The sequence below is a fragment of the Curtobacterium sp. MCLR17_059 genome, from assembly GCF_003234665.1.
Taxonomy (GTDB): domain Bacteria; phylum Actinomycetota; class Actinomycetes; order Actinomycetales; family Microbacteriaceae; genus Curtobacterium; species Curtobacterium flaccumfaciens.
This window is the reverse complement of the sequence record NZ_QKSU01000007.1, coordinates 110,991-167,497: the sequence shown is the minus strand read 5'-3', so window position 1 is coordinate 167,497 and position 56,507 is coordinate 110,991. Positions and strand designations below refer to the sequence as shown.

General features: G+C 71.2%; 55 protein-coding genes (2 of these 55 cut by a window edge). 21 read left to right on the top strand and 34 right to left on the bottom strand.

The annotated features are described in order from the left end of the window. Positions 1-894, bottom strand: partial view of an alcohol dehydrogenase catalytic domain-containing protein gene (locus DEJ12_RS11630; protein ID WP_111030111.1) — the 5' portion only. 138 nt of this gene lie to the left of the window's left edge; only the first 894 of its 1,032 coding nucleotides appear in the window; its start codon is at positions 892-894; its stop codon lies beyond the left edge, outside the window. A 210-nt stretch (positions 895-1,104) separates the two neighbouring features. On the opposite strand from DEJ12_RS11630, the gene DEJ12_RS11625 reads away from it, so the two are divergent. Then, positions 1,105-1,545 carry a GNAT family N-acetyltransferase gene (locus tag DEJ12_RS11625; RefSeq protein ID WP_111030110.1) on the top strand — a complete coding sequence of 147 codons (441 nt, stop codon included), beginning with the start codon at positions 1,105-1,107 and terminating at the stop codon, positions 1,543-1,545. Positions 1,546-1,575: 30 nt separating this feature from the next. On the opposite strand, the gene DEJ12_RS11620 is transcribed toward DEJ12_RS11625, so the two are convergent. Then, positions 1,576-2,256, bottom strand: a complete 681-nt coding sequence (locus DEJ12_RS11620) for an SDR family NAD(P)-dependent oxidoreductase (RefSeq protein ID WP_111030109.1) — start codon at positions 2,254-2,256, stop codon at positions 1,576-1,578. Positions 2,257-2,358: 102 nt separating this feature from the next. Between DEJ12_RS11620 and DEJ12_RS11615 the strand changes: the two genes are divergently transcribed. After that, the gene (locus DEJ12_RS11615; protein WP_181433150.1) at positions 2,359-3,192 is read left to right on the top strand and encodes a helix-turn-helix domain-containing protein; all 834 of its coding nucleotides are present in this window, start codon (positions 2,359-2,361) and stop codon (positions 3,190-3,192) included. On the opposite strand, the gene DEJ12_RS11610 is transcribed toward DEJ12_RS11615, so the two are convergent. Next, complete coding sequence (locus DEJ12_RS11610; protein WP_111030107.1) at positions 3,179-4,399, bottom strand: beta-ketoacyl synthase; 1,221 nt, start codon at positions 4,397-4,399, stop codon at positions 3,179-3,181. The genes DEJ12_RS11615 and DEJ12_RS11610 overlap by 14 nt on opposite strands. A gap of 54 nt (positions 4,400-4,453) precedes the next feature. On the opposite strand from DEJ12_RS11610, the gene DEJ12_RS11605 reads away from it, so the two are divergent. Then, positions 4,454-5,032 carry a TetR/AcrR family transcriptional regulator C-terminal domain-containing protein gene (locus tag DEJ12_RS11605; RefSeq protein ID WP_111030106.1) on the top strand — a complete coding sequence of 193 codons (579 nt, stop codon included), beginning with the start codon at positions 4,454-4,456 and terminating at the stop codon, positions 5,030-5,032. 62 nt (positions 5,033-5,094) lie between these two features. On the opposite strand, the gene dhaM is transcribed toward DEJ12_RS11605, so the two are convergent. The 3 genes from dhaM to dhaK form a co-directional block, all read right to left on the bottom strand. Then, entirely contained in the window at positions 5,095-5,829 is a 735-nt protein-coding gene (dhaM, locus tag DEJ12_RS11600; protein WP_111030105.1) for a dihydroxyacetone kinase phosphoryl donor subunit DhaM, read from the bottom strand. Next, positions 5,826-6,452, bottom strand: a complete 627-nt coding sequence (gene dhaL / locus DEJ12_RS11595; protein WP_111030104.1) for a dihydroxyacetone kinase subunit DhaL — start codon at positions 6,450-6,452, stop codon at positions 5,826-5,828. The genes dhaM and dhaL overlap by 4 nt, the downstream gene beginning before the upstream one ends. A gap of 98 nt (positions 6,453-6,550) precedes the next feature. Next, complete coding sequence (dhaK, locus tag DEJ12_RS11590; RefSeq protein WP_071403831.1) at positions 6,551-7,552, bottom strand: dihydroxyacetone kinase subunit DhaK; 1,002 nt, start codon at positions 7,550-7,552, stop codon at positions 6,551-6,553. Between the two features lie 316 nt (positions 7,553-7,868). Here dhaK and DEJ12_RS11585 point away from each other — a divergent pair, with 316 nt between their 5' ends. Next, positions 7,869-8,594 (top strand): MIP/aquaporin family protein, encoded by a 726-nt coding sequence (locus tag DEJ12_RS11585; protein ID WP_111030103.1) that lies wholly within the window; start codon positions 7,869-7,871, stop codon positions 8,592-8,594. Between the two features lie 83 nt (positions 8,595-8,677). Continuing rightward, complete coding sequence (gene glpK, locus DEJ12_RS11580) at positions 8,678-10,189, top strand: glycerol kinase GlpK (protein ID WP_017887334.1); 1,512 nt, start codon at positions 8,678-8,680, stop codon at positions 10,187-10,189. Positions 10,190-10,882: 693 nt separating this feature from the next. Here the strand turns inward: glpK and trpD are convergent. Then, on the bottom strand, positions 10,883-11,938 hold the full coding sequence (gene trpD / locus DEJ12_RS11575; RefSeq protein WP_111030102.1) for an anthranilate phosphoribosyltransferase: 1,056 nt from the start codon (positions 11,936-11,938) through the stop codon (positions 10,883-10,885). 70 nt (positions 11,939-12,008) lie between these two features. Here trpD and DEJ12_RS11570 point away from each other — a divergent pair, with 70 nt between their 5' ends. The 5 genes from DEJ12_RS11570 (at position 12,009) to DEJ12_RS11550 (ending at position 17,391) form a co-directional block, all read left to right on the top strand. After that, a complete protein-coding gene (locus DEJ12_RS11570; RefSeq protein ID WP_027465617.1) occupies positions 12,009-12,647 on the top strand; it encodes a heme-copper oxidase subunit III in 639 nt (212 codons plus the stop codon). Positions 12,648-12,668: 21 nt separating this feature from the next. Continuing rightward, entirely contained in the window at positions 12,669-13,478 is an 810-nt protein-coding gene (locus tag DEJ12_RS11565) for a cytochrome c (protein WP_111030101.1), read from the top strand. A gap of 33 nt (positions 13,479-13,511) precedes the next feature. Next, the gene (locus DEJ12_RS11560; RefSeq protein WP_027465615.1) at positions 13,512-14,576 is read left to right on the top strand and encodes a ubiquinol-cytochrome c reductase iron-sulfur subunit; all 1,065 of its coding nucleotides are present in this window, start codon (positions 13,512-13,514) and stop codon (positions 14,574-14,576) included. Continuing rightward, complete coding sequence (locus tag DEJ12_RS11555; RefSeq protein ID WP_071403835.1) at positions 14,576-16,264, top strand: ubiquinol-cytochrome c reductase cytochrome b subunit; 1,689 nt, start codon at positions 14,576-14,578, stop codon at positions 16,262-16,264. The genes DEJ12_RS11560 and DEJ12_RS11555 overlap by 1 nt, the downstream gene beginning before the upstream one ends. Positions 16,265-16,431: 167 nt before the next feature. After that, positions 16,432-17,391 carry a phosphodiesterase gene (locus DEJ12_RS11550; protein WP_111030100.1) on the top strand — a complete coding sequence of 320 codons (960 nt, stop codon included), beginning with the start codon at positions 16,432-16,434 and terminating at the stop codon, positions 17,389-17,391. 521 nt (positions 17,392-17,912) lie between these two features. Here the strand turns inward: DEJ12_RS11550 and DEJ12_RS11545 are convergent. Genes DEJ12_RS11545 through DEJ12_RS11530 form a run of 4 tightly spaced genes read right to left on the bottom strand, consistent with a single transcriptional unit; the run spans position 17,913 to position 22,059 of the window. Further along, on the bottom strand, positions 17,913-19,466 hold the full coding sequence (locus DEJ12_RS11545) for a stealth conserved region 3 domain-containing protein (protein ID WP_111030099.1): 1,554 nt from the start codon (positions 19,464-19,466) through the stop codon (positions 17,913-17,915). A gap of 48 nt (positions 19,467-19,514) precedes the next feature. After that, positions 19,515-19,946 carry a DUF6804 family protein gene (locus DEJ12_RS11540; protein ID WP_111030098.1) on the bottom strand — a complete coding sequence of 144 codons (432 nt, stop codon included), beginning with the start codon at positions 19,944-19,946 and terminating at the stop codon, positions 19,515-19,517. Beyond that, positions 19,946-20,530 carry a GDSL-type esterase/lipase family protein gene (locus DEJ12_RS11535; protein WP_071403838.1) on the bottom strand — a complete coding sequence of 195 codons (585 nt, stop codon included), beginning with the start codon at positions 20,528-20,530 and terminating at the stop codon, positions 19,946-19,948. The genes DEJ12_RS11540 and DEJ12_RS11535 overlap by 1 nt, the downstream gene beginning before the upstream one ends. Then, on the bottom strand, positions 20,527-22,059 hold the full coding sequence (locus DEJ12_RS11530; RefSeq protein WP_258370603.1) for an SDR family oxidoreductase: 1,533 nt from the start codon (positions 22,057-22,059) through the stop codon (positions 20,527-20,529). The genes DEJ12_RS11535 and DEJ12_RS11530 overlap by 4 nt, the downstream gene beginning before the upstream one ends. A gap of 43 nt (positions 22,060-22,102) precedes the next feature. Between DEJ12_RS11530 and deoC the strand changes: the two genes are divergently transcribed. From deoC to DEJ12_RS11515, 3 genes are all read left to right on the top strand, one after another. Next, the gene (deoC, locus tag DEJ12_RS11525; RefSeq protein WP_111030096.1) at positions 22,103-22,834 is read left to right on the top strand and encodes a deoxyribose-phosphate aldolase; all 732 of its coding nucleotides are present in this window, start codon (positions 22,103-22,105) and stop codon (positions 22,832-22,834) included. A gap of 164 nt (positions 22,835-22,998) precedes the next feature. Then, entirely contained in the window at positions 22,999-23,952 is a 954-nt protein-coding gene (locus DEJ12_RS11520; protein WP_111030143.1) for an ROK family protein, read from the top strand. Positions 23,953-24,148: 196 nt separating this feature from the next. Continuing rightward, positions 24,149-24,694 carry a hypothetical protein gene (locus DEJ12_RS11515; protein WP_111030095.1) on the top strand — a complete coding sequence of 182 codons (546 nt, stop codon included), beginning with the start codon at positions 24,149-24,151 and terminating at the stop codon, positions 24,692-24,694. Positions 24,695-24,858: 164 nt separating this feature from the next. Here the strand turns inward: DEJ12_RS11515 and DEJ12_RS11510 are convergent, their stop codons facing one another. The 17 genes from DEJ12_RS11510 to ybaK form a co-directional block, all read right to left on the bottom strand. After that, on the bottom strand, positions 24,859-27,183 hold the full coding sequence (locus DEJ12_RS11510; RefSeq protein ID WP_228513657.1) for a bifunctional (p)ppGpp synthetase/guanosine-3',5'-bis(diphosphate) 3'-pyrophosphohydrolase: 2,325 nt from the start codon (positions 27,181-27,183) through the stop codon (positions 24,859-24,861). A gap of 69 nt (positions 27,184-27,252) precedes the next feature. After that, positions 27,253-27,600 carry a rhodanese-like domain-containing protein gene (locus DEJ12_RS11505; RefSeq protein WP_071403840.1) on the bottom strand — a complete coding sequence of 116 codons (348 nt, stop codon included), beginning with the start codon at positions 27,598-27,600 and terminating at the stop codon, positions 27,253-27,255. Further along, positions 27,600-28,604, bottom strand: a complete 1,005-nt coding sequence (gene secF, locus DEJ12_RS11500) for a protein translocase subunit SecF (protein WP_111030094.1) — start codon at positions 28,602-28,604, stop codon at positions 27,600-27,602. The genes DEJ12_RS11505 and secF overlap by 1 nt, the downstream gene beginning before the upstream one ends. Beyond that, a complete protein-coding gene (secD, locus tag DEJ12_RS11495) occupies positions 28,604-30,355 on the bottom strand; it encodes a protein translocase subunit SecD (protein ID WP_111030093.1) in 1,752 nt (583 codons plus the stop codon). The genes secF and secD overlap by 1 nt, the downstream gene beginning before the upstream one ends. A 91-nt stretch (positions 30,356-30,446) precedes the next feature. After that, complete coding sequence (gene yajC / locus DEJ12_RS11490; RefSeq protein WP_051596726.1) at positions 30,447-30,848, bottom strand: preprotein translocase subunit YajC; 402 nt, start codon at positions 30,846-30,848, stop codon at positions 30,447-30,449. Between the two features lie 90 nt (positions 30,849-30,938). Beyond that, positions 30,939-31,982 (bottom strand): Holliday junction branch migration DNA helicase RuvB, encoded by a 1,044-nt coding sequence (gene ruvB, locus DEJ12_RS11485; RefSeq protein WP_071403843.1) that lies wholly within the window; start codon positions 31,980-31,982, stop codon positions 30,939-30,941. Then, positions 31,979-32,599: a Holliday junction branch migration protein RuvA gene (gene ruvA, locus DEJ12_RS11480; RefSeq protein WP_071403844.1), complete on the bottom strand. Its 621-nt coding sequence runs from the start codon at positions 32,597-32,599 to the stop codon at positions 31,979-31,981. The genes ruvB and ruvA overlap by 4 nt, the downstream gene beginning before the upstream one ends. Beyond that, positions 32,596-33,243, bottom strand: coding sequence for a crossover junction endodeoxyribonuclease RuvC (ruvC, locus tag DEJ12_RS11475; protein ID WP_035808297.1), 648 nt, complete (start codon positions 33,241-33,243; stop codon positions 32,596-32,598). Before ruvC ends, ruvA begins: the two co-directional genes overlap by 4 nt. A gap of 2 nt (positions 33,244-33,245) precedes the next feature. Next, the gene (locus tag DEJ12_RS11470; protein WP_017887357.1) at positions 33,246-34,013 is read right to left on the bottom strand and encodes a YebC/PmpR family DNA-binding transcriptional regulator; all 768 of its coding nucleotides are present in this window, start codon (positions 34,011-34,013) and stop codon (positions 33,246-33,248) included. Positions 34,014-34,132: 119 nt separating this feature from the next. Continuing rightward, positions 34,133-34,744: a pyridoxal 5'-phosphate synthase glutaminase subunit PdxT gene (gene pdxT / locus DEJ12_RS11465; RefSeq protein WP_111030092.1), complete on the bottom strand. Its 612-nt coding sequence runs from the start codon at positions 34,742-34,744 to the stop codon at positions 34,133-34,135. Beyond that, the gene (gene pdxS, locus DEJ12_RS11460) at positions 34,734-35,654 is read right to left on the bottom strand and encodes a pyridoxal 5'-phosphate synthase lyase subunit PdxS (protein ID WP_071403847.1); all 921 of its coding nucleotides are present in this window, start codon (positions 35,652-35,654) and stop codon (positions 34,734-34,736) included. Before pdxS ends, pdxT begins: the two co-directional genes overlap by 11 nt. Before the next feature lie 13 nt (positions 35,655-35,667). Further along, the gene (locus DEJ12_RS11455; protein ID WP_258370604.1) at positions 35,668-36,321 is read right to left on the bottom strand and encodes an HIT domain-containing protein; all 654 of its coding nucleotides are present in this window, start codon (positions 36,319-36,321) and stop codon (positions 35,668-35,670) included. Then, a complete protein-coding gene (thrS, locus tag DEJ12_RS11450) occupies positions 36,321-38,342 on the bottom strand; it encodes a threonine--tRNA ligase (protein WP_181433151.1) in 2,022 nt (673 codons plus the stop codon). Before thrS ends, DEJ12_RS11455 begins: the two co-directional genes overlap by 1 nt. A gap of 123 nt (positions 38,343-38,465) precedes the next feature. After that, on the bottom strand, positions 38,466-39,008 hold the full coding sequence (locus tag DEJ12_RS11445) for an adenine phosphoribosyltransferase (RefSeq protein WP_111030091.1): 543 nt from the start codon (positions 39,006-39,008) through the stop codon (positions 38,466-38,468). 252 nt (positions 39,009-39,260) lie between these two features. Continuing rightward, positions 39,261-39,494, bottom strand: coding sequence for a hypothetical protein (locus DEJ12_RS11440; RefSeq protein ID WP_146238520.1), 234 nt, complete (start codon positions 39,492-39,494; stop codon positions 39,261-39,263). Positions 39,495-40,331: 837 nt separating this feature from the next. After that, a complete protein-coding gene (locus DEJ12_RS11435; protein ID WP_111030090.1) occupies positions 40,332-42,938 on the bottom strand; it encodes an ATP-dependent Clp protease ATP-binding subunit in 2,607 nt (868 codons plus the stop codon). 96 nt (positions 42,939-43,034) lie between these two features. Next, a complete protein-coding gene (gene ybaK / locus DEJ12_RS11430; protein WP_111030089.1) occupies positions 43,035-43,520 on the bottom strand; it encodes a Cys-tRNA(Pro) deacylase in 486 nt (161 codons plus the stop codon). A gap of 66 nt (positions 43,521-43,586) precedes the next feature. Here ybaK and DEJ12_RS11425 point away from each other — a divergent pair, with 66 nt between their 5' ends. Next, the gene (locus DEJ12_RS11425; RefSeq protein ID WP_111030088.1) at positions 43,587-43,880 is read left to right on the top strand and encodes a hypothetical protein; all 294 of its coding nucleotides are present in this window, start codon (positions 43,587-43,589) and stop codon (positions 43,878-43,880) included. A 61-nt stretch (positions 43,881-43,941) separates the two neighbouring features. Next, a complete protein-coding gene (locus DEJ12_RS11420; protein WP_111030087.1) occupies positions 43,942-44,679 on the top strand; it encodes a membrane protein insertase YidC in 738 nt (245 codons plus the stop codon). On the opposite strand, the gene DEJ12_RS11415 is transcribed toward DEJ12_RS11420, so the two are convergent. Then, entirely contained in the window at positions 44,676-44,891 is a 216-nt protein-coding gene (locus DEJ12_RS11415) for a hypothetical protein (protein ID WP_027465592.1), read from the bottom strand. The genes DEJ12_RS11420 and DEJ12_RS11415 overlap by 4 nt on opposite strands. A gap of 342 nt (positions 44,892-45,233) precedes the next feature. Between DEJ12_RS11415 and DEJ12_RS11410 the strand changes: the two genes are divergently transcribed. Further along, a complete protein-coding gene (locus DEJ12_RS11410) occupies positions 45,234-45,884 on the top strand; it encodes a hypothetical protein (protein ID WP_146245592.1) in 651 nt (216 codons plus the stop codon). A gap of 229 nt (positions 45,885-46,113) precedes the next feature. Continuing rightward, entirely contained in the window at positions 46,114-47,475 is a 1,362-nt protein-coding gene (locus tag DEJ12_RS11405) for an MFS transporter (RefSeq protein ID WP_111030085.1), read from the top strand. Between the two features lie 468 nt (positions 47,476-47,943). Here DEJ12_RS11405 and DEJ12_RS11400 read toward each other — a convergent pair whose 3' ends face one another. Beyond that, entirely contained in the window at positions 47,944-50,037 is a 2,094-nt protein-coding gene (locus tag DEJ12_RS11400; RefSeq protein ID WP_111030084.1) for a carboxypeptidase-like regulatory domain-containing protein, read from the bottom strand. A gap of 208 nt (positions 50,038-50,245) precedes the next feature. Continuing rightward, positions 50,246-50,725, bottom strand: a complete 480-nt coding sequence (locus tag DEJ12_RS11395) for an NUDIX domain-containing protein (RefSeq protein WP_111030083.1) — start codon at positions 50,723-50,725, stop codon at positions 50,246-50,248. A gap of 176 nt (positions 50,726-50,901) precedes the next feature. Here DEJ12_RS11395 and DEJ12_RS11390 point away from each other — a divergent pair, with 176 nt between their 5' ends. Further along, positions 50,902-51,771: a universal stress protein gene (locus DEJ12_RS11390; RefSeq protein WP_111030082.1), complete on the top strand. Its 870-nt coding sequence runs from the start codon at positions 50,902-50,904 to the stop codon at positions 51,769-51,771. On the opposite strand, the gene DEJ12_RS11385 is transcribed toward DEJ12_RS11390, so the two are convergent. From DEJ12_RS11385 to DEJ12_RS11375, 3 genes are all read right to left on the bottom strand, one after another. After that, positions 51,728-52,684 (bottom strand): SGNH/GDSL hydrolase family protein, encoded by a 957-nt coding sequence (locus tag DEJ12_RS11385; RefSeq protein WP_111223683.1) that lies wholly within the window; start codon positions 52,682-52,684, stop codon positions 51,728-51,730. The genes DEJ12_RS11390 and DEJ12_RS11385 overlap by 44 nt on opposite strands. Positions 52,685-52,870: 186 nt before the next feature. Continuing rightward, a complete protein-coding gene (locus DEJ12_RS11380; protein WP_027465587.1) occupies positions 52,871-53,227 on the bottom strand; it encodes a PRC-barrel domain-containing protein in 357 nt (118 codons plus the stop codon). Positions 53,228-53,277: 50 nt separating this feature from the next. Next, positions 53,278-54,261 carry a glycosyltransferase family 9 protein gene (locus DEJ12_RS11375; RefSeq protein WP_111030081.1) on the bottom strand — a complete coding sequence of 328 codons (984 nt, stop codon included), beginning with the start codon at positions 54,259-54,261 and terminating at the stop codon, positions 53,278-53,280. A gap of 100 nt (positions 54,262-54,361) precedes the next feature. On the opposite strand from DEJ12_RS11375, the gene DEJ12_RS11370 reads away from it, so the two are divergent. From DEJ12_RS11370 to DEJ12_RS11360, 3 genes are all read left to right on the top strand, one after another. After that, positions 54,362-54,919: an HAD-IIIA family hydrolase gene (locus DEJ12_RS11370; RefSeq protein WP_111030080.1), complete on the top strand. Its 558-nt coding sequence runs from the start codon at positions 54,362-54,364 to the stop codon at positions 54,917-54,919. Then, positions 54,916-55,995, top strand: coding sequence for a glycosyltransferase family 9 protein (locus DEJ12_RS11365; RefSeq protein ID WP_111030079.1), 1,080 nt, complete (start codon positions 54,916-54,918; stop codon positions 55,993-55,995). Before DEJ12_RS11370 ends, DEJ12_RS11365 begins: the two co-directional genes overlap by 4 nt. Before the next feature lie 87 nt (positions 55,996-56,082). Next, positions 56,083-56,507 carry the 5' end (the start) of a glycosyltransferase gene (locus DEJ12_RS11360; protein WP_111030078.1) on the top strand. The gene runs 577 nt beyond the window's last position, so only the first 425 of its 1,002 coding nucleotides appear in the window; its start codon is at positions 56,083-56,085; its stop codon lies off the right edge, out of view.

Here is a 56,507-nt window from a genome sequence, read left to right as displayed (position 1 = left end):
CATCGCGCCGTACTCCCCGACCGCTGCCCCGTGGCTGCCGAGCAGTTCGAGTTCGTCCGCGATGACCCGGCCCATCGGGATCGCCGGAGCGGCTTCGTCGTCGAGGAGCAGCCCGACCTGCACGTGCCGGCCGCGCGGACGCAGGGACGCCACGGCGGCGACCGAGGTGGCACGGCTGCCGTAGGCGTCGAGCGAGACGTGTGCTCCGCCGCCCGTGCGGGACCGGACCGTGGTGACGGCATCGGCGTCCATCAGCACGGTGTCGGCGCCGAGGGCGGCGGCGCGTTCGAGTGCGGCCGTGGAGACGTCGACGGCGACGACGTGCGCGCCGGCGGCCACGGCGACCATGACCGCGGAGAGCCCGACTCCCCCGCAGCCGTAGACCACGACCCACTCCCCTGCGGCGACGCGCCCTCGGGCGTGCAGGGCGTGGAACGCGGTGCCGAATCGGCATCCGAGCGCCGCCGCCACCGCGAAGTCCACGGCGTCGGGCAGCGCGACGAGGTTCAGGTCGGCGTGCGGGACGACCAGGGAGTCCGCGTACGAGCCCTGCAGGTCGAACCCGGGCTGCTGCTGGGCGGTGCACACCTGGGTGGCGCCGTCGAGGCACTCGGCGCAGGTCCCGCAGGCGAACACGAACGGTGCCGTCACCCGGTCACCCACGGCGAAGCGCTGGACGCCCGTGCCGATCGACGCGACGACGCCGGCGAACTCGTGGCCGGGCACGTGCGGCAGCCGGACGGAGTCGTCGTGGCCCTTCCAGGCGTGCCAGTCACTGCGGCAGACGCCGGTGGCAGCCACACGGATGACGACGCCGTGGTCCGGGGCCACGGGTTCCGGCAGGTCGACGATCGAGGGGACGGAACCGAACTGGGCGTACTGGACAGCGCGCATGCGGCCATCCTGACAGACGCCGGACGCCGGACGCCGGACGCCGGACGCCCGACGGCGGACCAGCGCGACCGACCGCCCGAGGCGACCCGTCCGCCGGGGTCCCCACGGGCCTCCAGGCCGACGGCCACCCGACCACCCGACCTCGCGAGCGGTCCACCGCACCCCGATCGGCCGTTGCGCCGCAGGCGCGTCCGCCGGTTGACTCGTCACGTGACCGATCTGCGCTTCTCCGCCGACCCCGAAGACCTCGACGTCGACCGCGTGCACCGATGGCTGAGCGAGGAGTCGTACTGGGCCCGCGGCCGTGACCGGGCGACGCAGGAGGCGATCATCGCCGGCTCCCGGAACTTCGGCGTGTACGACGCGACGACCGGCGAGCAGCTCGGCTACGCGCGCGTGATCACCGACGGCGTGACGTTCGGGTGGCTCGCCGACGTGTTCGTGGACCCCGACGCCCGGGGCCGCGGCGTCGGGGTCGCACTCGTGCACGGCGTGACCGAGGCGGTCGAGCCGCTCGGCCTGAAGCGCTTCGCCCTGTTCACCGCGGATGCCCACGGGCTGTACGAGCGGTTCGGGTTCCGCCCGCTGCCCGATCCGGACGGCTGGATGATGCGTCCCGGGCCGGGGTTCGGCGCCGACGTGCACGACTGACGGGGCGCGGGTGCACACGCAGCGCTGCCCTCAGTACTCGATGCGGCCCTCGCGGTTGTGGAACTCCCCCGTCGGCCCGTCGGTGCCGATCGTCGCGAGCATGACCGTGGCGTCGGTGCCCTCGGTGATCGTCTGGTGTCCGCCGAACCCGTTGAACTCCGTCGCCGTGTAGCCCGGGTCGCTCGCGTTCACCCGGAAGCCGGGCAGGTTCTTCGCGTACTGCACGGTCAACGCGATCACGGCCGCCTTCGACGCCGCGTACGGCACCGCCGGCACCCTGTACTCGTCGTGTCCCGGTGTCGTCAGCCAGCGCGGGAACCCCACCCCCGACGAAACGTTCACGATGACGGGTGCCGCCGAACGTCGCAGCAGGGGCAGCGCGGCCTGGGTCACCCGGACGATGCCGGTGACGTTGGTGTCGAGCACGGTCGCCATCGCGCTCGCGTCGAGGTCGTCGACCCCGAACGAGCTGCCGAGGATCCCGGCGTTGTTCACCAGGACGTCGAGCTCGGGGATCGTCGCGATCGCCGCGTCGATGCTGGCCTGGTCGGTGACGTCCAGCTGCACGACGTGGGCGCCGAGTGCGCGGGCGTCGTCGCCGCTGGCCGGGTCGCGCATGCCGGCGTACACGGTGTGGCCGGCCTCGAGCAGTCGGCGTGCGGTCTCGAGTCCGAGGCTGCGGTTTGCCCCGGTGATCAGTGTCGTTGTCATGCGCCCAGCCTGCCCCCGCCGGCCCGGCTCCCCCAGGCACGGTGCGACGGTGGGACCGGCAGTACCAGGACGGACAGGAGGCGCGGGGCGATGATGGTGGACATGAGCGAGTTCGCGAACGTGTTGCGTTCCTGGCGCGACCGGGTGCGTCCCGAGGCGGTCGGCCTGCCGGCCGGCCCCGGCAGACGGACCCCGGGCCTCCGTCGCGAGGAGCTCGCCGCGCTGGCGGGCGTGAGCGTCGACTACGTCGTCCGCCTCGAGCAGGGCCGGGCGACGAACCCGTCGCCGCAGCTGCTCGGCGCCCTCGCGACGGCGCTCCGGCTGTCGTCCGAGGAGCGGGACCACCTGTGCCGGGTGGCCGGCGTCGCCCCGCCGTCGCGTCAGGTCGTGCCGCGGCACATCACGCCCGGCGTGCAGCGGCTGGTCGACCGGCTCGGCGACGTCCCGCTCGCGGTGTTCACGGCGACCCACGACATCGTGCTCTGGAACGAGCTGTGGGCCGCGGTGAACGGCGACCCCTCGCGGTACGTCGGGCTCGATCGCAACCTGGTCTGGCGGCACTTCACGCAGGAGCGCGACGGGGTGGACTGGGACGACGAGCACCAGGAGGAGTTCTCGAGCGACCTCGCCGCCGACCTGCGACAGGCCTACGGCCGCTACTCGGCGGACCGCGACCTGGCGGACCTGGTCGAACGACTGCTGCGGGAGTCCCCCGAGTTCGCCCGCCGCTGGGAGACCGGTCGGATCGCCGAGCACCGTGCGAGCCGCAAGGTCGTGCACACCCCCGTCGGGCCGGTGGAGATCGACTGCGACGTGCTGAGCGTCCCCGGCGGTGACCTGCGGATCGTCGTCTACACGGTCGTCCCGGGCTCCGAGGACGCCGCGAAGCTCGACCTGCTCCGGGTCACCGGCCTGCAGGAGCTCACGCCGCGGTGAACACCAGCGACGCGTTCTGACCGCCGAACCCGAACGAGTTGTTCAACGCCGCACGGAGCGGCGCGGTCCGTGCGGTGCCGGAGACGACGTCGAGGTCCACCGCGGGGTCGAGCCGGTCGAGGTTCAGGGTCGGTGGCACGGTCCCGGTCTCGAGCGCCCGCAGGGTCAGGATCGCCTCGACCGCGCCGGCAGCGCCGAACATGTGCCCGATCGCGCTCTTCGGAGCGGTGACCAGCGCTCCGGTCCCGATCGCCCGGCTGATGGCGGCCGCCTCGCCGACGTCGCCGACGGGGGTGCCGGTGGCGTGCGCGTTCACGTGGTCGACGTCGCCGCCGGCGAGTCCCGCCATCCCGATAGCGGCGCGCATGGCCCGCTCCTGCTCGCTGCCGTCCGCCAGCGGTGCGGTGATGTGGTGCGCGTCCGAGGTGATCCCCCACCCGGCGAGCGTGCCGTGCGACCGCTTCCCCCGGGCGGCGGCGTGCTCGGCACGCTCGAGCACGACGATGCCGGCGCCCTCGCCGAGGACGAAGCCGCGGCGGTCGGCGTCGAACGGACGGGACAGGGTCGTCGGGTCGTCGCCGTCGGGCTTCGCGAGGGCCTGCGACTGGGCGAACGACGCCATCGTCACCGGGGTGACCGCGGCCTCGGTCCCGCCGGTGATGACGACGTCGGCCTCACCGGTGGCGATGAGTCGCGCGGCGGTGGCGATGGCCTCCGCACCGGACGCACATGCCGACACCGTCGTGTAAGCGCCGCCCCGCGCCCCGTAGGCGATGCTGATCTGCGCGGCGGCACCGTTCGCCATGAGCATCGGCACCGTGCGCGGTGAGACCCGCCGGGCACCGGACGCACCGAGCACGTCGTGGGCGTCGAGGAGCGTCTCCACTCCCCCGATCCCGGTGCCGATCACCACGGCGAGGCGGTCGCCCTCCACCGCGGGGGCACCGGCGTCGGCCCAGGCCTCGTCCGCGGCGACGAGGGCCAGCTGCTGACTGCGGTCCAGGCGATTGGCGCGGACCCGCCCGAGCGCCCCCTCGGCGTCGAGTGCGGCATCGGCCCCGACCCGGATCGGCACCTGTTCCCAGAGCGCTCCGTCGCGGTGCAGGGCGCGGACGCCGGAGCGACCGGCCACCAGGGCGTCCCAGAGCGGTGCGACGCCGTGGCCGAAGGGTGAGACCGCGCCGTAGCCGGTGATGACGATGTCCACGGGAACTCCTCTTGTACGTTGAACAAGTTGAGTTGTACCACGTACAATTCCGACATGGCAACCACGATGGACGGCTCCGGCACGGCACGCGGCGCGGCGACACGGGCGAAGATCCTCGCCGCGACGGCCGGACTGCTCAGCGCGGGCGCTCGGACCGTCACCGTCAGCGAGGTCGCCCGGGTCGCGGGTGTCTACCCGAACCAGATCACCCACCACTACGGCTCGAAGGACCGCCTGGTGCTCGACGCCGCGTTCGCGCTGTTCCTCCGCGACACCACGCGACTGCAGGCGGCCGGCCGTCGTGCCCGCTCGGCGGAGGCGTTCCGGCAGGTCCTCGCCCGCACCGCCCTCGCGATGCCGTCGACCCCGCTCGTGGTCCGCGCGCTCGGGGCCGCCGGGGACGACCCGGCGCAGCGTGAGCGCGTGCGGCTGCTGCTCGCCGTGCTGTTCCGGCAGTCCGAGCGCTACCTGGAGCGCGTCGTCGCCGACCAGGGCTGGACGAGCCCGAGCGGCGTCGCCCGGGACGCCCGCACGTTCTGGAGCGCCGTGTTCGGTGCCACCCTGCTCGCGGACGCCGGGGTCACCGGCGGCCCCTCGGACCTCGACCTTGCGGGGACGATCTCGATCCGTTGACCGGGGCGGGCACCGCCGCCGGGGTCTCCCCCGGCGGCGCTGTCACTCGTCCGGCGGCGGTGTCACTCGCCGAAGCCGGACCGGACCAGTTCCACGAGGGCGTCGACCGCGGCCTGCGCGTCCTGCCCGGTCGCGTCGATCGACACCGTCGCACCCTTCGGCAGCGCCAGGGCCATGATCGCCAGCAGGCTCTTCGCGTCCACGCCGTTGACGTGCACGCTCGCGTCGTACTTCGCCGCCGTCTTCACGAACTCCGCGGCGGGCCGGGCGTGCAGCCCGGTCTCGTTCACCAGCTCGACCGACGCGCTGACGCGGTCGGAGCCGGCCGCGTCGTCGACGGCGGCAGCCCCGTCGGCCGGCCCCGTGCCTCCAGGCTGGTCACCGGACGGACGGGAGGCGGTGCTCGCGTCCGCCTCGGAACCCGCGGCCGACGCTGCGGCGGCCAGCACGGCGTCGGCGTCGCCGCCCGTCTGGGCGGCGACCGCGGCCGCCACCGTTCCCTCGACCAACGGGGCCTGCGACACGTGGACGCGTGCGCGGACGTCGTCGTCCAGGAAGTCGAGCGCGGTGTCGGTCGTCAGGTAGGCGGAGCCGAGGTCGCACAGGACCACGACGGCGTCCGCCTGGGCGAGTTCCTCGATGCCGGCGGTGATCGCCTCGAACGAGGTGCCGATGCCGCCGTCGTCCGTTCCGCCCGCGGCGACGAGCGGCACGTCCGCGGCCATCTGCCGTGCCAGCTCGACGGTGCCCGTCGCGATCGCCGCGCTGTGCGAGACGACCAGGATGCCGACGGTCACGCTGCGTCCACCGCTGCGCGCAGGATGTACGCGGTCGACTGCGCACCGGGGTCGCGGTACCCGATCGCGCGGTCGCCGAGGTAGCTCGCGCGGCCCTTGTGGGCGACGAGCGGCTCGGTGTCCGCCGCACCCTGCGCGGCGGCGTCTGCTGCTGCGGTGAGCACGGCCTTCGGGTCGTCGCCGGCACCGGCGGCCGCTGCTGCGGCGTCGACCGCGGGGCTCCACGCGTCGACCATCGTCTTGTCGCCGACCGCGGCCTTGCCGCGGGACACGACACCGTCGCGGGCGGCGGTGAGCACGGCGACGAGGGTGTCTGCGTCGAGTTCGGCCGCGTCACCGGCGGCCTGCGCAGCCTTCAGGTAGGCGGTGCCGAAGAGCGGGCCGGCCGCCCCGCCCACCGTCGAGATGAGCTTCGTCGCGACGGTCTTGAGCACGGCACCCGGGGTGTCGAAGGACCCGGAGTCGACGGCCTCGAGCACGGCCCGGAACCCGCGGTCGAGGTTCTCGCCGTGGTCGCCGTCGCCGATCTCACGGTCGAGCGTGACGAGCTCGGCGCGGTGTTCGTCGATCGTCGCGGCGGTGCGACGGACCCAGTCGATGGCCCATGCGGTGTCGAGCGCCAATGCGGTTCCCTTCGTGTGGCGGGCCCGGTGGCCCGTTGTCGTGGTCCGGTGGTCGAGCGGCCGTGGACGGTTGCGGTTGCGGTCGCTCTCGCAGTCGGTCAGCGTCCCCAGCGCAGGGCCGGGGTCTCCACCGGGGCGTCCCAGAGGGCCGTGAGTTCGTCGTCGAGCACCGTGACGGTGAGCGAGAACCCCTGCATCTCGAGGGACGTGACGTAGTCGCCGACCAAACTACGCGTGACCTGGTGGCCGCGGTCGGAGAGGACCTCCGCGGCGCGTCGGTACGCGATGTAGAGCTCGGACAGCGGGGTGCCGCCCATGCCGTTCACCAGGAGCAGCAGCGACGACCCGGCCGGGGCGTCGAGGTCGGTCAGGATCGGTTCGAGCACGCGGTCGACGAGCTCGTCCGCCGGTGCCATCGCGATCCGCTCGCGGCCGGGCTCGCCGTGGATGCCGATGCCGAGCTCGACCTCGTCGTCGGCCAGCACGAACGACGGCTCCCCCGCGTGCGGGACGGTGCCCGATGCCAGTGCGAGCCCCATCGACCGCGTGACGTCGTTGACGTGCCGGGCCACGGCGGCGACCGCGTCCAGGTCGTCCCCGCGCTCGGCGGCGGCGCCGGCGCACTTCTCCACCACGACGGTCCCGGCGACGCCGCGACGACCGGCGGTGAACAGTGAGTCCTGCACCGCGACGTCGTCGTCCACCACGACGGACTCGACGCGGACGTCGTCCATCGCCGCGAGTTCGGCGGCCGTCTCGAAGTTGAGCACGTCGCCGGTGTAGTTCTTCACGATGTGCAGCACGCCCGCACCGCCGTCGACGGCCTTCGTCGCGGCGACGATCGGGTCGGGCGTCGGGCTCGTGAACACCGGGCCGGGCACCGCGGCGTCGAGCATGCCGTACCCGACGAAGCCGGCGTGCAGCGGCTCGTGGCCGCTGCCACCGCCGCTGACGATCCCGACCTTGCCGGCGACGGGTGCGTCAGCGCGGTGCAGGTGGATCGGGTCCTCGACCAGGACGACGTGTCCGGCGTGTGCCCGGGCGAAGCCCCGGACGGTCTCCTCGACCACGGCCTGCGGGTCGTTGATGAGCTTCTTCATGCGGTGCCTCCACGGGTACGGGGTCGAACCGTGGCGGTCACACCGCGCGTCGTCGACCGGAGTGGGCCCAATCTACATCGACGGCACGGGCGGCCGTCCGCTCCCGATGCACGTTCGTGCAGTGCGCCGAGGACGCGCCACCGGCTCGGGATCGTGCTGGGGACACTCGTCCTGCACGTTCGTGCACGATGCCGCACTTCGCTCACGAATTCATCGCCGGGCCGTGAACCGCATCACTATGGTTGGCCTCAATCACTCAACGGGGAGTGCGGCGCAGCACGGCCGGACCCCCACCCTCACGCACTGGAGGTCACCGATGGACGGCATCGGCGTCAATTTCCTGTCCGAGCTCGTCGGTACGGCGATGCTCATCATCCTGGGTGGCGGCGTCGTCGCCGCTGTCTCGCTGGCGAAGTCGAAGGGCTTCGGAGCCGGGTTCCTGATGGTCACCATCGGCTGGGGCTTCGCGGTCTTCGCCGGTGTCACCGTCTCCTACAGCTCGGGCGGTCAGCTCAACCCCGCGGTCAGCCTCGGGCTCGCCCTGCTCGGCAAGATCACCGTCGGCGAGATGTTCCTCTACTGGCTCGCGCAGCTGATCGGCGCGATCATCGGCGCGGTCATCGTCTGGCTCGCCTACAAGCAGCACTTCGACGAGGAGCCCGACGCGGCCGCCAAGCTCGGCGTCTTCTCGACCGGCCCCGCGATCCGGTCGTACGGCTGGAACCTCGTCACGGAGATCATCGGCACCTTCGTGCTGGTCTTCGTCGTCATCGCGTTCTCGAACGGTCAGACGCCGGCATCGCTCGGTGCGATCCCCGTCGCCTTCCTCGTGATCGCGATCGGTGTCAGCCTCGGTGGCCCCACCGGCTACGCCATCAACCCGGCCCGTGACCTCGGCCCCCGCATCGCGCACGCCTTCCTGCCCATCAAGGGCAAGGGCTCGAGCGACTGGGCCTACGCCTGGGTGCCGGTCGTCGGACCGCTGATCGGTGGCGCCCTCGCCGCCGGCCTGTCCGTCGCCCTGCTGCCCATCGTCAGCTGACCCACCCCCACCCCGAAGGCGTGGACGGCCGTTCCGTACGACCGCACACGCACCCGCACCGAACACACCCGTAAGGAGCACCAATGGCCGACTACATCGTCGCCATCGACCAGGGCACGACCTCGACCCGAGCAATCGTGTTCGACCACTCCGGTTCGATCATCTCGACCGGGCAGAAGGAACACGAGCAGATCTTCCCGCGCGCCGGGTGGGTCGAGCACGACCCCGCCGAGATCTGGGACAACACCCGCGAGGTGATCGGTCAGGCACTGTCGCGTGCCGACATCACGCGCCACGACGTCGCAGCCGTCGGCATCACCAACCAGCGCGAGACCGCCGTCGTCTGGGACAAGACCACCGGCAAGCCGATCTACAACGCGATCGTCTGGCAGGACACCCGCACGCAGGCGCTCGTCGACAAGCTCGCCGACGGCGACACCGACAAGTACAAGGCCATCGTCGGCCTGCCGCTCGCGACGTACTTCGCCGGCACCAAGATCATGTGGATCCTCGAGAACGTCGAGGGTGCTCGTGAGAAGGCCGAGGCGGGCGACCTGCTCTTCGGCACCACCGACACCTGGGTTCTCTGGAACCTGACCGGTGGCGTCGACGGCGGCGTGCACAAGACCGACGTCACGAACGCGTCCCGCACGCTGTTCATGGACCTCGAGACGCTGCAGTGGCGCGACGACATCCTCGCCGACTTCGGTGTCCCGAAGTCGATGCTCCCCGAGATCGTCAGCTCCTCCGAGGTCTACGGCCACGTCGAGTCCTCGAGCCTGCTGCGCGAGGTCCCGATCGCCGGCATCCTCGGCGACCAGCAGGCCGCGACCTTCGGTCAGGCCGCGTTCGACCAGGGTGAGTCGAAGAACACCTACGGCACCGGCAACTTCCTGATCTTCAACACCGGTACCGAGATCGTCCGCTCCGAGAACGGCCTGCTCACCACCGTCGGCTACAAGCTCGGCGACCAGGAGACGCACTACGCCCTCGAGGGTTCGATCGCCGTCACGGGCTCGCTCATCCAGTGGCTCCGCGACAACCTCGGTCTGATCGGCAGCGCCCCGGAGGTCGAGGCCCTGGCCAAGACCGTCGAGGACAACGGTGGCGTGTACTTCGTGCCGGCGTTCTCCGGGCTCTTCGCGCCGTACTGGCGTCCGGACGCCCGCGGTGCGATCGTCGGCCTCACCCGCTTCGTCAACAAGGGCCACATCGCGCGTGCCGCCCTCGAGGCGACGGCGCTGCAGACCCGCGAGGTCCTCGACGCGGTCAACGCCGACTCCGGCGTGGACCTGACCGAGCTCAAGGTCGACGGGGGCATGACCGCGAACAGCGAGCTCATGCAGTTCCAGGCCGACATGCTCAACGTGCCGGTCGTCCGTCCGGTCGTCGCGGAGACGACGGCGCTCGGAGCGGCCTACGCCGCCGGTCTCGCGGTCGGCTTCTGGGCCAACCTCGACGAGCTCCGTGCCAACTGGCAGGAGGACAAGCGCTGGGAGCCCCAGCTCGACGCCGCCGAGCGCGAGCGCACGCTCCGCCTGTGGAAGAAGGCCGTCACGAAGACCTTCGACTGGGTCGACGAGGACGTGCAGTAACGAAGCACGCGCACGCTGACCGCGTGCACTGAACGCACCGACGGGAGGCCCGGTGCCGGTTCCAGGAACCGGCACCGGGCCTCCTGTGCGTTGCGTCTCCTGCGGGTCCGTCGCGGTTGGCCGGTCGTCGGGCGGTTGCCGGCACAGCACGGTGCGGGTTTGTTCACCGGGTGCAGCGGTGACCGCACCGTGCGCGCTCGTGGCGCAGCACCGCGCCGTCAGGCTCGCATCGGCTGACGCACCGCGCACGGTGCGGGTCGCGCAGCGGCACGGGATCGCAGACCGCGCACGGTGCGGACTGGAGGCGCGGGGCGGGCCCGCCACGGCCCTCCGGTCCGGCACGGGGTTGTCGACACGGCACGGTGCGGGGTTGTTGACCGGGTGCAGCGGTGACCGCCTGGTGCGCGCTCGTGGCGCAGCACCGAGCCGTCAGGCTCGCACCGGCTGACGCACCGCGCACGGTGCGGCTCGCGCTGGGGTGGCACGGGATCGCGGACCGCGCACGGTGCGGACTGGAGGCGCGGGGCGGGCCCGCCACGGGCCTCCAGTCCGGCTCGGGGTTGTCGACACGGCACGGTGCAGGCTTGTTCACCGGGTGCAGCGGTGACCGCCTGGTGCGCGCCCGTGGCGCAGCACCGAGCCGTCAGGCTCGCACCGGGTGGCGCACCGCGCACGGTCGCAGGGCGGCGTGGACTACGCGGCGGGAGCTGCGCCGACCCAATCAGCCAGTTTGCGCGCACCGGCGCCTGAGTCGACCGCCTCGGCGGCGACGACCAGCTGCTCGCGGAAGCGCTGCAGGATCGGCCGGTCGGACTCGTTCGGGTCCTGTGCCAGCCGGAACGAGACGAGGCCGGCCGCGGCGTTCAGCAGGACGATGTCGCGGACGGGTCCGGTCTCCCCCGCGAGCACCCGGTGGACGACGCCGGCGTTGTGCTCGGGGTCGCCGCCGAGCAGGTCCTCCGTGCGTGCCCGGGCGATGCCGAGGTCCCGCGGGTCGAGGTCGTGCTCGGTGACGCGGCCGCCCGTGACCTCCCAGATGTGGCTGTGCCCGGTGGTGGTCAGCTCGTCGAGTCCGTCGTCGCCGCGGAACACGAGGGCCGTCGCTCCGCGCGTCTGGAACACACCCGTGATGATCGGGACGAGGTCGAGCTGGGCGACCCCCACGGCGTTGGCCTCGCACCGTGCGGGGTTGACCAGCGGGCCGAGGAAGTTGAACACCGTCGGCACGCCGATCTCGCGCCGCACCGGGCCTGCGTGGGCGAAACCGGGGTGGAACGCGTTGGCGAAGGCGAAGGTCAGCCCGACACGCCGGAAGGTGTCCGCGACACGCGCGGCGTCCATCGTGAGATCGAGTCCGAGGGCGGCGAGCACGTCGCTCGACCCGGACTTCGACGAGCTGGCCTTGTTGCCGTGCTTGACGACGGGGACCCCGGCGGCGGCGATCACGATGGCCGCCATGGTCGAGATGTTCACGGTGCCGACCACGTCGCCGCCGGTCCCGACGATGTCGAGCGCCATCGGATCGACGTCGAGCGGAACCGCGGCGTCCAGGATCGCGTCGCGGAACCCGACGACCTCGTCGACGGTCTCGCCCTTCGCGCGGAGCGTCACGGCGAAGGCTGCGATCTGTGCCTGGGTGGCGCGCCCGTGCACGATCTCCTCCATGGCCCATGTGGATTGCCTGATCGTCAGGTCCTCGCGCGCCATGAGCGCGCTGATCACTGCTGGCCAAGAAAGTGCGTCAGGCATGGCTCGATCGTAGTGAATTCGAGAGACCCGCCAGTCTCCTGCGAAAACACTGTCGGGGGTTTCGGCCATAATGGAGGACGTGACTAGCACCTCTCTCTCCAGATCAGCCAGCGGTCCGGCCCTCAACAGGCCGAACGCCGTGGCCGTGGGGACGATCGTGTGGCTGGGCAGCGAGGTCATGTTCTTCGCCGGCCTGTTCGCGATCTACTTCACGCTCCGCAGCACGTCCCCTGAGCTCTGGGCGACCGAGACCGCGAAGCTCGAGGTGCCCTTCGCCTCCGTGAACACGATCATCCTGGTGCTGTCCAGCTTCGCCTGCCAGTTCGCCGTGTTCGCCGCGGAGCGCTTCCAGGTGCACCGGACGAGCTGGAACCCGCGCCACTGGGGCATGACGGAGTGGTTCTTCGTCACCTACGCGATGGGTGCGATCTTCGTCTGCGGCCAGATCTTCGAGTACGCCAACCTCTGGCACGAGGGCGTGACGCTCTCCTCCAGCGCATACGGCTCGGCGTTCTACATGACCACCGGGTTCCACGGGCTCCACGTGACCGGTGGCCTCATCGCCTTCCTGCTGACGCTCGGCCGCGGTTTCGCCGCCAAGAACTTCGGCCACAAGGAAGCGACCACCGCCATCGTCGTGTCGTACTACTGGCACTTCGTCGACGTCGTGTGGATCTTCCTCTTCGCCGTCATCTACCTTCTCAAGTAGGAACTGGACACCCCCCAGCACATGTTCAACAGAACCAAGTCCAAGAAGGGCCGCCGTTCACCGATGGCGACCGTGTCGCTCATCGTCGTGGGTCTCATGACCACCGGTGGCGCGTACGCACTGTTCAGCTCCACGGCGAACGCCGACGACAGCACGAACACCGTCGCCGCCTCGAGCCAGTCGCAGGTGAACGAGGGCGAGAAGCTCTTCGCCTCGAACTGCGCCACCTGCCACGGTCTCTCCGCGCAGGGCACGAGCGAGGGCCCGTCCCTCATCGGTGTCGGCGCCGCGTCGGTCGACTTCCAGGTCGGCACCGGCCGCATGCCGATGGCCGCTCAGGGCCCGCAGGCCGAAGAGAAGCCCGCGCAGTTCACGGACGAGCAGGTCGACGCACTCGCGCAGTACGTCGCCTCCCTCGGCCCCGGCCCGTCGGTCCCGTCCACCGAGCTCACCAACGGTGAGGACGGCGACGCTGCCGAAGGCGCCGAGCTGTTCCGCATCAACTGCGCCATGTGCCACAACGTGGCCGGCGCCGGCGGTGCGCTGACCGAGGGCAAGTACGCCCCGAACCTCGAGACGGTCTCCGGCAAGCACATCTACGAGGCCATGCTCACCGGCCCGCAGAACATGCCGGTCTTCAACGACCTGAACCTGACGCCGGAGCAGAAGGCCGACATCATCACGTACCTCAAGTACGTGCAGGACAACAAGTCCCCCGGTGGCTTCGCACTCGGCTCCCTGGGGCCGGTCGCCGAGGGTCTGTTCATCTGGATGTTCGGACTCGGCGCGGTCGTCGCGATGACCGTCTGGCTGACCGCGAAGTCCAACTGATCGTCCGTGTCGAACGACACTGAAGGGAACACCATGGCAGAGCACGACGACGAGACGCTGAACTCGTCCTCGGCTGTCGAGAAGCACGGCACGACCACCTCCCCCGGGATTGCGGTCCTCCCCGTCGACCCGTTCGAGAACCCGGGCGAGCCGCCGCACCGCCCGCGTCGCACCGACGTCGACCCGAAGAAGCAGCGTCTGGCCGAGCGCCAGGTCGCCGCGTACTTCTACCTGTCGATCGTCGGCAGCGTGCTGTCGATCGCGGCGTACGTCGCCTTCCCGATCGACCCGAGCGACTTCGGGACGGTCCGCACCGCGAACCTCTTCCTGGGCCTGTCGATCGCCCTCGCGCTCCTCGCCCTCGGCCTCGGCGCCGTCTACTGGTCGAAGTCGCTCGTCGTCGACCGTGAAATCACCGAGCTCCGCCACGGCACCCGCGGCACCGACGCGACCCGCGCCAAGGCGGTCGAGGCGTTCCAGCTCGCCGACAAGGAGTCCGGCTTCAGCCGTCGCAAGCTGATCCGCAACTCGATGATCGGTGCCCTGGCCGCGTTCCCGCTCCCCGGCATCGTCCTGGTCCGTGACCTCGCTCCCGCCGAGGACCCCAACGAGCTGCTCCGCCACACCTTCTGGAAGCAGGGCCTGCGCCTGACGAAGGACCCGACGGGTCTGCCGATCAAGGCCTCCGACGTCACCATCGGTTCGGTGTTCCACGTCATCCCCGAGGGCATGCTCGAGTCCGAGCACATGCTGGAGGAGAAGGCCAAGGCCTCCGTCCTCCTCATGCGTCTCGACCCGAAGGACCTCAACCCGTCCAAGGGCCACGAGAACTGGGGCTACGACGGCATCGTCGCGTACTCCAAGATCTGCACCCACGTCGGTTGCCCCGTCGCGCTCTACGAACAGCAGACGCACCACCTGCTGTGCCCGTGCCACCAGTCCACCTTCGATGTCTCGAACAACTGCGAGGTCATCTTCGGTCCGGCAGCACGCCCCCTCCCCCAACTTCCGATCGCGATCGACGACGACGGCTACCTGGTTGCCCAGAGCGACTTCCACGAGCCGGTCGGACCGTCCTTCTGGGAGCGTGAACGCTGATGACCAGCACCACCACCACCGCACCGAACACGTCGACGAACAAGCCGGCGCCGGAGCGCGGATCCCGCATCATCGGCGGGGTCGCCAACTACATCGACGAGCGCACCAGCATCTCGGGCCTCGTCAAGGAAGTCGGCCGCAAGATCTTCCCGGACCACTGGAGCTTCATGCTCGGCGAGGTGGCGCTGTACAGCTTCGTCGTCGTGCTGCTCTCCGGGACCTTCCTGACGTTCTTCTTCCAGGCGTCCATGACCGAGGTCGTCTACAACGGCTCGTACGTCCCGCTCAAGGGCGTGGCGATGTCGACGGCCCTGCAGTCCACGCTCGACATCTCGTTCGACATCCGCGGCGGGCTCTTCGTCCGCCAGGTCCACCACTGGGCAGCCCTGCTGTTCGTGGCGTCGATCATGCTGCACATGGCCCGCGTGTTCTTCACCGGCGCCTTCCGCAAGCCGCGTGAGCTCAACTGGGTCTTCGGCTTCCTGCTCTGGGTCCTCGCCATGGCCGAGGGCTTTACCGGCTACTCGCTCCCCGACGACCTGCTCTCCGGAAACGGTCTGCGGATCATCGTCGGCATGATCGAGGGTGTCCCGGTGATCGGCGTCTGGATCGCCTACCTGCTGTTCGGCGGCGAGTTCCCGGGGACCGACATCGTCGGCCGCCTGTACACGCTGCACATCCTGCTGCTGCCGGCGATCCTCGTCGCGGTGCTCGGTGTCCACCTCGTGCTCGTCGTGATCAACAAGCACACGCAGTTCGCCGGTCCGGGCAAGACCAACGAGAACGTCGTCGGTGTCCCGATCCTCCCGGCGTTCGCCGCGAAGGCCGGTGGGTTCTTCTTCATCGTCGCGGGCATCCTGGCCCTCATCGCGTCGCTGTTCACGATCAACCCGATCTGGAACTACGGCCCGTACGACCCCTCCCCGGTGTCCGCCGGTACCCAGCCCGACTGGTACATCGGCTTCGCCGACGGCGCGCTCCGACTGGTCCCGCCGCACTGGGAGGTCGTGTGGTTCGGCTACACGGTGTCGTTCAACATCCTGGCGCCGATCGCGGTCCTGGTGCTGCTCATCCTGGCGATCCTGCTCTACCCCTTCATCGAGGCGTGGGTCACGGGCGACAAGCGTGAGCACCACATCCTCGACCGCCCGCGCAACGCCCCGACGCGCACGGCGTTCGGTGCCGCTGGCATCACGCTCTACGCCAGCCTCTGGGCAGCAGCCTCGTCGGACATCATCGCGACGCACTTCCTGGTGTCGATCGAACACGTGATCCACGTGATCCAGGCAACGACCGTCCTCGGTCCGTTCATCGCCTTCTGGATCACGAAGCGTGTCTGCCTCGCCCTCCAGAAGAAGGACCGCGAGATCGTCCTGCACGGCTACGAGTCGGGCCGCATCGTCCGACTCCCCCACGGCGAGTACATCGAGGTGCACGAGCAGCTCGACGAGTACGAGCGCTGGAAGCTCCTGCAGTTCAACGAGTACAAGCCGCTGATGATCCGCCCGAACGCCAAGGGCAAGATCACGGGTCTGCAGAAGGTCCGCGCCGGCGTCTCCCGCTTCTTCTTCGAAGACCGCATCGAGCCGGTCTCGAAGGCAGAACTCGAGGCAGCACACGCCGCGCACCACGGCCCGAACCTCGAGGGTGGCCACCAGGCTCCCCAGGTCGGCCCCGGCGATCACTGATCGGTAGCGCACGAAGCAACCCCCGTCACGAAGTGGCGGGGGTTTCTTCGTGCACAGGGCAACACGCCGCCCCCAGTTCACGGCTGGTTCACTCTCGCATGCTGGACTCGTCCAGGACGGTGTGGCAACGTGTTGCACCACGCATCCGCCAACGGAATGAGACCCCGATGGACAGCCGGACGGCCGAACACCCCAGGCCGAACCACTTCCTCCTCCACCTCAGCGACACGCACCTCGTCTCCGGGGACCGCAACCTGTACGGCGATGTGGACTCCGCCGCACGGCTCACGCAGATCGTCGCGGACATCGAAGCCTCGGGCACGCGGCCCGAAGCGATCGTCGTCACCGGCGACGTGGCCGACAAGGGCGAGCCGGGAGCGTACGCCCGCGTCCGCGAGATCCTCGAACCGGCGGCCCAGCGCATCGGTGCACAGGTCATCTGGGCCATGGGCAACCACGACGAGCGCGGTGCCTTCCGCCAGGAGCTCTTCGGCCTGCAGCCCACCGACCGCCCGGTCGACTTCGTCTACGACGTCAACGGTCTCCGCGTGATCACCCTGGACACGAGCGTGCCGGGTCACCACCACGGTGAGGTCTCCCCCGAGCAGCTCGACTGGCTCGCCGAGGTCCTGTCCGAGGCCGCGCCGCACGGCACCATCCTCGCGATGCACCACCCGCCGGTGCCGAGCGTCCAGGACCTCACCGTCCTCGTCGAGCTCCGCGACCAGCAGGCCCTGGCCGAGGTCGTCGAGGGCAGTGACGTCCTCGCCATCATCGCCGGGCACCTGCACTACTCCACCAGTGCGGTGTTCGCCGGCATCCCGGTTTCCGTCGCAAGCGCCACCTGCTACACCCAGGACCTCACCGAGTTCCAGGGCGGCACCCGCGGACGAGACGGTGCGCAGTCGTTCAACCTCGTGCACGTCTACGGCCACAACGTCGTGCACTCGGTCGTGCCGATCGGGCACTACGCCACCGTCGGACAGCCCGTCTCCGCGCTCGAGACCGAGGCGAAGCTCGCGGCGCACGGCGTGACGATCCCCGCGGCCGTCGAGCCGGCACCGGTGACCTCGAGCATCCCGGTGTTCACGCTCGACTCGGTGCCCGTCTCCCCCGTCCACCGGTAGCGTCGCGCACTTCGCGTGCAGAAGAGGTCGGGTCCGTCATGCGGACCCGACCTCTTCTGCTCACCAAGCGTGGGCGCGGGAGGTCATGACTCCCCGTCAGTGTGCGGCGAGTGGTCACGTTCCGTCGGCTGGCGGCTCGGCAATCAATAGTTCATGACCGCTCGGCGGGCAGTCAACGGGGTGTCTTGACCGCGCGGCGTCGTGTACGTCCCGACGGCACGCCCGACGGTCGGGAGGCCCGTGGCGGGCCCGACCCGCGCCTCCCGGCCCGCGGGGTGGTCGCGACTCACCGCGGGTGCTGCGTCGCGTGGTCATGTTCCGTCGGCTGTGGGCGGCGCAGGCGACGGGCTGTGACCGCTCGGCGTGGGGGTGGCGGGGAGTCGTGACCGGTGGAGCGTGCGGGTGCGTCAAACCTCGTGGCTGGGTTCCGGCGCCGGGCTCGCAGGCTCGCCCGGAGCGCCCCAGCAGGCCGCTGGCGCGTCCTGAGCGCTGGGACGCTCCCAGCAGGCCGCTGGCGCGTCCTAAGCGCTGGGGCGCTCCCACGGCGCGGGGAACGGGAAGTAGCGCTCCAGGAAGCCCGTGACGCGCTGCGTGCGCTCTTCGTCGCTGACCTCGGGGAAGCTGCCGTCGTTCAGGCAGAAGAAGTCCACGTTCCGCTTCTTCAGCAGCTCGTCGAGGGCCTTGAGTCCGGAGACCATGGTCGTGTCGACGTACCCGACGGCCGCGTTCTCCTGGATGATCGCCCGACCGGTGAGCAGAGAGTAGTAGTGGTACAGCGAGTTCGTCACCGAGATGTTGTCGGCGGCTCGGAAGCGGGACGCCGCAGTGGCCGCGAACTCGTCGGCGAACTCGTGCTCCATCTCGGTCATGATCGAGGCGCGCAGGGGCGTCGGGGCGTGCTCGAGGTGCCGGGTGGTCACCGCACCGAAGCGCTGCTGCAGCAGGCGACGGTTCACGCGGGCGGAGTTCTCGAAACCGCTGCGTGCAGGGTTGTTGGAGCCGAGGCCGATCCGGGTCGACGCGAGGATGAACTTCGTGACCGATCCCGGGCTGTAGAACACCGAGGGGTCGACGAGGCGCCCGAAGAACATGTCGTCGTTCGAGTAGATGAAGTGCTCGCTGATGCCCGGGATGTGGTGCAGCTGCGACTCGACGGCCTGCGAGTTGTGCGTCGGCAGCACGGAGGGGTCGGCGAAGAACTCCTCGCTGCGGACGATGCGGACCTTCGGGTGCTCGGCGAGCCAGTGCGGCGCCGGGGAGTCCGTCGCGATGTAGATCTGGCGGATCCACGGTGCGAAGGTGTGCACCGAGCGGAGCGCGTACTTCAGCTCGTCGATCTGGCGGAACCGGGCCGGGGCGTCGTCGCCCTCGCCCAGGACGGCGTTCGACTGTGCGGCCTGGCGGGCGCGCTGGTACTCGATGGCGTTGCCGTCGACCCACGAGAAGACGATGTCGATCGGGAACCGGATGTCCGAGACGTGGTCGTCGAACATGTGCTCGACGGTGCGCCAGGTGCGGCCGTAGCGTTCGATGTCGACGAGGACGAACTCGTCGATCGGCAGGCTGCGACGCATCAGGGCGTTCTCGACGGGGGCGAGGACCTCGATGTCGGTGACGCGCCAGAACTCGAGCTGGACGCTCGTCTCGGCGCCGTAGCGCAGGCGTCCGAGCGGCTCGAGCCGCGGGCGGAACACGCGGAGCACGGGTTCCTCGATGGAGCCGAGTCCGTCGTCCTGCACGAGCACCGCCGGCTTGCCCGGGGGCTTCGCGTAGAAGGGCTCGTTGACGGCCGCGGACATCACGGCGCTCTCGGCACGCTGGCGGTCACGCTCGTCGAGGGCGATCACCGGGCGCTGGTCGTTGCCGCGGATGAGCAGGTGGTCGACGTCAGCCGCGGTGAGCGCGTCGTCGAGGAACAGCAGGTCCTCGATCATCGACTGCTGCGGCGTGAGGTGTCCGTTGATCAGGGTCAGTCGCCCCTTGCGGACGACGACGTCGGATCGGTCGAGACCGCCGGAGGACGGTCGAGGGTTCAGCAGAGGACTCTCGGTCACCGGCTCGGTCTCGTCGTTCATCCATGCCCTTCGGGTGTGCGGCCGGGTCCTGTACCCGACCTGCCGATCCTACCGTCCGTCCGACTCGCGGGGCACCTTGACCACGATGCCCACCACGATGAACAGCGCGGCGGCCACCAGCTGCAGTGCCGCCCACACCTGTCCGGGGATCGGCACCGTGACGAGCGGGTTCCAGCAGACGGCGACGGCGGCCATGAGCAGGGCGGCCCACCAGACCTTGCCGCGCACGCTGAAGACCAGCACGATCAACGCGAGCACCGTGACGCCCCAGCGGGCGAAGACGAAGCCCGACGAATCGACGATGGCGACGCAGGCCAGCAGGACGATTGCCGCGATCATCGACGGCGCCAGCGCGGGCCGGGTGAAGGGCGGCGTGGTGCGGGCACCGTTGACGGGTGCGGCGGCTGCGGGTCGCGGGGACCCTGCGGGCACGCCGTGCTGGGACGACCCCACCGGGGGCCGCCCCTTGCGTGCGGCCATCAGTCCGCGGAGCCGTCGAGGTCGATCGCCTGGATCGACCGCGACATCGGCGGCAGGTCGCGGACGCGCTCGAGCGCCGGCACCAGCTCGCCGACCAGCGCACGGTAGCCGTCTTCGGTCAGGTGCAGGCCGTCCTCGGTGAAGCGGGCGTCCAGGTGGTCGCCGTCGGCCAGGGCGGGCCAGGCGTCGAGGTACTGCGCGTGGCACGTGGCGACGAACTGCCGGAGGTGCCGGTTGGCCTGCTCGATCTTCGTGGCGTACTCGGCTTGCCGGGGCAGGATCGACACGAGCAGCAGGCGCACGCCCGGCAGCTCGCGGCGGAGCGTGACCAGGATGGTCTCGACGTTGCGGACCACGTGCTCGGCGCTCGCGCGGTGGTTGCCGAAGTCGTTCGTGCCGATGAGCAGCACGATCACCTCGGGCTGTTCGGCGACGACGGCGTCGAGGCGCGTCAGTACGCCGTCGGTCGTGTCTCCACCGATGCCCTGGTTCAGCGTGTGCTCGTCGGGGAGCCAGGTGTCCCAGTCGCCCTGTTCGGTGATGCTGTCCCCCAGGAAGAGGACGGGGCTGCGGTCGTCGGTCATGCTGCCTCCTCGTGCGCCGGCTCGGGGGTCCCGGTCTGCTGCGTCCGGTTGCGCTGCGTGGACTCGGTGTGGTCGGACTCCCGCTCGGCGGCGGCGGTGATGCGCTCGACCATACCGGGGAAGATGACGCCGTGGAACGGCAGGATGCCGTACCAGTACAGCCGCCCGGCCAGGCCCTGCGGGAAGTAGATCGCCCGCTGGTGGTAGTCGCTGCCGCCGTCGGGGTTCGGTGTGACGGTCATCTCGAGCCACGCACGACCGGGCGACTTGAACTCGGCGCGGAGCCGCAGGTACCGGCCGCGCTCGAGTCGTTCGACGCGCCACCAGTCGAGCGCGTCACCCTGCTCCAGGCGCTGCTGGTCACGCCGGCCGCGGTTCAGGCCGACACCGCCGGCGATCTTGTCCATCCAGCCGCGGGCGACCCAGGCGAGTGGGAACGAGTACCAGCCGTTGTCGCCGCCGATCGACTCGACGACGCGCCAGACGTCCTCGGCGGAGGCACTGGAGTGCCGCTTCCGGTCGTCGACGTAGACCGTGTGCCCGGCCCAGTCGGGGTCGTTCGGCATCGGGTCGGCCGAGGCGCTCGAGAGCGTCGCGCTCCGCCAGCTCGTCTGGACCTGACCGCTGCGCATCTTGTTGAGCGCGAGGCGGACGGCCCGGCGGTACGAGGTGAGCCCGCCCTCGGGCTGCGGCACGACGTCGTCGATGTCGTGCTCGCGCTGCACGCACTCGAACTGCAGCGACTCGATGATCGGGGTCGCGAGCTTGCGCGGGATCGGGGTGACGGCGTTGAACCAGTGTGCGGCGAGGCGCGGGGTGAGCACCGGCAGGACCGTGATCGGACGCTGGGGCAGCTTCGCCTCGACCGCGTAGCCGTTCAGCATCTGGCCGTACCGCAGGACGTCGGGGCCGCCGATGTCGAAGGTGCGGTTGACGTCGGCGGGCACGTCGAGCGCGGCCACCAGGTAGTACAGGACGTCGCGGACCGCGATCGGCTGGATGTGGTTGCGGACCCAGCGCGGCGCGGGCATCCACGGCAGGACGTCGGTCAGGTGCCGGATCATCTCGAACGAGGTGCTGCCCGAGCCGATCACGACCCCGGCCTGGTACGCCACCGTCGGCACGCCCGAGCTGAGGAGGATCTCCCCCACCTCCTTGCGGCTGCGGAGGTGCTTCGACAGCTCGCCGTCGGGGTGCAGCCCGCCCAGGTAGACGAACCGGCTGACGCCGGCCGCCTTCGCCTCGCGCGCCATGGTCTCCGCTGCTTCGCGCTCGGCCGACTCGAAGTCGCCGTCGGCGCCCATCGCGTGGGCGAGGTAGTAGACCGCCTCGATCCCGTCGACGGCGGCGCGCACCGCCTCGGCGTCCTGGAGGTCGCCCTCCGCGACGTCGACCTCACTGCTCCACGGGACGTCCTGGAGCTTCCGGGGGTTGCGCACGAACACACGGACGGAGTGGCCGGCTTCGAGGAGACGAGGGACGAGACGACCACCGATGTACCCGGTGGCGCCGGTGACGAGGACCTGCATGCCCTGCACGCTACGCGGCACGCCTGACGGGTAGGCTTGCCGGGTGGACAACGCAGCCTTCCCCGTCACCGTCGATGCCGTCCGCGGCCTCATCGACCACGCGATCCTGAAGCCCGAACTCACCCGCGCGGACGTCGACGCCCAGCTCGACGAAGCCGCCGCCCACCGCGTCTTCAGCGTCTGCGTCCGTCCGAGCGACGTCGCCCAGGCCGTCGAGCGCCTCACGGGCACCGGTGTCGGCGTCGGCACCGTGATCGGCTTCCCGCACGGCACGACGTCCACCGCGGCGAAGGTCGCCGAGTCGCTGCAGGCACTGGCCGACGGCGCGTTCGAGCTCGACATGGTGCAGAACATCGGCGCGGCGAAGTCGGGTGACTGGCAGCGCGTCGAGCAGGACGTCCGCGCGGTCGTCGACGCCGCCGGCGACACCGTGGTCAAGGTGATCCTCGAGACCGCGTTCCTGACCGATGACGAGATCGTCGCGGCCTCGCGTGCGGCACAGACCGCCGGCGCCGCCTTCGTGAAGACCTCGACCGGGTTCGCCGGCGGTGGCGCGACGGCCGAGCACATCGCCCTCATGCGCCGCACGGTCGGTGCCGACACCGGCGTGAAGGCCTCCGGCGGCGTCCGCGGGCTCGACACCCTGCTCGAGATGGTCGAGGCGGGCGCGAACCGCATCGGCACGAGCGCCTCGGCCCGCATCCTCGACGAGGTCACGCACCGCGCCGAGACGGGCGCCGCGTCGGCGCTCGGCGACGACACGACGTCCTACTGACCCACGGGGCTGACCCACGGCGCTGAGCCCACCCGACTGAGCCAGCCCAGCTGAGCCAGCCCACGCACCCAGCACGACCCACCACGACCAGGCCGGTGCCCACCGGACGCGACGACGCGTCGGCGACCCGCACCGTGCCTCCAGAACGCCGCATCGGAGCGCGCATGTCCAGCACCGCACCCCAGTCCCCCGCCCTCGCTCTCGCCGTCGACCTCGGCGGCACGAAGGTCGAGGCCGCGCTCGTCACCGACCAGGGCGTCGTGCTGCCGGCGACCCGGTTCCGCAGCCCCACCGGGCCGCAGCGCACCTCAGACGAGCTGCAAGCCGCCGTCGACGAGGTCGTCACGGCCGCGCTCGGCGCGCTGCCCGCCGACGCGACGCTCGTCGGCGTCGGCGTCGGTTCCGCCGGCCCGGTCGACGAGGAGCACGGCCTCGTCTCCCCGCTCAACATGCCGGTCTGGCGTGGCCACCCGCTGCGCGACCGGATCGCGGCGCTCGTGCCGGACGACGTCCCGGTGACGCTCCGCATGGACGGCCTGGCGATCACCCTCGCCGAGCACTGGGTCGGCGCGGCCCAGGGCTACGAGCACGTCATGGGCATGATCGTCTCCACCGGCGTCGGCGGCGGGCTCATCCTGCACGGTCGCACCGTCAGCGGACCGACGGGCAACGCCGGCCACATCGGACACGTCGAGTGCGGCGGCTACGACGACCCCTGCGCCTGCGGCGGCACCGGTTGCCTCGAGGCGATCGCCAGCGGCCCGAAGACCGTGGCCTGGGCACGTCGTCAGGGCTTCACGGGCACGACCGGCGAGGAGCTCTCGGCCGCGTACGCCGCCGGCGACGAGATCGCCGTCGCCGCGATCCAGCGGAGCGGTCGCGCCCTCGGGCAGGCCATCGCCGCCGCCACGAGCCTGGTCGACCTCGAGATCGTCGCCATCGGCGGCGGGTTCTCGCACGTCACCCCCGACCTGTTCGAGTACGCCCGGCAGGCCGTGGCGGAGCGTGTCGAGTTCGGGTTCGTCACGAAGGTCCAGATCGTGCCGACCGGGTTGTCCCAGGACGGTCCGCTCATCGGTGCCGCGGCGCTCGTGCACCGCGCCGACGTCCTGCGCTGAGCACGCGCGTCGCGCCCGGCCTGGCCCGACCCGGCGCGCGGCCGTCGGCTGGTCGCGTCGTCGACGCGACCCACGCCGTGGACGTGACCGGCGACGGCCTGGAGGCGCGGTGCGGGCCCGCCACGTGCCTCCCGGCTGGTGTGTGCCTTGTCCACAGGCCTGTCGGTCGCGTGCGCAGGTCGGGCAGGATGTGCGGGTGCCCCGCCCGCGACTGCTGACCAGTGACGACTGGCCGGAACCCGAGCTGCGTGCGGCGGTCCTGGCGGGCGAGCTGGTCGCCGTCGGTCCCTGCTGGGCCTCCCCCGCTGAACCGCAGACGCCGTCGTTGCGCGCCGCCGCTGCCGCCTGGGTCCTGCGGGACGCGCGGCTGATCGCCTGCACCCTGACCGCCGCGTGGATCTGGGGCGCGGTGTCGCGGCCGCCGGTGCCGCTCGAGGCCTGCATCCCGCCGCAGGTCCGCGTCCACGTCGGACCGGACGTGCGCCTGCGGGAGGTCCGGATCGACGTCGACGACACCGTCGAGCTCTCGCGGCTGCGGGTCACGGTGCCTGCGCGGACCGCGGTCGACCTGCTCCGGACGCCGGGGCCGACGGCCGGTGCGTTCGGGGAGGCCGAGGCGACGGCCGTGCACGGGCTGCTCGCGATCGGGGCGGTCACGGCCGACGAGCTGCGGACGCGCCTGACGTCGCTCGGGACGATCCCCATGGTGCGGCAGGCCGAGCGGCGGTTGCGGGGGCTGTAGGGCGTGGCTGGGGGTGCTGTGCGGTAGGGGTTGCGCGTTGGGTGCGGGCGCGGGTGGTCACAACACCCCGCTCACGTTCGCCGAGTGGTCAAGAACCGTCGGTTGGCAGGGCCGCAACCGACGGTTGCTGACCGGTCGACGGCCGGGCCGCGCGGGCCCTGCCGCTAGCCGGCGCTGACGCGGTAGACGTCGTAGACGGCGTCGATGCGTCGCACCGCGTTGAGCACACGGTCGAGGTGGATGGTGTCACCCATCTCGAACACGAACCGGCTCAGCGCGAGACGGTCGGACGAGGTCGAAACCGTCGCGGACAGTATGTTCACGTGGTGGTCGGTCAGGACCCGGGTGACGTCGCTGAGCAGGCCCGACCGATCGAGCGCCTCGATCTGGATCTGCACCAGGAACACCGACTTCGACGACGGGGCCCACTCGACCTCGATCATCCGGTCGGGCTCGTTCATGAGCGACTTCACGTTGGTGCACGACGACTGGTGCACGGAGACACCCTGGCCGCGGGTGATGAAGCCCACGATCTGGTCGCCCGGCACCGGCGTGCAGCACTTCGCGAGCTTCACGAGGATGTCGGGCGCACCGCGGACCAGCACGCCGCTGTCGCTCGTGCGCAGCTGCCGACTGGTGACCTGGCGCGGGAACGCGAGTTCGGGTTCGTCCGTCTCGGTCTCGGTCTGGACGTTGCCGAGGACCTTCTCGATCACCGACTGCGTCGAGACGTGGCCCTCGCCGATGGCGGCGTACAGGGCGGAGACGTCCTCGTACCGCATCGACGAGGCGACCTCGGCGATGCTGTCCTGGCTCATGATGCGCTGGAGCGGCAGGTTCTGCTTGCGCATCGCCCGGGCGATGGCGTCACGACCCTGCTCGATCGCCTCTTCGCGGCGCTCCTTGGTGAACCACTGCTTGATCTTGTTGCGCGCGCGGGGGCTGCGGACGAACTGCAGCCAGTCCTGCGAGGGGCCGGAGTCGGGGTTCTTCGACGTGAAGATCTCGACGACGTCGCCACTGGACAGCTGGCTCTCGAGCGGGACGAGGCGGCCGTTGACCTTCGCACCCATCGTGCGGTGGCCGATCTCGGTGTGCACGGCGTAGGCGAAGTCGACCGGGGTGGCTCCCGCGGGGAGCCCGATGACCTTGCCCTGCGGCGTGAAGACGTAGGTCTCCTTGGCGCCGATCTCGTAGCGCAAGGAGTCGAGGAACTCGCCCGGGTCGCTGGTCTCGGCCTGCCAGTCGGTGATGTGGGCGAGCCACGCCATGTCCTGGTCGTCCGTGGTCGACGAGGTACCGGCGTCACGGCCGGCAGCACGCTGCTTGTACTTCCAGTGGGCGGCGACACCGAACTCGGCGCGCTGGTGCATCTCGTGCGTGCGGATCTGGATCTCGACCGCACGACCCTGCGGTCCGAGCACCGTGGTGTGCAGCGACTGGTACAGGTTGAACTTGGGGGTCGCGATGTAGTCCTTGAAGCGACCGGGCAGCGGGGTCCAGCGGGCGTGCACCGAGCCGAGCATGGCGTAGCAGTCGCGCACGGTCGGCACGAGCACGCGGATGCCGACGAGGTCGTAGATCTCGTCGAACTCGCGACCCCGCACGATCATCTTCTGGTAGATCGAGTAGTACTGCTTCGGCCGGCCCATGACGTCACCGCGGACCTTGGCGGCCTTCAGGTCCTTCTTCAGGGTCCCGATGACGTTCTGGACGAACTGCTCGCGCTTCGGCTGGCGTTCCTTGACCAGGCTGTCGATCTCGACGTAGAGCTTCGGGTGCAGGACCGCGAACGACAGGTCCTCGAGCTCGAGCTTGATCATCTGGATGCCGAGCCGGTGCGCGAGCGGCGCGTAGATCTCGAGCGTCTCCTTCGCCTTGCGCGTGGCGGAGGTCGACTCGACGAAGCCCCACGTGCGGGCGTTGTGCAGGCGGTCGGCGAGCTTGATGACGAGGACGCGGATGTCCTTCGACATCGCGATGACCATCTTGCGGACGGTCTCGGCCTGCGCGCTGTCGCCGTACTTGACCTTGTCGAGCTTCGTGACGCCGTCGACGAGCATCGCGATCTCGTCGCCGAAGTCGGCCCGCAGCTGGTCGAGCTGGTAGTCGGTGTCCTCCACCGTGTCGTGCAGGAGCGCAGCCGCGATGGTGATCGTGCCGATGCCGAGGTCGGCCAGGATCTGCGCGACCGCGACGGGGTGCGTGATGTACGGCTCACCGGACTTGCGCTTCTGCCCGTCGTGCGCGCGCTCGGCGACCGAGTACGCCCGCTCGATGAGCGTCACGTCGGCCTTGGGGTGGTGCGAGCGAACCGTGCGGATCAATGTGTCCACGGCGCCGGCCGGCTGGGCGCGCGAGAACAGGCGCGGGAGCAGCGAGCGGAGGGAACCGAGGTTGCCGGTGGTGTTCGGACCGATCGGGCTCGAGGGCCGCGGGGCGGATCCCGGGCGGCTCGGCGCGGACGGCTCTTCGCGGGTGTCCGTCATGATGCGCCTCCCAGGACTCGGTCCGAGAGCTCGATCCGAGCTCGATCCGACAAGACTACGCGTCCCCGGTCAGTGCCCGTGACGCGGTTCGCCCTGGGCGTCGCGCTCCACCGGTGCCCCCGCCTGCTCCCAGGCGAGCATGCCGCCGGAGAGGTTGACGGCCGGGACACCCGACTGCTCGAGCGCCGCGACGATGCGCGACGAACGGCCGCCCGAGTGGCAGACGATGATGGCCGGCTGGTCGCCGCCGTCGATCTCCTGCCAGCGGTCCACGAACTCCGACATCGGCACGAGCGTGGCCTGGGGAGCGTGGACCTCGTCCCACTCCCCCTGCTCACGGACGTCGAACAGGCGGGCTCCGGCGTCGATGCGGCGCTGGGCCTCGGCGACGTCGATCTCCTGGATCTCGATGGGCATCAGACGCTCGCCTCTGCTGCGTCGACCTCACGCTGGCGCTTCTCGGCCGCCGCGGTCTTCTTGGCGTCCGACTCCTTGATCTTCGGCTCGTTCTCGCGCAGCTGCGCGTACATCGGCGACGCGATGAAGATCGTCGAGTAGGTGCCGACGATGATGCCGATGAACAGCGCGAGGGAGATGTCGCGCAGGGTGCCGGCGCCGAGCACGTACGACCCGATGAAGAGGATCGCCGCGACCGGCAGCAGTGCCACGACCGAGGTGTTGATCGATCGGACGAGGGTCTGGTTGACCGCGAGGTTGACCGACTGCTTGAACGTCCGGATCGACTCCTGCGCGGTGTTCTCACGCACCTTGTCGAAGACCACCACGGTGTCGTAGAGCGAGTACCCGAGGATCGTCAGGAAGCCGATGACCGCCGCGGGCGTGACCTCGAGCCCGACGATGCCGTACACGCCAGCCGTGATGAGCAGGTCGTGCAGCAGCGCGGCCATCGCGGACAGCGACATCTTCCAGGTGCGGAAGTAGAGCGTCATGAAGACCGCGGCGAGGGCGAGGAAGATCACGAGACCACGGATGGCCTGCGCGAGCACGTCGGCACCCCACGTCGCGCCGATGAAGGTCGCGGCGACCTGGCTCTCGGGGACGTCGTAGGCCTTCGCCAGGGCGTCCTGCACCTCGGTCGTCTGTCGGTCGGTGAGCTGCCCGGTCTGGACTCGGATGCCGTGCGTGCCGAGCTGCGAGACGCGCGGGATGGACTCCGGGACGACGTCCTCGACGGTCTCGGTGGCGATGTTCTGGTCGAGCGTCTTGACGTCGGAGATCGTGAACTCCGAGCCGCCGGTGAACTCGATGCCGAGCTGGTACCCGCCACGGAGCCACGGGGTGACCAGGGAGATCAGGATCATCGCGAGGGCGATGAGGTACCAGGTCTTCCGGCGCCCGATGATGTCGTACGATCGCTTCCCCGTGTAGAGGTCGCTGCCGAACTGGCTGAAGCTGGCCATCAGTTGTCCTTCCCGTCCGGCGTCGAGCCGTTGTCGCCGGAGGCCTGCTGGGCCTTCCGTTCCGCGATCGTCTGTCGGCGCTGTGCCTCACCGGCACTGCGCTGGCGCTTGCCGTCCACGACGGGTGCGCGGAACTGCGCGCGCCCCCGGTAGACGGCGCCGAGTGCTGCCGGGTCGAGACCGCTGAACCGGTGCCCCTCGCCGAAGAACCGGCTGCGGGCGATGAGCTGCATCATCGGGTGGGTGAAGAGCGCGACCACCACGATGTCGATGAGGGTCGTGAGGAGCAGCGTGAACGCGAAGCCCTTCACGTCGGCGACCGCGAGCACGTACAGCGTGACGGCGGCGAGGAAGTTCACCGCGTCGGACGCAAGGATCGTGCGGAGGGCACGCTTCCAGCCGGACTCGACCGCGCTCTCGAGGGCACGGCCGTCACGGAGTTCGTCACGGATGCGCTCGAAGTAGACGATGAACGAGTCCGCCGTGATGCCGATGGCGACGATCAGACCCGCCACACCGGCCAACGAGAGACGGTAGTCGACGCGCCACGACATGATCGCGATCACCAGGTAGGTGAGCACCGCGGCGATCCCGAGCGACAGCACCGTGACGAACGCCAGGGCCCGGTACTGGATGACCGAGTAGATGATCACCAGGATCAGACCGATCAGACCGGCGATGAGGCCACCGATGAGCTGCGCGGTGCCGAGTGTCGCCGAGATGTTCTCGTTCGACTGCACCTGGAAGTTGATCGGCAGCGCACCGTACTTGAGCTGGTCGGCGAGGGTCTTGGCAGACTCGGCGGTGAAGTTCCCGCTGATCTGCGCCTTGCCGTTGGTGATCGCCGAGTTCGTCGTCGGTGCGGTGATGACCGAACCGTCGAGCACGATCGCGAACTGGTTCTGCGGCTGCTGGAGCGAGACGAGACGGTTCGTGACGGTGCGGAAGTCCTTCGAGCCCTCGCCGTTGAACGTCAGGTTGACGGCCCACTGGCCCGTCGACGTGCCCTGCGAGTCGGTGGCGAGACCCGAGGTGGCGTTGCTGATGTCGGCACCGGAGACCTCGACCGGACCGAGGATGTACTTCCCCGCGCCGTCCTGGTCACACGTGACCAGGGGCTCGTCGTCGGGCGCCGTGGTGACGTCGTCCGGAGCCGCGCAGTTGTAGTTGGTGTACAGGTCCTGCAGCTTCGGCGTGACCCAGTTCAGGTCGCTCGCGTTCGTCGGCTTCGCGCTCGGCGTCGCGGCGAGCGAGGCCGGCGGCGAGTACGGCGTGGCCGATGCGGTGCCCTTGCCGTCGTCACCGACGGCGGAGTTCGTCGCGGCCTCGGTGAAGAGCACCGGGCGGAAGGTCAGCTTGGCGGCTGCCTCGATGCGGTCGATCGTGGCCTTGTCGGGACGACCCGGGATCGAGACGACGATGTTGTTCGCGCCCTGGGTGTTGATCTCGGACTCGGAGACACCGGTGGCGTCGATGCGCTGGCGGATGATGTTCACCGCCTGCTGCAGCTGCTGCGAGGTGACGGAGTCGCCCTCGGTGTTCTGCGCCGCGAGGGTCAGCTGCGTGCCGCCCTGCAGGTCCAGAGCCAGCTCCGGCACCCAGCTCGCGCCCTGGTACCACTTGTCGGTGTCGTCCTTCGAAGAGCCGGCGAGGATCGACGCGGCGGTGTTCACGCCGGCGAGGATCGCCATCAGGATCACCAACCAGGTGAGCGAGCGCAGCGCCTTCTTGACGGGTGTCGATCGTGCCACCGGTCGTCTCGTCTTTCTGTTCAGGACCGTCGGCACACCGTGCGACGGCAGAGGGAAGCCGCCGGGTCAGACGACCCGGCGGCCGAGGGCGTCAGTCGTCGGACTTGCGCTTCGTGGCGTCGGTCTCGTCGACGCGGTCGGTGTCGACACGCTCGCCGTAGACCGGCTCACCGTTGAGCTCGGCCACCGGCTTCGGCTCGTCCTCGGTGGTCGTGGTGGTCTCGACGTCGGACGCGTTGTCGTCGACGACGCGCGACAGGGTCTGGCGGTGCACGGTGACGATGGTCCCCGGTGCGATCTCGACGTCAGCGGTGACCTTCTCCTCGTTCACGGAGAGGAGCGTGCCGTAGAGGCCGAAGGACAGCATGACCTTGGCGCCCGGGACCATCTTGTCCACGAGTTCGGCCTGCTGCTTCTTGCGCTTGCGGCTGTTGTAGAACATGAAGGCCGCGAACGCCACGACGATGACGATGAGGATGACTTCTTGACCCATGATGCGTTGCCTTCTCTGGTTGCTCGGTTTCGGGCCGTAGCAGTCTAGGGCACGCCGGTGTCCGTGGCATGTCACTCGACTGATCGGCGTTCAGTCGTCGGTGTCCTGGTCGTCGAAGAGCCCCGGCTGCCCGCCGTCGGCCTGTCCCGGGGTGAGGCCGAGGTGCCGCCACGCACGTGGTGTGGCGATGCGCCCACGGGGCGTGCGCGTCACGAGACCGACCCGGACGAGGAACGGTTCGACGACCGACTCGATCGTCTCGGATTCCTCGCCGACGGAGACGGCGAGGGTGTTCAGACCGACCGGGCCCCCGTCGAACCGGGTCAGCATGATCTCGACCACGGCCCGGTCGAGCCGGTCGAGCCCGAGTTCGTCGACGTCGTACAGGTCGAGTGCACCCTGGACCGCGGCCATGCCGTCGGTGGTGCGGTGCACGAGGGCGTAGTCGCGCACCCGGCGGAGCAGGCGGTTCGCGATGCGCGGGGTGCCGCGGGAGCGTCCGGCGATCTCGCGCAGGGCGGTCCGGTCGATGTCGAGTTCGAGCAGGTGGGCCGCACGGATCAGGACCTGCTCGAGCTCGTCCTTCTCGTAGAACTCGAGGTGCGCGGTGAACCCGAAGCGGTCGCGCAGCGGGTTCGGCAGCAGGCCGGCCCGGGTGGTGGCGCCGACGAGCGTGAACGGTGCGAGGTCGAGCGGGATGCTCGTGGCACCCGCACCCTTGCCCACCATCACGTCGATGCGGAAGTCCTCCATCGCCAGGTAGAGCATCTCCTCTGCCGAGCGGGCCATGCGGTGGATCTCGTCGATGAACAGCACTTCGCCCGGGACCAGGGACGACAGCACGGCGGCGAGGTCACCGGCGTGCTGGATCGCCGGGCCGCTCGACATGCGCAGCGGTCGCCCGGTCTCGTGCGCGACGATCATCGCGAGCGTGGTCTTGCCGAGGCCGGGAGGACCCGCCATCAGGATGTGGTCGGGCGTGCGCTCCTGCATGCCCGCGGCCTTGAGGAGCAGGTCGAGCTGCCCGCGGACCTTGCGCTGCCCGACGAACTCGTCGAGCGAGCGCGGACGGAGCGCGCCTTCGAACGCGAGTTCCTCCTGCGACTCGGCGCCGGCGGACGTGATGCCGCTCACCGGCCGGCTGCCGCGGGTCGCAGGGCGCCGAGGGCGGCGCGGAGCAGGGCCTGGGTGCCCATCGCGGCGGCACCGGGCTCGTTGGCGACGGCGTCGTCGACCGCGGACTGTGCCGCGTCCTCGCGCCAGCCGAGGCCGATGAGCGCCGAGACGACGTCGACCGCGGCGGGGTGCACTGCGGTCCCCCGTGCTGCCGCGACGACGGCTGCCTGCTCGAAGGCCACGAGCTTGCCGGAGAGCGCGACGATGATGAGCTTGGCGGTCTTCGGGCCGATGCCGGAGACCTTGCGGAAGGCACCGTCGTCCTCGTTCGCGACGGCGTTCGCGATCTGCGCCGGGTCCATGTGGGCCAGGACGCCCATCGCGGACTTCGGGCCGACGCCGGAGACCCCGCGGAGCAGGTCGAACACCTGCAGCGCGTCGGTCGACTCGAAGCCGAAGAGCAGGTGCTCGTCCTCGCGCACGATCATGGCGGTCCGCACGAACACCTCGGACCCGTGGCGCATCGTCAGCGCGTGCGCGGGGGTCACGGTGACGGCGTACCCGACTCCCCCGACCTCGATCACCACGGCCGAGCCGGCGATGTCGATGCAGGTGCCCCGGAGACTCGCGATCATGCTCCGAGCCTAGGGCCGCCCACCGACGACGCCGACCTGCCACGCTGCGGGCGGGCCGCGGCGGCGGCCGCGCGGGCCAGCGGCGAGTCGACGGTGCCGCCCTGCGCGTCCCGCCAGGCGCGCTGTGCGGGGGTGAGGTTCGTGGCACGCGAGCCGGCGGCATCGGGTGATCCGAGCCTCCAGGCATGGCAAACGGCCAACGCGAGCGCGTCGGCGGCGTCGGCCGGCTTCGGGGCCTCGTCGAGCCCGAGCACGCGCGCGATCATGGTCTGCACCTGACGCTTGTCGGCATTGCCGTAGCCCGTGACGGCGGCCTTGACCTCGGACGGAGTGTGCAGCCCGACGGGCAGGCCGCGGGCGGCCGCGGCGTGCAGCGCCAGGCCGGCCGCCTGTGCGGTCCCCATCACGGTGCGGACGTTCGCCTGCGCGAACACCCGCTCGACGGCGACCGCATCGGGGTGGTGTTCGTCGATCTCGGCGGCGATGCCGTCGGCGATGCGGAGCAGCCGCTGTTCGAGCGGCATGTCCGGCGGGGTACGCACGACCGTCACGTGGACGAGTCGTGCGCGCCGGTTCGGTGCGACCTCGACGACGCCGACGCCGCACCGGGTGAGCCCGGGGTCCACCCCGAGCACACGGAGCACGGTTACTCGCCCTCGTCCTCGTCGAGCTCGGCCTGGACGTCCGCGGGGATGTCGAAGTTCGAGTAGACGTTCTGCACGTCGTCGGAGTCCTCGAGCGCGTCGATCAGGCGGAACACCTTGCGGGCGGTCTCGGCGTCGACCGGGACCTTGAGGCCGGGCACGAACTCGGCGTCGGCGGAGTCGTAGTCGATGCCGGCGTCCTGCAGGGCGGTGCGGGCGGCGACCAGGTCGCTGGCCTCGGTGATGATCTCGAAGCCACCACCCTGATCGATGACGTCCTCGACACCGGCGTCCAGCACCGCGGTCATCACGGTGTCCTCGTCGAGACCGTCGGTCTTCGTGACCGAGATGACGCCCTTGCGCGAGAAGTTGTAGGCGACGCTGCCCGGGTCGGCCATGGTGCCGCCGTTGCGCGACATCGCCGTCCGGACCTCGGCCGCAGCACGGTTCTTGTTGTCCGTGAGGCACTCGATGAGCATCGCGACGCCGTTGGGGCCGTAGCCCTCGTACATGATCGTCGTGTACTCGATGGTCTCGCCCGTGAGACCGGCACCGCGCTTGACGGCGCGGTCGATGTTGTCGTTGGGGACCGAGGTCTTCTTCGCCTTCTGCACGGCGTCGACCAGGGTCGGGTTGCCGGACATGTCGGCACCGCCCATCTTCGCGGCGACCTCGATGTTCTTGATCAGCTTGGCGAACGACTTGGCACGGCGCTGGTCGATGACCGCCTTCTTGTGCTTGGTCGTTGCCCACTTGGAATGCCCGGACACGGTTCTCCTTGCGTCTTGCGGAAAGTCCCGCTCAGTTTAGCGGCCCTGTGGGCCGAACACCGGCATGGAGGCGCGGCGCGGCTTCCGTCCCGTCGGTGCGGCGGGTGGACGGTCACGCCTCAGGCGCTGCGCACCAGGTCGAGGAACCGGCGGTGGAAGCGGTCCTCGCCGGCGACCTCGGGGTGGAACGCACTCGCGATGACGTTGCCCTGCTGCACGGCGACGACCTGGCCGTCGGGCAGTGCGCCGAGGACGTGGACGTCGTCGCCGCGCTGCTCCACGACGGGGGCCCGGATGAACACGGCGTGCACCGGGGCCTCGCCGAGGTCGGGCATCGGGATGTCGATCTCGAATGAGTCGTTCTGCGCACCGAACGCGTTGCGGCGCACGGTGGTGTCGAGCACGTCGAGGGTCTGCTGGCCGCTGATGCCGTCGGTGATCCGCGACGACAGCATGATCATGCCGGCGCAGGTGCCGTAGGTCGGCAGGCCACCGCGGATCGCGTCGGCGAGGGGCTCGGCGACGCCGAACGCGCGGGACAGCTTGTCCATCACGCTCGACTCGCCCCCGGGGATCACGACGCCGTCGAGGGTCTCGATCTCCTCGGGGCGACGGAGCGGCACCACGTCGGCGCCGAGCTCGGTCAGCGAGGCGATGTGCTCGCGGAAGTCACCCTGCAGCGCCAGGACCCCGATGCGGGGCCGAGCGCCGCTCGTCGGACTACCAGCCACGCTCGGCGAGGCGGTGCGGTGCGGGGACGTCGGCGACGTTGATGCCGACCATCGCCTCGCCCAGACCACGGGAGACCTCGGCGATGACCTTGGGGTCGTCGTGGAAGGTCGTCGCCTTGACGATCGCGGCAGCACGCGCTGCCGGGTCGCCGGACTTGAAGATGCCGGAACCGACGAAGACACCGTCGGCGCCGAGCTGCATCATCATCGCGGCGTCGGCCGGGGTGGCGACACCACCGGCGGTGAAGAGGACGACGGGGAGCTTGCCGGTGCGGGCGACTTCCTGCACGACGTCGATCGGGGCCTGGAGCTCCTTGGCGGCGACGTAGAGCTCGTCGTCACGCAGGTTGCGGAGCGCCGCGATCTCCTTGGTGATGGTGCGGATGTGCTTGGTGGCCTCGGACACGTCGCCCGTGCCGGCCTCGCCCTTGGAACGGATCATCGCCGCACCCTCGGTGATGCGACGGAGCGCCTCGCCCAGGTTGGTGGCACCGCAGACGAACGGGGTGGTGAACTTCCACTTGTCGATGTGGTTGAGGTAGTCGGCCGGCGACAGCACCTCGGACTCGTCGATGTAGTCGACGCCGAGCTCCTGCAGCACCTGCGCCTCGACGAAGTGGCCGATGCGGGCCTTCGCCATGACGGGGATCGACACCGCGGCGATGATCTCCTCGATCATCGAGGGGTCGGACATGCGGGCGACGCCGCCCTGCGCACGGATGTCGGCGGGGACGCGCTCGAGGGCCATGACGGCGGTCGCACCGGCTTCTTCCGCGATGCGGGCCTGCTCGGCGTCGACGACGTCCATGATCACGCCGCCCTTGAGCATCTCGGCGAGTCCGCGCTTGACGCGGTCGGAGCCGGTGATCGAGGTGCCAGGGGTGCCGGAGGTGCTGGTGCTGTCGCTCATGATGCCGACCAGTCTAGTGCGCTCGGGGCCACCCGTCGGCGACGAGTCGACGGGTCTCGCCGAGCAACTGCGACATGGACTTGGTCCGGGCGATGATCGGGAAGAAGTTCGCGTCCGACTGCCACCGCGGGACGATGTGCTGGTGCAGGTGTGCGGCCACGCCGGCACCGGCGACCTCGCCTTGGTTCATGCCGATGTTGAAGCCGTCGCAGTGCGAGACCTCGCGCAGCACCCGCATCGCGGTCTGGGTCAGCTCGCCGATCTCGCGCAGTTCGTCAGGCGTCGCCTCGTCGTAGAGCGGGACGTGCCGGTACGGGCAGACCAGCAGGTGCCCGTTGTTGTACGGGAACAGGTTGAGCAGCACGTAGGCGTGCTCACCGCGGGCCACGATCAGGGCGTCCTCGTCGGACTTCCGCGGGGCTTCGCAGAACGGGCAGTCGTCGTCGTGCCCGCGTCCCCGGCCTTCGCGGCCGGCGTCGATGTAGGCCATCCGGTGCGGGTTCCAGAGCCGCTGGAACGCGTCCGGGACGGCTGCGCCCGTGGCCGCGTCGCGGATCACCAGCGGATCGGTGTCCGCGCCTTCGGAGCCCGCGGCGGCGGTGGGACCGGCCACGTCGTCGACGTGACCGGTCCCCGCGGCCTGCTCCGGGCCTCCTGGGAGGGCCATCAGACCTGCGTGCGCTCGCGGATCGCGGTGAGGATGCGGTCCACGGCCTCGTCGACGGGCACCGCGTTGTCCTGGCGGCCGTCGCGGAAGCGGAAGCTGACGGCGCCGGCATCGCGGTCGTCGCCACCGGCGATGAGCTGGAACGGCACCTTCGCCTTGGTGTGCGTGCGGATCTTCTTCTGCATGCGGTCGTCCGAGTGGTCGACCTCGGCGCGGACGCCGTGGGCGCGGAGCTTCGCGATGACCTCGTCGAGGTAGTCGCCGTACTCGGCCGCGACCGGGATGCCGACGACCTGGACGGGCGACAGCCACGCCGGGAACGCGCCCGCGTAGTGCTCGGTGAGGACACCGAAGAAGCGCTCGATCGAGCCGAACAGCGCGCGGTGGATCATCACCGGACGCTGGCGCGAGCCGTCGGCAGCGGTGTAGTCGATGCCGAAGCGCTCGGGCAGGTTGAAGTCGAGCTGCACGGTCGACATCTGCCAGGTGCGACCGATGGCGTCGCGGGCCTGCACGGAGATCTTCGGGCCGTAGAACGCGGCGCCGGCCGGGTCCGGCACGAGCTCGAGACCGGACTCCTCGGCGACCTGGCGCAGGGTCTCCGTCGCGACGTCCCAGACCTCGTCGTCACCGACGTACTTCTCCGGGTCCTTCGTGGAGAGCTCGAGGTAGAAGTCGTCGAGGCCGTAGTCGCGCAGGAGCGAGAGCACGAACGCGAGGGTCGTGGTCAGCTCCTCCTTCATCTTCTCCTGCGTGGTGAAGATGTGCGCGTCGTCCTGGGTCAGGCCGCGCACGCGGGTGAGGCCGTGGATGACGCCGGACTTCTCGTTGCGGTACACCGTGCCGAACTCGAACATCCGGAGCGGCAGGTCGCGGTAGGAGCGGGGCTGCGACCGGTACGCCAGGATGTGCATCGGGCAGTTCATCGGCTTGAGGTAGTAGTCGGCGCCCTGCCGGGTGACGTTGCCGTCCTCGTCCTTCGCCTCGTCCATGTGCATGGCCGGGAACATGCCGTCCTTGTACCAGCCGAGGTGCCCGGAGGTCTCGAACAGGTCGCCCTTGGTGATGTGGGGCGTGTAGACGAACGAGTAGCCGTTCTCCTCGTGCCGACGGCGCGAGTAGTCCTCCATCTCGCGGCGGATGATGCCGCCCTTCGGGTGGAAGATCGCCAGGCCGGAACCGATCTCGTCGGGGAACGAGAACAGGTCGAGTTCGGCGCCGAGCTTGCGGTGGTCGCGCTTGGCGGCTTCCTCGAGGCGCACGAGGTACGCCTTGAGCTGGTCCTTGTCGGGCCAGGCGGTGCCGTAGATGCGCTGCAGCTGCGGGTTCTTCTCGGAGCCGCGCCAGTACGCGGCGGCGACGCGCATGAGCTTGGCGGCGTTGCCGATCCAGCGGGTGTGCGGGACGTGCGGGCCGCGGCAGAGGTCCTGCCAGAGCACCTCGCCCGACTTAGGGTCGACGTTCTCGTACACGGTGAGCTCGCCGGCACCGACCTCGACGCTCTCGCCGGAGTCACCGTCGGACGCCGCACCCTTGAGGCCGATGAGCTCCTGCTTGTAGGGCTCCCCCGCCATCAGCTCGCGTGCCTGCTCGTCAGTGACGACCACGCGACGGAAGCGCTGGGCCTGCTTGACGATGCGGTCCATGCCCTTCTCGATCGCCTTGAGGTCTTCGGGGGTGAAGGGCTCGGCGACGTCGAAGTCGTAGTAGAAGCCGTCGGTGACGGGCGGCCCGATGCCGAGCTTGGCGTCCGGGTTGATCTGCTGCACGGCCTGCGCCAGCACGTGGGCGGCCGAGTGCCGGAGGATGTCGAGCCCGTCCTGCTCCTGCAGGGTGACGGCCTCGGCGGTCTCGCCGGCCTGCACGTCCGCCGCGAGGTCCTTCAGGACACCGTCGACACGGATCGCGACGATGCCGCGCTCGCCGTCGAAGAGCTCGGTGCCGGTCGTGGTCGTCGTCGCGGTCCGGGGCTCGGGTGCCTGGGGAAGCTCGGCGGGCGCGGGTGCGACTGACTCGGTCACGATGATGGGACTCCTCGATCGAAATGGTGCGTCAAGACTAGTGCGAGACGTGCTCGCGTGCGGACGCCGGGGACGCGCCTGTGGAGAGAACGGATGCCGCCCCGACCGCGCGGTTGCCCGCGATCAGGCCGGGACGGCGCCGAGCGTCGCGACGGGCAGGCGCGGCTCGAGACGCTCGCGCCCGTTCAGGCCGTCGAGCTCGAGCAGGGCGGCGAACCCGATGGCCTGGTAGCCGGCGCGTTCGAGCAGCGTGATGGTCGCAGCGCCGGTCCCCCCGGTGGCCAGGACGTCGTCGACGACGAGCACCCGCGTGCCGACCGGCAGCTGGCCTGGGCGCAGTTCGAGCTCGGCCTCGCCGTACTCCAGCGCGTACTGCTCGCTGAGGACCTCGCCGGGGAGCTTCCCCGCCTTGCGCACGGTGAGCACGCCGACCTGGTGCTGGGCGGCGATGCCCCCGGCCAGTGCGAAGCCGCGGGCCTCGATGCCAGCGACGGCGTCGAACCCGGCTCCGACCGCGAACGGTGCCGCGAGTGCTTCGCACACGCGGCCGAACGCGACGGCGTCCGAGAACACCGGCGTCACGTCACGGAAGAGCACCCCCGGCTTCGGGAAGTCCGGCACGAGGGCGGTGAGGCGTTCGACGAGTGCAGCTGCGGTTTCGGTCACCCGCCAACGGTACGGGAGGCCCGGGGTGCGTCCGACACGACGGCGCACGGTGCGAGGGTGGTCGCCTCGTGCGGGGCCAACCGTTCGCGGCACGGTGCGGGTTCCGTCGGACGGTTCGCCGAAGGTGGCTCGGTGCGAGGTTGTTTCCTCGCACCGAGCCGTTCAGTCCGCACGGGCTTCGGAACGACGCACGGTGCGTGCGTGCTTGACGCCGACGACAGCGCCGGCGCCGCAGCGCCGCAGCGCCGCGCGTCAGCGCCACATCCGCATGGCGGCGCCCTGGGTGATCCAGTCGGCCTCGCGCTGTTGGCGTTCCCGCTCGAGGCGGGCCAGTGTGGCGAGGTCGACCTCGGGCCGCTCCTTGCGGGTGCGTCGGCTCCAGATGATGAGCGACATCCCGACCCGGAGTGCGATGCGGTCGGCGAGTGAGACCCGGCGGCGCACCGCGCGGGTATCGGGTGGACGGGTGGTGGTCTTCGTGGACACGGTGTTCCCCTTCAGGGCACGGCAGAGCTGCCCGGGTGTCGGGCAGGACGAATCCGCCCGGGTTGCGGGCAGCAGGAATTGAATGCGTGAGAATGCACTCCGGGATGGTCCGGAAATGTTCGGACAACGATCGCGGAATGCTCGTCGACACCGAGAGCGTCGCACTGTCCACCGACATTCTTCCGGCGTCGTCCGCGCAGATCGGACGGCACGCATCAACGTGCCGTCGAGCCGGTCAGCGGATGAACGAACCGGTGCTGCGCGAGCCTGATCGGCTCAGCGCACGGTGCCCGGAGGCACAGGTGTCAGGAGAGTGGGACGCCCCGGGTCAGCGGACGCGGAACGGGGTACCGACGCGTCCACGGATTCCACGGAACGGAGTGGTTGCGGAGATCATCATGGTCGGCCCCCTTTCGGTCTCGAGCTGGCGGAGTCGTCCGGGTCGAATGTTCGACCGTTCGCGACGAGTGAACACTATCGGCACTGCAATTCGGAGCGCAACCCCTTTTCCGGAAAACATCCGGAATTGCATTCCCGAACAGGCTGATCACGGTGCGAGGTTCGTGTTCTCGTGTCGACGAGCAGGCCCCGTGCCGAGTTCCCGTCGTGCACCGGAGCAGGGCCTCCCGGCTGCACCGTGCGTCGTCCGCGGACCGGTGGCAGCCTGCGCGCTCGGTGCGGGATCGCAGCCGTGCACCGTGCGGGCAACCTCGCACCGTGTGACGGAGCACGCACGGAGCGCGGCGGCGGCGCGCAGCGCAACACCGCGGCGGTCCGCGCACGCCGAAGGCCCGGTACCGAATCGGTACCGGGCCCTCGTGTGCGCGTGCGACCGGACTAGACCGCCGCGTGCTCCGCGACGCTCGCCGTCAGGGCATCGCCCTCGACGTCGATCCGCACGGTGTCACCCGCGGTGACCCCGCCCTCGACCACCAGGGTCGCGATGCGGTCGTCGACCTCCCGCTGGATGAGCCGACGGAGCGGGCGGGCGCCGTACTCCGGCTCGTACCCGTGCTCGGCGAGCCAGTCGACCGCCGCGTCGGACACCGACAGGAGCATGTCCTGTGCGACCAGCCGGAGCGCCGTGTCCTGCAGCAGCAGCGACACGATCGACGCGATCTGGGACCGGTCGAGCTTGCGGAACAGCACGATCTCGTCGATGCGGTTGATGAACTCGGGCCGCATCGCCTCGCGCAGCTTGCCCATGACGCGGGCCCGCAGGTCGTCTTCGGCGTAGCCGTCCGTCGCGCCGACCGGGGAGAACCCGAGCGCTCCCGAGCGGGAGGCCAGGAACTCCGAGCCGATGTTCGACGTCATGATGACGACCGTGTTCCGGAAGTCGACCGTCCGCCCCTGCCCGTCGGTGAGCCGGCCGTCGTCGAGGACCTGCAGCAGCAGGTTGAAGACGTCCGGGTGGGCCTTCTCGACCTCGTCGAGCAGGATCACCGAGTACGGGTTGCGGCGGACGCGCTCGGTGAGCTGGCCGGCCTCGTCGTAGCCGACGTACCCGGGAGGGGCACCGACCAGGCGGGACACGGTGTGGCGTTCGCCGAACTCGCTCATGTCGAAGCGGAGCATGGCGGACTCGTCACCGAACAGCGACGACGCCAGGGCCTTCGCGAGTTCGGTCTTGCCGACGCCCGTCGGGCCGAGGAACAGGAAGCTGCCCACCGGACGACGCGGGTCACCCATGCCGGTCCGGCTGCGCCGCACCGCCTTCGCGATCGCCCGCACGGCGTCGTCCTGGCCGACGACGCGGTCGTGCAGCTCGGACTCGAGCGCGGCGAGCCGCGTCTTGTCGGCCGAGCCGAGGCGGGTCACCGGGATCCCGGTGGCGCGGGACACCACGGCGGCGATGTCGGCCTCCGTGATCGACGTGTCCGCGGATTCCGGACGGGAGGCGCGGCTGGCGTCCGCCGACGAGGCGGCGGTGATCCGGGCCTCCAGTCCGACGATCTCGTCGCGCAGGTCGGACGCTTCCTCGTAGTGCTCCTCGGCGACCGCGCGGTCCTTGCGGTCCGTCAGGTCGGCGACCTGGGCACGCAGTGCCTCGACGTCGACGTCGCCCGACAGGGCGAGGCGACGGCGTGCACCGGCCTGGTCGATGAGGTCGATGGCCTTGTCCGGCAGGTGCCGGTCGGTCACGTAGCGGTGCGAGAGCTCGACGGCGGCGCGGAGTGCCTCGGGCGTGTAGGCGACGCCGTGGTGCTCCTCGTAGCGCGGGGCGAGGCCGGTCAGGATCGCGACGGCGTCCTCGACGTTCGGCTCCCCCACCGTGACGGGCTGGAACCGGCGCTCGAGCGCGGCGTCCTTCTCGATCCGGCGGTACTCGTTGAGTGTCGTCGCGCCGACCAGGTGCAGGTCGCCGCGGGCGAGCCGGGGCTTGAGGATGTTGCCGGCGTCCATCGAACCGCCCTCGCCGCCGCCACCGGCGCCGACCACGGTGTGGAGCTCGTCGACGAAGACGATGAGCTCGTCGGCGTGCGCCGCGATCTCGTCCATCGCCGTGGTGAGGCGCTCCTCGAAGTCGCCGCGGTAGCGGGTGCCGGAGAGCATGCCGGGCAGGTCGAGTGCGACGACCCGCTTGCCCTGCAGCAGGGCGGGGACGTCACCGTCGACGATGCGCTGGGCGAGGCCCTCGACGATCGCGGTCTTGCCGACGCCGGGCTCACCGATCAGCACCGGGTTGTTCTTGGTGCGGCGGAGCAGGATCTCGACGGTCTGCTCGATCTCGTCGGCGCGGCCGATCACCGGGTCGACGTGCCCGTCACGGGCGCGCTCGGTCAGGTCGGTGCCGAACTGGTCGAGCGTCGGGGTGTCGCTGTCGGTGGCCTGGTCGGTGCCGACGGCGTCGTTGGTTCCTGGCATGGGGCGCCCCTCTCGTGCTGCTGCCGCGGCCTGCTGGGCGTAGTCCTGCATGACCTGCGGGGTGATCCCGGCGCTGGCGAGCAGCTGGCCGGTCACGGTCTCCTGGTCCATCACGAGCGCGAAGAAGACGTGCTCGGGGTCGGTGTAGGTGCTGCCGAAGCCCCGCGCGGCCTGCGTCGCCTCGACGAGGATGCGCTGGGCGGTGCCGGTCAGTGCCGGGCGGCCGGGCTGCTCGGTGAGCGGCTCGTGCGCCATCGGCAGGCGCTGCTCGATCTCCTCGGCGAGTCGCTGGGGATCGACCCCGGCGGAACGCACGACGGCGTCGAACGGTTCGGTGCGGACGAGCACGTGCAGGATGTGCAGTGCGTCGATCTCGCGCTGCCCCTGCGCGACCGCGTACTCGGCGGTGTGCTGGAGCAGCTCGTGGGTCCGGCGGCTGAGCAGCCGGGTGATGTCGACCGGTCGACCGAACGCGCGGACGCGCTGCTGGTCACCGGTGCGCTGTGCCGCGAGCAGGCGGGCGAGGAACTCGTCGAACGAGTCGTTGCTACCGGTCGGGCCGAACGTCTCTGGCAAAGGGACCTCCTGGGGAACTTGAGTGCCTTCGACTCAATGCAACGCAGGAGGGCCCGGGTCATTCCCGGGTGCCGAAAAAACTTGCGGCGACTCGACTCAGGTCCGCGCGATGGGTGCGGCGACCGCCTCGGTGATCCGCGCGAGGTCGGTCGGCGCCACCTCGACGTCGAAGCCGCGACGTCCGCCGGACACGAAGATGCTCGCGTACGACAGCGCCGACTCGTCGAGCACGGTGCGGAGCCGGGTCTTCTGGCCGACCGGGCTGATGCCGCCGACCACGTAGCCCGTGCGCTTCTCGGCGAGGGCGGGATCGGCCAGCGTCGCCTTCTTGCCGCCGACCGCGGCGGCGATCGCCTTGAGGTCGAGCCGGTTCGCCACCGGCACGATCGCGACGGCGAGGGTGCCGTCGACGGAGACGACGAGGGTCTTGAAGACCTGCTCCTCGCGCAGCCCGAGGGCGGCGGCCGCCTCTTCTCCGAAGTTGGTGGCGCTCTCGTGGTGCTCGTACACGTGCGGCGTGTACGAGACCCCGGCCGCCTCGAGCGCGACGGTCGCTGGGGTGCTCGGCGAACCTGCGGTCATGCCGTGATCCTCCCCCGCCGCACCTTCCGGTCCTCGACGGCACGCGGGCGTTACGCTGAACGGACCATGACCGCCGTCCTGCTGTTGCTCCGCGCCACCGCCGCGCTGGTGATCGGCGACCCGGCCGCCGGGGTGCTGCCCCTGCTGGCCGTGGCGGCACTCGGGCTGACCGCGGTCGCCGTGACCGTCGTCGTCGCCCGGCTGCTCGTCGCGGTGCTGGCAGCCGTCCTCGGGGTCGGATCGGCGTCCGTGTCGGACCGGTCGGCGGTACCCGACCTGGTCACCCGGATCGGGTGGAGCCACCCCGACGCCGACGGCCACGTCCGCTCACGGGCACCGGGGGTCGCGACCCCGGCCTGACCACCGACCGGTGGCCGGGCCGCTCGCGCACCCCGCTGACCCACCACCGATCGGAACCGTCATGGACCTGTCCACCCTGCCCCTCATCGGCCCGCTGCTGCACGGCGGCGCGGACCTCGTCACCGCCCTCACCGCGGCGCTCTCCCCCGTCGCCGGCTCGTTCGCCGCGGCGATCGCCGTCGTGCTCCTCACCCTGGCCGTCCGCCTGGTGCTCGTCCCGCTGTCCGTGCTGCAGGTGCGGGCCGAGCGGGACCGCCGGCGCCTCGCACCACAGCTCGCGGCGCTGCGGAAGCGGTACGGCCGCGACACCCAGCGCCTGCAGCGGGCGATGCAGCAGCTGTACACCGACGAGAAGGTCTCGCCGCTGGCCGGCTGCCTGCCCGTCCTGGCGCAGGCACCCGTCGTGTCGCTCGTCTACGCCCTGTTCACGCACGCCTCGATCGGCGGCACCACGAACGCCCTGCTGGAGGCGACGCTCGTCGGGGTCCCACTCGGCCACTCGCTCGTCGTCACCCTGACGTCGCCGCTGTGGGTGCACGCCTGGGTGGTGCTGGTCCTGCTGGCGGTGCTCGCGGTCGTCGTCGAGCTCAGCCGCCGGTCGAACGCGCACTGGAACCCGGTGCCGGCACCGGAGCCGGGCGTCCCCGGCGCCGCCGCGACCGCCGCCGTGGGTCGGTACGTGCCGTTTGTCACGGTCGTGTTCGCGGCGATCGCACCGCTCGCCGCCGCGCTCTACGTCGTGACGAGTGCGGCCTGGACCTCCGGCGAACGCGCCGTGCTGCGACGGGTGGTCCGCTAGCCGCCCTGGCCTTCCTGCTGCGGTCCCTGGTCGACCGGGTCGTACTCGGTGCCGCGGCCCTGCTCCTCGTCGGCGGTCGGTACGTGACGTTCCGTGCCGGCGCCGCCGGGGCTGGTCGCGACGTAGTCGGCCTCGCCGGACTGGGTGTCGTGGCTCAGCGGCTCGAGGGTCTCGGCGTCGGCGTCGTGCTGCGGCATGGGGTCGGTGCTCATGCACCACGCCTACTCCCTCGTTCTGGGTGCGCGCGCACGGCTCGGCGGTGCCACGATGGACCTGTCCACGCGACCGGCAGAGCGGGAGTGCGCATGGCCCACGACGACGTGGCAGCGGAACGGGCACGGCTCGAGGCCGTCGCCTGGGGAGCAGGATCGAGCCCGGCGGACGCGGCGCGCGCCCGGATCGCACTGCAGGACCTGGAACGCGGACGACGACCCCGCGTGCGTGCGGTCGCGACGGCGCGGGATCTCCTGCCGGGAGGCCCGGGTCCGGTCCGGACGTCCGTCCCGTCCGTGACGCGGTCGGGTCCAGGGCCCGTGCCCGTTGACGCGGTGCCCGTGTCTTTCCCCGCCAGCGCGGCGGCGGTGCCTGCCGGCGCCGACGTGTCGGAGGTGACCGACGGCGGTGGGGGCGAGCACGTCGACGACGCGCGGGGCGACGGCGGGGACGAGCCGGGCCTCCAGGCAGTGCCGACCGAGCGATCGCGGTGGGGGCGGTGGCTGTGGACGGAGCGACCACGCGCCTGGATCGCGGGCGGCGCGGCTGCGGCGGTGGGCGTCGCGTTCGCCGCCGGGACGCTCGTCGGGACCGCGCAGCCCGACGTCGTCGCAGCGCCGAGTGTCACGCCGACGGCGGGGACGGTGACGCTCGAACAGCTGCTCGACGTCCCGCAGACGTACGCCGACCAGCTGCCGGGGCCGGTCGCCGCGCCGGTGAGTCTCCACACGACGCGACTGGTCTTCACGAACCGGGCGCTCGACGGCGGGACCGCCGAGACCCCCTGGAACGTCTGGGCCGGAATCGGGACCGACCGGTCGACGATCTGTCTCGTGGCGACGGCGGACCGCATCGAGTCGTCGACGGCGTGCTTCCCGCGGCAGGCGGCGCTGCACGGATCGGTGTCGATGTCGGCGCAGTCCAGGAGCGGCACGTTGACGATCGAGCTGCGCGGCGGCGGGGTCCAGGGCCGGGTGACGAACGAGTACTGAGCGGGCGATCAGTACCTGAGTGTTTCGTTGGAGCGCTCCGATGTATTTGCTGGATGCCCTCGCGAGAGTCGTTCCATCGTGCAACACTGGATGAGCGCACTCGTCGTGGAGTCGTACCCACATCATCCACATCCGCCAGCGAGCGCGCCCCGCAGACCCTCCCGGTCACCGCCGTCAGAACGATCGGCATCGTCGCGCGCTCCACCGTGCCTCGGAGGAGGTCAGCAGCGTGTCCACCAACACCACCACCTCGGCCGTGTCGACCCACACGCGGCCGATCACCGTCACCAGTCAGTCCATCGTCGGCATCGCCGTGCTCGGACTGGCCACGTTCTTCGCCATCACCACCGAGCTCATGCCCGTCGGGCTGCTCGGCACGATGAGCGCCGACCTCGGCGTGACCGAGGCCACCATGGGCATCGTCATCACCGTGTACGCCGCGGCCGTCGCGCTCCTCGCGCTGCCGCTCACCGCGTTCACCGCGAAGCTGCCCCGCAAGACCGTGCTCGTCGCCACGCTCGTCGGCTACACCGTGTCGAACCTGATGGTCGCGCTCGCGCCGTCGTTCGCCGTGGTCTGCGCCGGACGCGTCGTCGGCGGCATCGCGCACGCACTGTTCTTCTCGGTCGCCTCGGCGTACGCCACCCGGATCGTCCCGCCGCGGCTGGCGGGACGGGCGATCGCGTTCGTGTACTCGGGCAGCTCGCTCGGGTTCGTGCTCGGCGTGCCCGTCGCGACCTGGGTCGCGCAGCACATCGGCTGGCGCCAGGCCGTGTTCTCCGTCGGTGTCGCCGCAGCGGCACTCGCGGTCGTCGCCCTGCTGTTCCTGTCCGCCGTCCGCGGTGCCTCGTCGCCGCACATCGGGTCGCCGAAGGCCTGGGCGCGCACCGGACTGCTGTCCGTCGTGATCGCCGACATGCTCCTGTTCGGCGGGCACTACGTCGTCTACACCTACATCGGGCCGTACGCGATCGACGCCGGGCTCGACGCCGGCATGGTCAGCGGGGCGCTGCTCGTGCTCGGTGGCACCGGTGTCGTCGGGCTCTGGCTCGCCGGCATGTTCGTCGACCGTGCGCCCCGGCAGACGCTGATCGCCTCGGTCGCCGTGATGGTCGTGGCCTTCGCGACGATGCCGTTCGTGCACGGCTCCCTGATCGGGACGATGGTCGTCGCGGGCATCTGGATGGCCGCGAACGGCACGACCGGCACGCTCTTCATGGCCGCGGCGATCCGTGCCGGAGGCGTCTCCCCCGACATCGCCGGCGCGCTGGTCAACGGGGCGTCGAACATCGGCATCGCCGGTGGTGCGGCGTTCGGCGGGCAGGCCCTCGGGATCGTCGGGCTGCAGTACCTGCCGTTCGCCGGTGCCGCGGTGCTGGTCGGGGCGCTCGGGGTCGTCGTGCTGGCGCGCCGTGGGTTCCCGGTGCACTCGCACGCGCAGGAGCACCTGTCGACCTCGTCCATCGAAGCCATCACGTCGTCGCTCGCGGTCGTCACCACGTCCGTGCCGGTCGTCGGGCGGGCGATCCAGACGGTCACGGGGTCGATCGGTGTCGTCACCGGTTCGGTGCGGCGGCCGCGGACGCGGTAGGGGCGGTGCGGTGGCCGCGGGGGCTTGTCGCCGAGTGGTCACGACATGCCGTTGGCGTGGCGTCGGGGTCGCACGAACTGTCGTCTGACGGGCCGGCGGGCGACGGTTCGTGGCCCCTCGGCGGACGCGGGCGGCGCGTTGTGCGGCTGCCGCGGAGGCGGAAGGCCCGGCCTCGAGTGGTCACGACATGCCGTTGGCTGGGCGTCAGGGTCGCACGAACTGTCGCCTGACGCGTCGGCGGGCGACGGTAAGCGACCCCTCGGCGGACGCGGGCGGCGTGTTGCTCGACCGCGACGAAGGCCCGCGGCCGGCCGTCGAATGGTCACGACATGCCGTTGGTGGGGCGTCGGGGTCGCTCGAACTGTCGTCTGACGGGTCGGCGGGCGACGGTTCGTGACCCCTCGGCGGACGCGGGCGGCGTGTTGTGCGACCGCGACCGCGACCGCCACCACCGCGGCCGCAGCCCGGTCAGTCCTGCAGGTGGTCCGTGCGGCGGCGGTTGCGCACCGCGCGGTAGGTCAGCAGGGCCGCACCGAGCAGCACGAGCACCCCGGCGGCGATGAGACCCGGGCCGAGGTCCGCGCCCGTGTACGCCAGCGGTCCACCGTCCCCCGCGTCGCCCTGGCCCGAGACCGGCGCGGAGCCAGAGCCCGAGCCCGAGCCGGCAGCGGGGCCGGTCGGAGCCGCCGAAGGAGAGCCACTCGGCGACGGCGACGGCGACGGAGCTGGAGCCGGCGCCGGACCCGCCGCGGCCCGCACCACGAACGCCAGCGGCGTCGCGGCCCCGGACTCCGGGGTGACGACGGTCGCCGTCTCGGCCCCCTCGACGTCGACCGAGACGACGTACTCGGTCGTGGGCTCCAGGCCGGTCAGGTCGAACGCACCGTCGTCGTTCGTCACGACCGACACGGGTTCGCCGGACTGTGGGTCCGTCGGAGTCGCGACGACCTCGACGTCCGGAACCGGTTCGCCGTTCGTGTCGACGACGGTGCCCGGCTGGTCGGTCGTGACCTCGGCGGCGGGGGCGGCGGAGGCGAACGGCAGGTCGGACGCAGCACGCTCGCCGGCGACGGCTGTCACACCGGTGTTCGAGGTCGCCCCGGTCGCCCCCGGCTCCGGTCGTTCGGTCCGCACGGTGTACGTGCCCGCCGCGGTGGCGAAGACGTAGCGACCGTCGGCATCGGTCTCCGTCGATGCGACCACGGCGCCTGTGCCGTCGACGAGCTCGACCACTGCGCCGGCGGGCACGGGTGCACCGTCGAGCGAGACCACACCCGCGACCGTCGCGACGACGGCGGCCGGCACATCGATCTCGTCGGGGACCGCGGGTGCCGCGTCCACGTCGCCGGTGGTGATGGTCACGGGTGGCTCGTCGGCGACGGACACGTCGAGGTCGGTGTCCGCCGGCAGGTCGGAGCCGGTGTAGACGCCGTCGCTGTTCGTCGTGGTGTCGACGAGGACGTCCCCGGAGTCCGGGTCGGTGATGACGACCTCGAGGTTCGAGACCGGTCGGCCGTCCTCGTCGACCACGGTGCCGATGACCGACACGGTGTCCTCCGGCGACGTGAACGCGAAGTCGGCCTGCTGGTCCACGCCGCCCGGTGAGCCTGCCTGGGCGAGGGAGACCCTCGTGGGCTGGTCAGGACCCTCAGCTCCGTCCGGCGGGGTGATCTCGACGCGGTAGTTCGCGATGACCGGCAGCTGCGGGAACGCGTAGGTGCCGTCGGGGTTGGTCGTCGTCGTGTAGACGGTGCCGCGCGGAGCGGTGACACGGACGATCGCCCCGGGGATCGGCACTCCGTCGAGGGTCGCCGTGCCGGTGATCGCGGCGGTGCGGTTGGCGAACCAGGTCTGGTACACCGGGAACCCGCTGCGCTGCTGGTACGTGATCGTCAGGCTGGTGAGCGACACGGTCGGCGTGAACCAGGCCGTCGCACCGGCGGTGTCGACCGCGCCGGTGTTGCCCGTCAGGGTCCGGGTGGCCGGGTCCCAGGTGGGCCGGTCCTGCCCGGTCGTGCCGTCGGGGTCGGCGGTGCACGACGGCCCTCCGGCGACGGCGGCCGAGCACGAGTTGTAGGAGCTCACGTAGCCGAGCTGCTCCGCGGTCGCGGCGCCACCCCCGGAGACGGTGGCCGAGATGGTCGCCCGGTCGGCGTCGACGTCGCCGAGCACGAACGACCAGCTCTGGGCGCCCGGCGTCGGCTCGGCGAACGTGTAGGTGGTCGTCGAGGCGCCGGTCGTGGGCGAGTCTACGTTCGGCCGCTGGTTCATGTAGGTCTTGCCGCGGCTCGTCCCGTAGACCGCGCCCGACGGGGTCGACGCCGACTGCCAGGTCGATGCCCCGCTGACGACGGTCGACTGCCGGGAGTCCGACGTGAAGGTCGTCTCGGGGAACCCGGCGAGCGTCATCGTGCCGGTGTAGGCCCGGCTCGCTCCGCTGAGGGTGAAGGTCCCCCAGTTGCCGACCGGCTCCGCCGACGCACTCGTCGCGCCGCCGATCGCGAGTCCTGCTCCGAGTGCCAGGGCCGTCAGCCCAGCCGTGACCGCGCGCCAGCGCCGCATGTGTGCTCCCCTACTGTGGCACCGGAGAACCCGACACCCCCTCAGACTATCCAGCGGGCGCGGCTCGTGTCCGGTGTCCGACACAGCCGAGAAGGTCTCGCCGAGTGGTCACGACCTGCCGCGTGCCGGTCGCCGGGTGGCCGAGAAGTGTCGGATGGAGGGCCGCCGGACGACAGTTCGTGACCCCTCGACGAAAATGATCGGCGCGTCAGAAACCGCCAGCACCCCAACCCAGCGCCACCAGGGCGTCGAGCGCAGCGGCCTGCCCGGCCACCACCAGCTCCCGCGCCTCGTCGAGGCCGACCCACCGTGCGTCGTCCACCTCGGGCACCTCCACGAACCGCCCCGACCCGCGCGGTAGCTCGAGCCGCACGGTGTTGCTCCGCACGGTGTCGACCGAGAACCCCGACGCCCGTGCCGCGAACACCCGCACCCGCTTGCCCGACGCCTGCCGGAACTCCCCCAGGTCGGTCAGGTCGGCGGCGGTCACCGGGGCGGGCACGCCGATCTCCTCGGCGAACTCGCGCAGCGCGGTGCCGAGCGGCTCCTCGCCCGCCTCGACCAGCCCCTTCGGGATCGACCAGGCACGCGGCCGGTTCCGCCAGAACGGCCCGCCCATGTGCGCGAGGAAGACCTCGGGCCCGGACGGACCGGTCCGGTGCAGCAACAGTCCGGCGCTCACGACCACGCCCCGAGACTACGCAGACCCGGCCGGGAGGCCCGGATCACCACACACACGCCGCGCACCACCCGACGTGCCCGGTTCCACCGCCGGTTCCCCACGTCCGCGCCGGGAGTACCGTGTGGCGCACGGAGCGCCGTGTGACGCCCCCGGAGGACCTGCGATGGAGGAGGCCGATCGGGATGGACGAACGATGGACGACGGTGACGCTGGCCGCGGACGCCGCGATGCCGCACGACGAGGCGCTGCGGTGGATCGCCGCCCGCGCGGACAGCGGGATCGAGCGGATCCGGATCATCGGTGCCGACCCGGCGATCGAGGGCCCCGGACCGGTCGCCGACCGCCTGGCCGAGGCCGCGCGCGCCGCTCTGCCCGGAGTGACCGTCGAGGTGCACCGGCACGCGGGGCCGTTCGCCACCGCCCTGGTCGAGGAGTCCGACGGCGGTGACCTCCTGGTGATCGGGACCTTCCGGAGCCGACGGGGTTCGACAGCCGGCGGCGACCCGGCGCGTGTCGCGGTCCGCGCGGCGGTGCCGACCGTGATCGTCCCCGAGGGACCGCACCCGATCGACGGCGACGTGGTGCTGGCCGTCGAGGAACCGATCGACGAACGGGCCGTCTCGATCGCCGTGGCCGAGGCCGTCCGGCTGCACCGGCGACTGACGCTGCTCCGGGCGTGGGAGATGCCCGTGCTGACCCGGACCGGGCTCACCGACTTCGCCGAGGACCCCCTGCGGTGGCGAGCCCGGAACGCCGAACTGCTGCAGCGGGTCACCGAGGACCTGACCGCGCGGTTCCCGGCGGTGCGGATCCGGCCGCTGCTCGTCGAGGGACACCCGGGGCACGCCATCGCGTCGCGCACCCGTCGGGCGTCGCTCGTGGTGCTCGGACGGGGGCACGTGCGGGTGCTGTCCGGCGCACTGCTCCACGACGTCGTCCGTGAGACGGCGGCTCCGGTGTGCGTCGTCCCTCCGGCGGCCCACACGGACAGCGCGGGGTCCGGACGGGTCAGCCGGCGAGTTCCCGGATCGCGTCGGCCATCTGGTCGGTGAGGTACGCGACACCGCGGCCGTTCGGGTGCAGGGCGCCGGCCTTGAGGTCGATGCGTCGCAGGTCGCTCGAGCCGGTCAGGCTGACGCCGGCGACGTAGCGCTCGTCCGCTGGGGCGCAGGCCGAGTGGGCCTCGGTGCGTTCGAGGACGTCGACGAACCGCACCCCGGCGGCATCGGCGGCGGACGCGGACACCGCGTCGAGCTCCTCCTGCACGCCGTGCAGGTACGCCACGTCGTCGTCGGTGAACGGGAAGGTGTCCGAGGGGAACGACCCCGCGAGCGTGCCGAGGTCGAGCGCCGAGCGGAAGCAGCCCTTCGCCGGGGTGTGCTCGGCGTCCGGGAAGATCGCAGGGTACCCGAGGAACACGACGACGGCGTTCGGCGCGGCCCGTTGCACCGCTGCGAGGGTGTCGGCGATCCCGAGCGCGACCCGCGACTGGATCTTCACGCTGAGCTGGTCCTCACCGTCCTGCACGAGCGTGCTCTCGCACGACGGCGCGTCGCGTCCGGAGAACACCGGGCCGTCGGCCGAGATCGCCAGGCACGACGCGGCGGTGCCGAACAGGTCCGCGTCGTTGCCGCCGATCGTCAGGGTCACGAGCCGGGTGCGCGACGACAGCGACTCGATCTGGGGTGGGACGCCCGTGAACTGGTGTCCGGTCGTGACGTCCTCGCTGGTGGCGCCCGCGCACGTGACGTCGGTCAGGTCGAGGCCGAACCGCGCCGCGAGCCGGTGCGGGTAGTCACGGGCCGACTGCACGCACGCGCTCGTGGGCAGCCGGGTCCGGTCGCCGAGGCCGTAGCCGGCGGAGTACGAGTCACCGAGGGCGACGTACTCGCTGCCGGGCGGGAGGTCGGCGAGCGATTCGGTGGGGTCGTCCGGCACCGGGTAGGGCTGCGGGACGGGCCACATCGGCGCGGCCGACGCGGGTTCCACCGGCCCCGGTGCCGCGACCCCGGCCACCACCAGCCCGACGACGGCGACCGCCGCCAGGGCGGCGAGCAGCGTCGTACGGGCGGTGCGGAGCAGTTGCGGCCTCCGGGCGGGTGCGGCGGATCGGTCGGTCGGGTGGGGTCGGTCGGGTGGGGCGGGACGGGCTCAGCGGCGTCCGAGTCGGCGTTCGCCACCGCTGCCGGTGCGGTACTCCAGCCCGTAGTGCTGGAACAGCTCGGGCTCGGTTGCGGCGTCGAGTTCGCCATCGGTCGAGATCGACGGGGCGTCCTTGACGAGCTTCTTCGGGAACGTCACACGCAGGTGCTTCGGGGCGACGGTGGCGCCGAACAGCGGGACGAAGACGAGCTTCTGGAACCCGACCATGCCGGTGGTCAGGGCACCGAACGCCGGCTCGGACGTGGCGGTGTCGTAGTAGATGCTCTCGAGCGTGCCGACCTTGTCGTCGGCCTCGTCGACGACCGGCAGACCGATCCAGTCACGGATGTTCGCGGCTTCGAACACGAAGGACTCCCTCCGAGCGTCCGGCAGGTCCGGGTGGCTCTCGGTCGACGCTACCGCCCGGCCGCCTGAGCGGTCACCCGGAGCCGGTCCACCGCGCCGAGCACGTCGTCCGCGGTCACGGCCAGGATCGCCGGGTCCGGGTCCTCGGCGAAGACGTCGCCGCGACGGACCGAGGCGTCGGTGAGCACGATGTGCGGACCGGTCGACGGCGGGCCCCACGCCTCGGGCGGGGCCGGGCCGAACAGCACGACCGACGGCACCCCGTACGCGGACGCCAGGTGCGCAGCGCCGGTGTCGACCGTGACGACGAGCCGCGCCGCGGCGATCACCGCGGCGAAGGCCTGCAGGTCCAGGGTGCCGGCCAGGACCGCCTCCGGCGCCAGGCCGGCCGCGTCGGCGACGGCGCGGGCGCGCACGACGTCGTCCGAGCCTCCTGTCAGGACCACGTCGGCACCGCGCGCCCGGAGCCCGCGCACCACGTCGGCGAAGCGGTCCGTCGGCCAGTGCCGCGCACCGTGGAAGGCACCCACGTGCACGACGGCCGCGTCGGCGACCACCGGCGGCTCGGCGGGGCGGTCGATGTGCACCTCGGTGGCGTCCGCCTGGATGCCGTGCCACGTGAGCAGGTCCGCCCAGCGGTCGCGCTCGTGCACGTCGTCCGGCCACTCCGGGCCCTGGTAGTCGTGGGTCGGGTCGGTGTGCCCGATGACCCGGCGCGGGGCGAGCGCGGCGACGAGGTCCGAGGACTCCGGGCCGGCGCCGTGCAGGTTGACGGCGATGTCGACGGCACCGTGCGGCACCGCGATCGGGTGGTCGAGACCGTGCTGGGCCAGGTGGACGTCCACCGCCGGTACGAGTTCGACGACCGGCGCCAGCCACGCCGTGGTGGCCAGGGTGATGCGGTGGTCGGGGAACGCGCGGCGGAGCGCGTGCAGTGCGGGGACGGCGACGAGCAGGTCGCCGAGCTTGATGGCACGGAGGACGAGCAGTTCCGGGCGTCCGTCGGGGTCGGGCAGGTTCTCGAGGGCGGTCACCGCCGCGACGGTAGACCCGACACGCTGACGGTCCTGCCGGGACCGCGCTCCGCGGCTCTTCCTGGGGCGGTCCCCGGCCGTGGACCGGTAGTCACGGAGCATGGCCCTCGCACCGGACCGCGTCATCCGCGGCCTGCTCCTCGACCGCGACGACACCCTCGTGGTGGACGTCCCGTACAACGCCGACCCGCACCTGGTCGTCCCCGTCCCCGGTGCCCGCCGCGCCGTCGACCGGGCGCGTGCCGCCGGGTTGCAGCTCGGCGTCGTCACGAACCAGTCGGTGATCGCGAAGGGCATGGCCACGCGCGAACAGGTCGACGCCACCAACGCCCGGGTCGACGAGCTCGTCGGCCCGTTCGACGTGTGGTGCGTCTGCCCGCACGACGCCGGCGACGACTGCGCCTGCCGGAAGCCCCGGCCCGGGATGGTCCTCGACGCCGCCGAGCGGCTCGGCCTCCCGCCGGAGTCGATCGTCGTCGTCGGTGACATCGGCGCCGACGTCCAGGCCGCCCGGAACGCCGGCGCGCAGGGGATCCTCGTGCCCACCCCGCGCACCCGCGCTCAGGAGATCGACGAGGCCGACACCGTCGCCGCGGACCTGGACGAGGCCGTCACCCTGGTGCTCGAGCACGTCGGCAGCGTGGCGGACCGGGCGTGAACGCCGGTCGGCGCGTCCTCGTCGCCCGACTCGACTCCTTCGGCGACGTCCTGGTCGCCGGCCCCGCGGTGCGCGCGGTCGCCGCCGGTGCCGCGCACGTGACGATGCTGTGCGGACCGCAGGGGGCGCCGGCCGCCGACCTGCTGCCCGGCATCGACCGGGTGCGGGTGTGGGCGGCACCGTGGGTCACCGAGACCGCACGCCCGATCGACGACGCCCTGCTCGCCGAGTTCCGCGCGCTGGTCGCCGAGGAACAGCCCGACGAGGCCGTCGTCCTGACGTCCTTCCACCAGTCGCCCCTGCCCCTCGCCCTGCTCCTGCGCCTGGCCGGGGTCCCCCGGCTCTCCGGGGCCTCGGTCGACCACCCCGGGTCGCTGCTCGACGTGCGGCTGCGCCCCGGCGAGGACCTGCCCGAGGACCTCCCCGAGCCCGAGCGCGCGCTGCGGATCGCCGAGGCGGCCGGGTTCCGGCTGCCGCCGGACGACGACGGGAGGCTCGCGGTGCGCCACGACGCCGTCCTGCCCCCGCCCGTGGCCGGTCTCGACCGCTACGTGGTCGTCCACCCCGGAGCCAGCGTCCCGGCACGGTCGTGGCCGGAGTCCCACCACCGTGCGCTCGTCGCCGCCTACGCCGAGCGCGGCGTCCCCGTCGTCGTCACCGGCTCCCCCGGCGAACGCGCGCTGACCGCCGCCGTGGCGGGCGACACCGGCATCGACCTCGGCGGCCGCACCAGCCCCGCCGAACTCGCGGCCGTCCTCGCCGGAGCCGAGATCGTCGTCGTCGGGAACACCGGTCCGGCCCACCTCGCCGCGGCCGTCGGGGCGCCCATCGTGAGCCTGTTCTCGCCGGTCGTCCCCGCCGTGAAGTGGGCGCCGTACGCCCCGCTCGTCGAACTGCTCGGCGACCAGGCCGCACCGTGCCGGCTCAGCCGCGCTCGCGAGTGCCCGGTCCCCGGCCACCCGTGCCTGTCCGGAGTGCGCATCGCGGACGTCCTGGAGGCCCACGAGCGGCTCCTCGACCGCGTTTCGCGGACTGATCGGAGAAGTCTGCGGGGCGGCCCAGAAGGCGCTGCGTAGCGTGCGCCACTGCTTCTCCTGCTCCTTCTCCTGTTGCTCCGGCAGCGGCGGGGAGCGAGCCCATCGACACCGACCGGAAGGCCCTGCATGCGGATCCTCGTGTGGCACGTGCACGGCGGCTGGATGGACGCCTTCGTCCGCGGCCCCCACGAGTACCTCATCCCGACCACCCCGGCGCGCGACGCCTGGGGACTCGGCCGCGGCGGCCGCGCCTGGCCGGACTCCGCGATCGAGATCGACCCGGCCGACATCGCCGAGGCCGAGGTCGACGTGGTCGTCCTGCAGCGCACCGAGGAGCTCGAGGAAGCCCGTCGTCTGCTCGGTGGCCGCGACGTGCCGATCGTCTTCGTGGAGCACAACGCCCCCCGGGTCGACGTGCCGAACAGCCTGCACCCGATGCGCGACCGCGAGGACCTGACGATCGCGCACGTGACGCACTGGAACGCCCTGATGTGGGACTGCGGCACCACCCGGACCACCGTCGTCGAGCACGGCGTCGTCGACCCCGGCCC

Coding starts and splice junctions, on each gene's coding strand:
- DEJ12_RS11620 (WP_111030109.1), bottom strand. CDS start 2,256: ATGACAACGACACTGATCACCGGGGCAAACCGCAGCCTCGGACTCGAG.
- DEJ12_RS11615 (WP_181433150.1), top strand. CDS start 2,359: ATGAGCGAGTTCGCGAACGTGTTGCGTTCCTGGCGCGACCGGGTGCGT.
- DEJ12_RS11605 (WP_111030106.1), top strand. CDS start 4,454: ATGGCAACCACGATGGACGGCTCCGGCACGGCACGCGGCGCGGCGACA.
- dhaK (WP_071403831.1), bottom strand. CDS start 7,552: ATGAAGAAGCTCATCAACGACCCGCAGGCCGTGGTCGAGGAGACCGTC.
- DEJ12_RS11585 (WP_111030103.1), top strand. CDS start 7,869: ATGGACGGCATCGGCGTCAATTTCCTGTCCGAGCTCGTCGGTACGGCG.
- glpK (WP_017887334.1), top strand. CDS start 8,678: ATGGCCGACTACATCGTCGCCATCGACCAGGGCACGACCTCGACCCGA.
- trpD (WP_111030102.1), bottom strand. CDS start 11,938: ATGCCTGACGCACTTTCTTGGCCAGCAGTGATCAGCGCGCTCATGGCG.
- DEJ12_RS11570 (WP_027465617.1), top strand. CDS start 12,009: ATGGAGGACGTGACTAGCACCTCTCTCTCCAGATCAGCCAGCGGTCCG.
- DEJ12_RS11565 (WP_111030101.1), top strand. CDS start 12,669: ATGTTCAACAGAACCAAGTCCAAGAAGGGCCGCCGTTCACCGATGGCG.
- DEJ12_RS11560 (WP_027465615.1), top strand. CDS start 13,512: ATGGCAGAGCACGACGACGAGACGCTGAACTCGTCCTCGGCTGTCGAG.
- DEJ12_RS11555 (WP_071403835.1), top strand. CDS start 14,576: ATGACCAGCACCACCACCACCGCACCGAACACGTCGACGAACAAGCCG.
- DEJ12_RS11550 (WP_111030100.1), top strand. CDS start 16,432: ATGGACAGCCGGACGGCCGAACACCCCAGGCCGAACCACTTCCTCCTC.
- DEJ12_RS11545 (WP_111030099.1), bottom strand. CDS start 19,466: ATGAACGACGAGACCGAGCCGGTGACCGAGAGTCCTCTGCTGAACCCT.
- DEJ12_RS11540 (WP_111030098.1), bottom strand. CDS start 19,946: ATGGCCGCACGCAAGGGGCGGCCCCCGGTGGGGTCGTCCCAGCACGGC.
- DEJ12_RS11535 (WP_071403838.1), bottom strand. CDS start 20,530: ATGACCGACGACCGCAGCCCCGTCCTCTTCCTGGGGGACAGCATCACC.
- DEJ12_RS11530 (WP_258370603.1), bottom strand. CDS start 22,059: ATGCAGGTCCTCGTCACCGGCGCCACCGGGTACATCGGTGGTCGTCTC.
- DEJ12_RS11520 (WP_111030143.1), top strand. CDS start 22,999: ATGTCCAGCACCGCACCCCAGTCCCCCGCCCTCGCTCTCGCCGTCGAC.
- DEJ12_RS11510 (WP_228513657.1), bottom strand. CDS start 27,183: ATGACGGACACCCGCGAAGAGCCGTCCGCGCCGAGCCGCCCGGGATCC.
- DEJ12_RS11505 (WP_071403840.1), bottom strand. CDS start 27,600: ATGCCCATCGAGATCCAGGAGATCGACGTCGCCGAGGCCCAGCGCCGC.
- secF (WP_111030094.1), bottom strand. CDS start 28,604: ATGGCCAGCTTCAGCCAGTTCGGCAGCGACCTCTACACGGGGAAGCGA.
- yajC (WP_051596726.1), bottom strand. CDS start 30,848: ATGGGTCAAGAAGTCATCCTCATCGTCATCGTCGTGGCGTTCGCGGCC.
- ruvA (WP_071403844.1), bottom strand. CDS start 32,599: ATGATCGCGAGTCTCCGGGGCACCTGCATCGACATCGCCGGCTCGGCC.
- pdxS (WP_071403847.1), bottom strand. CDS start 35,654: ATGAGCGACAGCACCAGCACCTCCGGCACCCCTGGCACCTCGATCACC.
- DEJ12_RS11455 (WP_258370604.1), bottom strand. CDS start 36,321: ATGGCCCTCCCAGGAGGCCCGGAGCAGGCCGCGGGGACCGGTCACGTC.
- ybaK (WP_111030089.1), bottom strand. CDS start 43,520: ATGACCGCAGGTTCGCCGAGCACCCCAGCGACCGTCGCGCTCGAGGCG.
- DEJ12_RS11425 (WP_111030088.1), top strand. CDS start 43,587: ATGACCGCCGTCCTGCTGTTGCTCCGCGCCACCGCCGCGCTGGTGATC.
- DEJ12_RS11420 (WP_111030087.1), top strand. CDS start 43,942: ATGGACCTGTCCACCCTGCCCCTCATCGGCCCGCTGCTGCACGGCGGC.
- DEJ12_RS11415 (WP_027465592.1), bottom strand. CDS start 44,891: ATGAGCACCGACCCCATGCCGCAGCACGACGCCGACGCCGAGACCCTC.
- DEJ12_RS11400 (WP_111030084.1), bottom strand. CDS start 50,037: ATGCGGCGCTGGCGCGCGGTCACGGCTGGGCTGACGGCCCTGGCACTC.
- DEJ12_RS11390 (WP_111030082.1), top strand. CDS start 50,902: ATGGACGAACGATGGACGACGGTGACGCTGGCCGCGGACGCCGCGATG.
- DEJ12_RS11385 (WP_111223683.1), bottom strand. CDS start 52,684: ATGTGGCCCGTCCCGCAGCCCTACCCGGTGCCGGACGACCCCACCGAA.
- DEJ12_RS11370 (WP_111030080.1), top strand. CDS start 54,362: ATGGCCCTCGCACCGGACCGCGTCATCCGCGGCCTGCTCCTCGACCGC.